Genomic DNA, 56,322 nt, shown 5'->3' on the forward strand with positions numbered 1-56,322 from the left:
CGTCGACCGCTACCATGAGGTCGGCGTCCGCCACATCGTGGCGCTGCGCGGCGATCCGCCCGGCGGCATCGGCACGCCCTACTTCACCCATCCTGACGGCTACCAGAGCTCGGCTGAGCTCGTCGCCGGGATCAAGAGGCGCCACGCCGATATCGAGATCTCGGTGTCCGCCTATCCGGAGAAGCATCCGGAAGCGAAGGATTTCGACGCCGACATCGACACGCTCAAGGCCAAGGTCGACGCCGGCGCGACACGCGCGATCACCCAGGTGTTCTTCGACAACGACCTCTACCATCGCTATGTCGACAGGGTGCGGGCGCGCGGCATCGAGATTCCGATCGTGCCGGGCATCATGCCGATGCACAATTTCAAGCAGGCCCGCAATTTCGTCACGCGCACCGGCACCAGCGTGCCGGACTGGCTCGCCGAGAAGTTCGAGGGCCTCGACAATGACGCCGAGACCCGCAAGCTGGTCGCAGCCACGGTCGCGGCCGGCCAGGTGCAGAAGCTGTTCAAGCACGGCGTCGACACCTTCCACTTCTACACCATGAACCGCGCGGACCTCGTGTTCGCGATCAGCCACCTGCTCGGCATCCGGCCGAACGGTGCCCAGAAAGCTGCCTGAATCATGTCCGTACCGGTTTCCCCCAAGCGTAACGCTTTGCTCGCGGCTGCCCGCGAGCGCATCCTGGTGCTCGACGGCGCCATGGGCACGATGATCCAGGGCCTGCAGTTCGACGAAGCCGCCTTCCGTGGCGAGCGCTTCAAGGACTTCCATCGCGACATCAAGGGCAACAACGATCTCCTGATCCTGACCCAGCCCGAGGCGATCACCGACATCCACGCCGCCTATCTGCGCGCTGGCGCCGACATCGTCGCAACCAACACCTTCTCCTCGACCTCGATCGCGCAGGCCGACTACGACATGTCGGACCTCGCCTATGAGATGAACCTGCAAGGTGCCCGCCTCGCGCGTGCCGCCGCCGAGCGGGTGTCCGCCGAAGACGGTAAGCAGCGCTTCGTTGCCGGCGCGCTCGGCCCGACCAACCGCACCGCCTCGATCTCGCCCGACGTCTCCAATCCCGGCTATCGTGCAGTCACCTTCGACGACCTGCGCAAGGCCTACGGCGAACAGGCCAAGGGCCTGCTCGATGGCGGCGCCGACCTGCTGCTGGTCGAGACCATCTTCGACACGCTGAACGCCAAGGCGGCGCTGTATGCGATCTCCGAGATCATCGAAGAGCGCGGCATCGACGTGCCCGTGATGATCTCCGGCACCATCACCGACAAGTCCGGCCGCCTGCTCTCGGGGCAATTGCCGGAGGCGTTCTGGCATTCGGTACGGCACGCCAGGCCGATCACGATCGGCTTCAACTGCGCGCTCGGCGCCGAGGATCTGCGCGCGCACATCGCCGATATCGGCCGCGTCGCCGACACGCTCGTGTGCGCATACCCGAACGCGGGCCTGCCCAACGAGTTCGGTCAGTATGACGAGACGCCGGACTACATGGCGCGGTTGATCGGCGAGTTCGCCACCGCCGGCCTCGTCAACATCGTCGGCGGCTGCTGCGGCACCACGCCCGACCATATCGCGGCGATCGCCAGGGCCGTCGCTCCGCACAAGCCGCGCGTGGTGCCCGAGATCGAACCTCGGCTCAGGCTGTCCGGCCTCGAGCCGTTCACGCTGACCGACGCGATCCCCTTCGTGAACGTCGGCGAGCGCACCAACGTCACCGGCTCGGCGCGCTTCCGCAAGCTGATCACCGCCGGCGACTACACCGCGGCGCTGCAGGTCGCGCGTGACCAGGTCGAGAACGGCGCCCAGGTCATCGACGTCAACATGGACGAGGGCCTGCTCGATTCCGAAGCGGCGATGGTGACGTTCCTCAACCTCGTCGCCGCCGAGCCCGACATCGCGCGCGTGCCCGTGATGGTCGACTCCTCGAAGTTCCACGTCATCGAGGCCGGCCTGAAGTGCATCCAGGGCAAGCCGATCGTCAACTCGATCTCGATGAAGGAAGGCGAGGAGAAGTTCCTGCACGAGGCGACGGTGGCCAAGCGTTACGGCGCCGCCGTGGTGGTGATGGCGTTCGACGAGACCGGCCAGGCCGACACGTTCGCGCGCAAGACCGAGATCTGCAAGCGTGCCTATGACATCCTGGTCAACCGGCTCGACTTCCCGCCCGAGGACATCATCTTCGATCCGAACATCTTCGCGATCGCGACCGGCCTCGAGGAGCACAACAATTACGGCGTCGACTTCATCGAGGCGACGCGCTGGATCCGCCAGAACCTGCCCGGCGCCCACATCTCCGGCGGCGTCTCCAATTTGTCGTTCTCTTTCCGCGGCAACGAGCCGGTGCGCGAGGCGATGCACTCGGTGTTCCTGTATCACGCCATCCATGCCGGCATGGACATGGGCATCGTCAATGCCGGGCAGATGATCGTCTATGACGATATCGACCCCGAGCTGCGGCAAACCTGCGAGGACGTCATCCTCAACCGCGATCCCGGCGCGTCCGAGCGGCTGCTGGCGCTGGCCGAGAAATTCCGCGGCAAGGAGAAGCAGACCAAGGAGCAGGATCTCGCCTGGCGCGAATGGCCGGTCGAGAAGCGGCTCAGCCACGCGCTGGTGCACGGCATCACCGAATTCATCGAAGCTGACACCGAAGCCGCCCGCCAGAACGCCTCCCGCCCGCTCGACGTCATCGAAGGCCCGCTGATGGCCGGCATGAACGTGGTCGGCGACCTCTTTGGCGACGGCAAGATGTTCCTGCCGCAGGTCGTGAAGTCGGCGCGCGTGATGAAGCAGGCGGTGGCCTATCTGATGCCGTTCATGGAAGAGGAGAAGGCACGCAACCTCGCCAACGGCATCACCGGCGGCCGCAGCGCCGCTGGCAAGATCGTGCTTGCCACCGTAAAGGGCGACGTCCACGACATCGGCAAGAACATCGTCGGCATCGTGCTCCAGTGCAACAATTTCGAGGTCATCGACCTCGGCGTCATGGTGCCCGCGAGCAAGATCATCGAAACCGCGAAGGCCGAGGGCGCCGACATTATCGGCCTGTCCGGCCTGATCACGCCCTCGCTCGACGAGATGAGCTTCCTAGCCGGCGAGCTGGAACGGCAGGGCATGAACGTGCCGCTCTTGATCGGCGGCGCCACCACCAGCCGCGTGCATACCGCCGTAAAGATCGACCCGAACTATCCGGGCGGCCCGGTGGTGCATGTCAACGACGCGAGCCGCGCTGTCGGCGTCGCCTCCTCGCTGCTGTCGGCCGACAAGAAGCAGGCCTATGCGGCCGAGGTGCGCGCCGAATACGCGAAGATCTCGACGGCGCATTTCCGCGCCCAGGCCGACAAAAAGCGGCTGAAGCTTGCTGAAGCGCGCGCCAACAAGGTCGCGATCGACTTTGCGGCGGTGCCGCCGAAGAAGCCGGCCTTCTTCGGACTGAAGAGCTTCGACGCCTACGATCTGGCGGAGCTTGCCGACTACATCGACTGGACGCCGTTCTTCCAGACCTGGGAGCTGACCGGCCGCTTCCCGGCGATCCTCGACGACCCCAAGGTCGGGGAAGTCGCGCGCTCGCTCTATGCCGACGCGCGCAAGATGCTGGACACGATCATCAGGGAGAAGTGGTTCACGGCCCGCGCGACCGTCGGCTTCTGGCCGGCGAACGCCGTCGGCGACGACGTCGAGGTCTATGCCGACGAGAACCGCGCCAAGAAGATCGCGACCTTCCACACGCTGCGCCAGCAGCTCGAGAAGCGCGAGGGCCGCTTCAACGCCGCGCTGTCGGACTTCATCGCGCCCAAGGACACCGGCGTGCCCGACTATATCGGCGGCTTCGTGGTCACCGCGGGAATCGGCGAGGACGCGGTTGCCGACCGCTTCAAGAACGCCAATGACGACTACTCGTCGATCCTGTGCAAGGCGCTGGCCGATCGCCTCGCCGAAGCCTTTGCCGAGCGCATGCACCAGCGCGTGCGCAAGGAGTTCTGGGCCTATGCGCCCGGCGAGACGTTCTCGGCGGACGAACTGATCCTCGAGAAGTATGACGGCATCCGTCCGGCGCCCGGCTATCCGGCGCAACCCGACCACACCGAGAAGCGGACGCTGTTCGCGCTGCTCGACGCTGAGAACACCGCGGGCGTGAAGCTGACCGAGAGTTTTGCGATGTGGCCGGGATCGTCGGTCTCGGGCCTGTACTTCTCGCATCCCGAAAGCTTCTATTTCGGCGTCGGCAAGATCGAGCGCGATCAGGTCGAGGACTATGCCGCGCGCAAGGCCATGACGGTCGCCGAGGTCGAGCGCTGGCTCGCGCCGGTGCTGAACTACATCCCCTCGCAGGACAGCGCCAAGGGCCAGGCGATTGCGCCCGCCGCGACGCCCGCCAACGACGAGGAACTGGCCTCGCATCCGCAGGGCTGCACCTGTGCGGTGCACCTCGCCTGGCGCAAGAAGAAGGTGGGCGCGGGCTAGCTTTGCCACCCTCCCCCTCCAGGGGAGGGTGATGAGGTCGCCTTTTCCGGCAGTCCGTAGCCCGGATGCAGCCAAGCGCGATCCGGGATAGACTGCGACCGCACGCTGGCCGGTCCCGGATTTCGCTTGCGCTTGATCCGGGCTACAGGCCTCGTCGTTTGGCGCAGAGAGAAATCCCCCATGCAGTTCTTCTCCTTCTGGCGATCGCTGGCGAGCTTTCGGGTGCGGATCGCGCTCAACCTCAAGGGCGTGCCGGCCGACGTCGTATTCGTCGATCTCGATGCCGACGCGCATCGCGCCGATGCGTATCGCAAGATCAATCCGCAGATGGCGCTGCCGGCGCTGGTGACCGACGATGGCACCGTGCTGTTCCAGTCGCTCGCGATCGTCGACTATCTCGACGAGACCTATCCCGACCCGCCGCTGCTGCCATCCGACGCGCTCGGCCGCGCCCGGGTGCGCGGGCTGGCGCTGATGGTCGCCTGCGAGGGCCATCCGCTGCTGACGCCGCGGGTGCGGCGCTATCTCGACCGCGAGCTCGATCTGCGCGACAGCCAGCAGAGCGCCTGGCGGCGGCACTGGACGGTCGAGACGCTGGCCGCGCTCGAGGGTCACCTCGCCGGCCACAAGGCGACCGGCCAGTTCTGCCACGGCGATACGCCGACCCTCGCCGACATCTGCCTGGTCGGCCACGTCACGGCGGCGATCAACCAGCAGATCAGCCTGTCGCCCTGGCCGACCGTGAAGCGCATCCACGAAACCGCGATGGCGCTGCCGGCGTTCGCCAAGGCGCATCCCGCCGCGCAACCGGATACGCCGGAGGCGATGCGGGCGAAGTAGGCGGCATTCTCTCCACGTCGTTACGAGCGAAGCGCTCCCGTTGCGCAGTCTCTCCACGCGTCGTCCCGGCGAAAGCCGGGACCCATAACCACAGGGTTCGGTTGTGAACGGGATCGCGGTCCCTGCGTCGCGCAACAACCAACATTCGGGGTAATGGGTCCCGGCCTCCGCCGGGACGACGGGGATGGATGGTTCTCGATTCAAGGCGTCCTGGACCGCCCGGTCGAGCCGGGCGATGACAGCTTTGGTGGGGACGCAGCTTCGCGTTCTCGCGACATGGATCGTGCGAGCTTTGCTTACCCGCCGCTACCACTCTCCACACGCCCGGCAATGCGATCCCGGACCGTCCGCGCGATCGCCGCCGGCGCTTCGTCGGGGATCGAAAAGCATGAGCTCGCGTTGATCTCACACAGCACGTAGGTGTCGGCACCATCAGCGTCGCGGGGACCGTAGAGGAAGTCCGCATCCCAGATCACCGGCAGCGATGCTTCGTCGATCGCCAGCGTCTTCATCAGCTGCGGAATCCATTCGTCCTCCATCGAACGACGCAGCGCCTGGAATTGCCCGGCGTCTGGGCCATGCATGATGCGCGGTCCGGGTTGGGCCTGCGGTGAATCCGGGCCCTCCGGGGGCGGCGGGATCAAGGCCTTGATCAGCTGATGCCCGAACCCCGCGACCGTCGAGCCGCTGACATAGCAACGGATCATGCCCTCGGGCAGGCGTGGCTGGAATGGCTGATCGATGATGCAGCCGCCCCAGCCGAAATACGGCTCGCAGCGCGCCATGAAATCTTCCAGCGGCATCTCCTCGGGTTGGCTGCCGCGCAGCGCATGCAGCACACGCACCGCCGCATCCGGTAGGGCTTCCACCTTCCAGACGCCCTGGCCGCCATTGCCGCGATTCTGCTTGAGGACGCGCGGACCGGCCGCGCGAAGCCGCGGCGGGAATTCGGCACGGAATGCCTCGGCCGTGGCGTATCGATGCGTGTCGGCGCCCCAGCCCAGATGACGCGTGCGGTGGAGCACCTCCTTGACGCCCATCTTGAGGATGACATCGGGATGTGCGCTGACCCACGGACGCTTCACCGCGACCTCGCGCAGCAGCGGATCGAGCGCCGCCCGCGTCTTGCCCTGGTGGATCGGATCGACCCAGACCAGAACGCCGTCCATGGTCAACAACTGGTCGCGGACGAGATCGGCGAATGTCTCGTCATAGACGACGGGCACGGCCTCGATGCCGGCGGCATCGAGCGCTTCGAAGACGCGAACGAAACGGCTGTTCTGCGGCGTCGCCTCGCGGCGCGACGCGGCATCTCCACGCCACAGGATGGCGATCTTGGAACGGCGAATAGTCTGCGGTTGGATGTCCATAGCAAGCTCCACGACAGGTTGTCGCGCAGAGCTTGGACCGACGGTCTCACGGGGAGTCTGCCTGTCCCCGTGAAAGCAACTCTAGCCGGCCTGGTGCAGGTTTCAAGATGGAAGCGAGTCGACCGCGGATCACGCCATGATCCCGTGCAGCCCCAGCCAGCCGGTGTAGAGGCCGACCAGCACGATCAGTGCGGCCGACACGTAAGGCGCGCGCTGTGCGAAACGGCTGAAGCCGCCCCAGTGACGCTCGACATGGCGGAGGCTGAGCGCGGCCGCAACGCCGGCGGAGACCATGGTAATGGCAAGCCCGATGCCGAAGCAAAGCACCAGCACGAAGCCGAGGCTGAACTGCTTGAGCTGAAGGCAAAGCAGCAGCACGGTGATCGCTGCCGGGCACGGAATGAGCCCGCCGGTCAGGCCGAACAGGATGATCTGCCAGGTCGTGACGGTACGCCCGGCGAAGCGCTTGCGGATGTCGGCGGCGTGCGCGCGCGCGTGCGCGTCGTCCGCCTCGCCGAGATCCATATGCGCATGGTCGTGCTCCTCGAACAGGACCTCCGCAACGTCTGCCCGCACCGACAGCCGCGCCTTGAAGGCATGCGGCTCGGGAATTTCATCGATGCTTTCTAGATAGCCGCCCTGCTCGGTGAAGCGAAAACGCTGCTCGCTGCCGTCAGGGCGGATCGTCACGACATCAACCTCGCCGGCCGCCGGCAGCGCCCCGGCCTCGCTCCGCAACCGCCAGCGCGGCGGCACGCCGTCCTCGAAGACTTCGAGCGACAGCGGCTGCCCGGCGAGGGTCAATTGGCGCGCCTCGTCGTGGTGATGATGGTGATCATGGTCGTGATCATGGTGATGATCGTGTTCGGAGGTCTGCTCGCGCCAGGTGCGCCAGGCCATCCAGGCCGCGATCGCGACGATGATCACTGCCGAGGCCAGCTGCAAATAGGCTTCGCTGCGTTCGCCGGACCATTGCTGGCCGAAATGCAGGCCCGCCAGCGCCACGATCCAGACGATCGCGGTGTGCGAGATCGTCGCCGACAGGCCGAGCAGCACCGCCTGCACCACCGTGCCGCGGATCGCGACGATGAAGGCCGCCATCATCGTCTTGGAGTGGCCGGGCTCGAGACCGTGCAGTGCGCCGAGCAGGATCGCACTGGGGATGAACAGCCATGCATGCGCGCTGCTCTGCTGCAGCAACTGGGACAGATCGGTCATAGGCTTCGCTTCAGGACGGCGCTACTTCAAATAGGTACGAACGACATCGATCAGATCGGCGGCGCCCTGGGCCTTTTCGGGATCCTTTTCCCGGGAGGGATCCACGACGTGATGGCGGATGTGATCCTCGAGCAATTCGGCGGTGAGGCCGTTGATGGCGCCGCGAACCGAGGCCACCAGCATCAACACGTCGGCACAGCCGATCTCGGATTCCAGGGCCCGCTCGACGGCCTCCAGCTGACCCTTGATGCGGCGAACCCGGCCGACGAGCTTGGACTTGTGCTTGATGGTGTGCGACATAGCCTATAATATAGGGGGGTACCCTATTTTGGTCAACCGGTTCGAGAGGCGGCTGGCTCTCGATGGCGGCGTTCCACGCGCTTTACATTGCGTGGCGGACGGCATTGAATTCGGTCAAACCAACAAGGCCAACGAGGCAAGCAAAGAGGCGTCGCGTGAAAGTCCGCGTCCTGTTGGTGGCTCTCCCGATCCTGCTGTCGAACGCGCTGCCGGCCGTCTCCAAGAGCAGCATCGGGCATAATGACGGCCCTTGGAATTCCGATCACATCGACGGTCTGCCGCCCGAAGTCCGGCAATACATCGCGGGGATTTGCAAAGGGCCCGCCAGCGCCCAACACGACTTCGCGACCTATTCGCCGCGTGAAAAGCGCTGGCGAATAAACCTCGAATATCTCCGGTGCAACGGCATCGGTGCGTTCCGCCGGGGCAACCAGTGCCTGGACGTGGACTTCGTCGAGCAAGGTTCGCGATTTCACCTCGGCGCACAACAATACAGAGATTGCGGCTTCTAGATCGCAACGATCCCGATCGGATGTCATCTTGCGCCACGGTCGAGACATTGTTCCAAACCGCGCAGGTGAATTGTTCGTGACAGTGGCGTGGGGTTTCGACCGTGACCGCGGCGCACTCCGGTTGACATCGATCGGCACAAGGTCTTAATTCCAACGCACGGGGATGTGCGATCTCCCCGCGAGGCGACATGCCCAAGAATCGCGTCCTGTTCACCAAGGACGCACCATGTCGGCATACACCTCGATCTCATCCGAAAAACTGTCTCGTCTCATTGGTACCGCCAAGGCGCCGACGCTTGTCGACGTTCGCCTCGACGAGGATTTCACCGCCGATCCGTGCTTCATCCCGGGCGCGGTCAGGCATTCGCATCTCGACGTCCTGGACTGGGCTTCCGGCCTGACCGGCCAGTCCGTGGTCGTGGTCTGCCAGAAGGGCCAGAAGCTCGCCGAAGGCACCGCCGCATGGCTCCGCTGCAGCAACATTGCAGCCGAAGTTCTCGAGGGCGGACATCTCGGCTGGAGCCAAGCTGAGCTACCGACCGTGCCCGCCGACCGGATTCCGAAACGCGACGGCCGCGGCCGCACCGTCTGGGTCACGCGATCGCGGCCGAAGATCGACCGCATCGCCTGTCCGTGGCTGATCCGCCGCTTCGTCGATCCCGCGGCCGTGTTCCTGTTCGTGACCTCGGCGGAAGTCGAGGCCGTCGCCGAACGGTTCGGCGCCACGCCGTTCGATATCGAGAACGTGTTCTGGAGCCATCGCGGCGAGCTCTGCACGTTCGATGTGATGATTCGGGAATTCGGCCTCTCGACGCCGGCCCTGGAGCGGCTCGCGGCCATGGTGCGGGCGGCGGATACCGCGCGGCTCGATCTGTCGCCCGAGGCGCCTGGACTGCTCGCGGCCTCGCTCGGCCTGTCGCGCATGTTCGACGACGACCTCGAACAACTGAGCGCCGGCCTCTTGCTCTACGACGCCTTCTATCGCTGGTGCCGCGACGCGACCAAGGAGACGCACAACTGGCCGACCAGCAAGGTGAAGCCGTAACCGGCTTTGCTGCCAATGAGAGGCGCGCGGAAATCGCGCCTCTGGACCAACCTGGGGCGGGGCCACACAACCAGGAGAACAACGATGCAGAGGCTCCTTCACATGATGCTCGTCGTCGCGATCACGAGTACCGCGACGCCCGCACGCGCCCTGACGCAGGACGAGCTGGTCGCGAAACTTCAAGCCGCCGGCTACGCGAACGTGAGCGACGTCAAATCGACGGCCGAAGGTACGACGGCGAAGGCGATGAAGAACGGCAAGCCCGTGCGACTCGTGATCGACAGCCGCGGCCAGGTCAAGGAGCAGGACTGAGGTCCGGCACCGCCGTCAATAGAGAGCGATGGAGTCACAATAATGATGAGAATAACTCTGGCCCTGTGCATGGCCGCCCTGTGGCCGGCTACGGTGCTCGCAGCACCGGCTGCGCTCAGCAATGACCGGGAAGCCGCCGTGACGGTGCTGGCAGCGATCGTTCATCCGCCGGCAACCGAAACGTTGCGCGGCATCGTCGATAGCGTCGATGAGGGTAACGATACGCTGCTGATACGGCTGTCCGCAGACAGGACCGAACCATTCAAGGTTCAGGACGGCCTGATCTTCAATGCCGTCCGCTTCGGCGACCCCGTCGAAATCTCGGTGCAGACCATCTCGGGATTCCCGACCATCGTCGGACTAACCAAGGAATAGAGCCACGATCTGACCCATCAAATCCAGATTCGGGGCAGCAATCCAATACATGTGGAGAGTCCGATGACCATCAACACCGAACGACGAAACTTCATCGCGACGGTCGGTGCGGCCGCAGCATCAACAGCCGTGCTCACCACCAATCAAGTCCTTGCCGAAGCCAACCCACAGACAGGAGCCAAGGCGATGCCCTATAAGGCCAAGCCGATGCCGTTCGACCCGAAGTCGATCACCGGCATCTCGGAAAAAATCCTTATCAGCCATTACGAGAACAACTACGTCGGCGCGGTGAAGCGGCTGAACGCCATCGGCACACAGCTTGCCGAGCTCGACTTCGCCAAGGCGCCGAACTTTGTGATCAACGGCCTGAAGCGCGAAGAGTTGATCGCATCGAACTCGATGATCCTGCATGAGATCTATTTCGATGGACTGGGCGGGGCGGGCAAGCCGGGCGGCGCGCTGGCTGAGGCGATCGTGCGCGACTTCGGGAGCATGGAGCGCTGGCACGCGGAATTTGCGGCGATGGGCAAGGCGGAGGGTGGCGGATCGGGCTGGGTGATCCTCGCCTACTCGCCCCGCGACAAGCGACTCGTCAACCAATGGGCTGCCGATCACACGACGACCCTCGCCGGAGGTCGCCCGGTCCTGGTGCTCGACATGTATGAACACGCCTATCACATGGACTTCGGCGCGGCCGCGGCGCGCTATGTCGACATCTACATGGAAGCCATCCGCTGGGACAACGCGGTCCGGCTGTATGAGCAGTACTCGAAGGAGACGTGAGGAGAGTTCTGTGAGCAACCGAATGAGTGAGGCGATCTTCCAGAAACCATCCCTGATCCACCGCGACGAACAAAGTTCTCTGCAAGGAGCCTTCCCGTGATCACGCCGACAGATTCGCAGCGCAGCCGCTTGGCAGAACTGGCACGCTATTTCCTGCGCCTCGGCTTTCTCGGCTTCGGCGGCCCGGTCGCGCTGGTCGGGCAGATGGAGCGGGAACTGGTCGACGGCAAGAAATGGCTGACCAAGGCTGAGATGAAGGAATCGATTGCCATCTGCCAATCGCTTCCTGGGCCGCTGGCGATCCAGGTCGGCATTTACGTGGCGTGGCTTCGCGGCGGCTTCTGGGGCGCCTGGGTCGGCGGATGGTGCTTCATCCTGCCCAACTTCGTCATCGTGGCTTCGCTCGGCGCCCTCTACGTCTATCTCGGCGATCTCCAGCCGGTGACCGCGATCTTCTACGGTGTCAGTCCCGCAGTGATCGCGCTCATCCTTCACTCCTGTTACCGGCTTGCCAAGCTCGGCATGGAAGACTGGCTGCAATGGGCGATCGCGGCGGTTTGCCTCGCCGTCACGGTCATCCTCCAGGCCGAGGTCGCGCTGCTGTTCATCGGAGCGGGCATCGTGGGCATCCTCTATTACGGCAAGCCGTTCAAACGTTCGCCTGCGATCCTGCCGGGAATTGCCATCGTGCCGGTCGCCGCAGGTCCGATCGCGCCGGTCGCAAGCGGGTCCACGCTCTCCAAGCTTCTGCTGTTTTTTCTCAAGGCCGGCTCGCTGACCTTCGGCAGCGGCCTCGTGATCGTACCGTTCCTCGAGCAGGGACTCGTGCAGCAATACAACTGGCTCGATGAGCGACAATTCCTCATCGCGGTCGCGATCGGCATGATCAGTCCGGGACCGGTGGTGATCACCGCAACCTTCGTCGGCTACCTCGTGGCGGGATTTTGGGGCTCCGTGGTATCCACGATCGGCATCTTCCTGCCGTCGTTCCTGCTGGTGCTGATCGTTGCCCCCCTGCTTGCACGGCATCGCGGAAACGCCAACGTCCAGGGCTTCGTGAAGGGGGCCTATGCAGCCGCGATCGGAACCATCCTCGGCGCTTGCATACTGCTCGGCAAGATCGCCATCGGCGACTGGCTCACCGCGCTGATCGGAATCGCGTCACTGGCGGTGCTGTTCCGCTGGAAGGTAAGCAATCCGCTGCTGATCGCGGCCACCGCGGTGGTCGGCCTGATCGCGTACCCATGGCTGCAGCCGGCCTGGGTAATGGTGAAATGACAGTTTCGGCGAGGGACGGCAGGGGCACACTGCAACCGACGTGACAAGCATTGAGAGTGCGGGCCGGGCCGCATCAGTTGAAACACCGCTGCGTTATCGGCGTTGAGAACGTGCCCGCGGCTCGCTAGATCAGGGCCAGCCCCACCCGCCGCTGCGGCCCGTTGGTCCGCACGCCATCGAAGAGTTCATCTCATGCGACCCCACATCATCTGCCACATAGGCACGTCGATCGACGGCCGGCTTCATCCCAGCCGCTTCACCAAGGCAGCTAGCGGCATTCCCGCCGAGGTGCTGCGCAGCCACTACGAACGGATCCATGACGGCTTCAATGCCGATGGATGGATCATCGGCCGCGTCACCATGAACGAGATGGCCAAGGGAACGGAGCGGCACTTCGCCAATGCGCCCAGGCTGCCGCGCGAGGCGCATCTCTCCAACCGCGACGGCCGCAAGCTCGCCATCGGCATCGATCCGTCGGGCCGCGTGCATTTCGGCAAGGACAATGTCGGCGGCGATCACACCGTTGCGGTGCTCGGCGAACAGGTCTCCGACAGCCATCTCGCCGAGCTGCGCGAGGACGGCGCGTCCTACATCTTTGCCGGCCCCAGGGGTGACGATCTGCCGGGCGCGATGACGCAGCTGGCATCGCTGTTCGGCGCCAGGACGCTGCTGCTCGAAGGCGGCGGCGGGATCAACGGCGCATTCCTCAAGCACGGGCTGATCGACGAGTTCAGCACCTTGATCTTTCCGGCGGTCGACGGCGTTGCTGGATCGCAAAGCATCGTCGATTACCACGGACCCGACGGCGACCGTCCCGGCGCCGGACAATCGCTGCGGCTGACGCATTGCGAGACGCTGGAAGGCGGCATGGTCTGGCTGCGCCACGCGGTCGAGCGTGCGCCGGGCTGAACGCCTGACGGTCGAGCTCTCGACAAGGTCGGCGATCCGGCTCAATCTGCGCCTGCGGACATGACGAACGCGGGGGCGGCATGGAGCATTGGCTTCGCATCAGCGCAAACGTCGCCTCGATCCTGACGTCGATCATCGCGGCCGGCGCCTCCATCGTGTTTTGGGCGAACAAGCGTTCGAGACGCACGCGGCTCGAGAATTACCTGAAGGCGAAGAAGCAGAAGTCGCCCGACGAGCTGTTCAGTGCGACGCGCCTGATGGCCGATCTCGGCATGACGGAGGCGGAGATTTTCGCGGCCAGTTTTTCCAGTCGCCACATTGCGCGGGACGTTCGCAAGGACCTCAGCACCGGCTTTGCGGCGGAAGTGCTGTTCCAGTATCGCGACAATCCGACGGCACGCTGAGCGCGCGGCCCGGCGATCGATCGCCTATTGCCGCGAACTCCCGGGCCAACCGTTGCGACACGCGGCGACGAAGAACGCGACGCCGCGCGGCTCGATGCTGGCATGACGGGACGGTAATTTGTTCGAGCCGGTGTCAGAACTTGTAACTCAACGCGGCGCGGGCAACGCTGAACCTGTTCTCGCGGCTGGCGTTGTAGCGAATCTGACTCTGCAGCGGATCGGTGCCCTGGAACGTCGCTGTGGCGCCGCTTGCGCCGAGATCGACGTAGAGGTATTCGCCGCGCAGCGTCCAGTTGTTGGTGAAGGCATATTCGGCGCCACCGCCGGCGGTCCAACCGACGCGGACCTCGGAATTGTCGCCAAGCCAAAGCCGCGACAGGCCCGTGGAAAACGCCGACGAATTGGCGATGCTGGTCTTCACCTCACCGTAGGCGAGACCGCCCGTCCCGTAGATCAGCAGGCGCTCGGTCGGCACAAAGCCGATGCGGCCCCGCACGGTGCCAAACCAATCGACCTTGCTGGTACTTTGAAAATTGTAGTTTCCGGTCACGGTGGCAAATCGACCGCCCCCGCCTCGGCCGCCAAAACCACCAAAACCACGGGCATCGAGAACGGCGGTGGCGCTTCCGCCCCTGGACGATTTCAGATCGACACCGTTGAAATCGGTTTCCACGCCCAGGACAACCCGATCGATCCGATAGTTGAATCCGAGTAGTCCACCAGCAGTGACGCCCGCTTGGTTGTTGTCCGAAACGGGGATACGAACGACGTTGTCGAGGCCGACGATCGAAATGACATTGCTGCTGGTCGTGACATTCCCACCATCATACCAGCCGCCGCCCACATTCACGCCGGCGTAGAAGCCAGACCAGTTGAACACGGGAGCCACCAATGGCGGAGCCTTGGTCCAGCTGCGCTCTCCCAGGTCAGCGGCAGACGCCGCGCTTGCAAACCCCACGAATAAAGCCAGGCCAACCCCAGCGATTGCAAAACCACGCATTCCCATTCCCTTGCACTCGGCAAAGCCGATTAACTTAAGGTTGTGCATCGAGGAAGAGGAGCGGCAGCATGCCGCACTCGCACTCTGGCATTTGTTGCAATGTGTTGTGAATTTACAACGACCCGAGTTCGCTGAGCGAACTTTGCTTGAGTAACCGGATCAATCGGTCCCGCGGCACGCGGCAACGAAGAACGCGACGCCGCGCGCGACGTGCTCATCGATCTCGGGGTCGAGCGCTTTCAGGTCCACCTCGAACAGGGCGCGGAGCAGCATCGGCACCGCGATGATGTCGAGAAACAGCCGCGCCGTGGTCGGCAGCTGCTCCGGCGCGAAGGCCGGCAGCTTGCCGAGTTCGTCGGATTGCGTCAGCTCGCGCAGCAGGTGAATCCCGAGCTCGGTGCTGAGCGCACGCGCCCGGCGGTTGACGGTGGCGGCGAGATCCGGGAAGCGGTGCGCCTCCGCGATCGCGAGCCGCATGAGGCCGATCCGGTCGGCGTCGAAACCCCAATGCAGCAGGGTCGAGGCGACGCTGGTGAGGCGTTCCTCGATGGTCGCGCCGACTGGCGGGTCGGCCTTGAACTCGGCGATGCGCGACAGGATGTCCCGCGTCACCACCTCGGTGAACAGCGCCCGCTTGTCGCGGAAGCGCGCATAGATCGTACGCTTGCCGGAGCGTGCGACTTCCGCGATCTCGTCGATGCTCGCGCCTTCGAACCCGCGCTGCAGAAACACCTTGCGCGCGGCATCGAGGATGCGCGCATCGACCTCACCGGCCAATTCCTTCGGCGGCCGGCCGGCGCGCACCTCGACGGGGCTGGCCACAGGCCGGGTCGCCAGTTTGGTCTTGGGCGCCCGTGGCGTCTTCAGGGTGCTGGTGGTCATCGCCTTGGCCCGGGTTCCATCAACCGGTCTAGCCGGCAACACCACGCAATATAGCCCTATCACATCTAGTTGTAAATAGAACGGTACAGTTCCGTTCCTATTGACGCGCCGCACAGCCGGGACTATTTGCCGCACAGAACGGAACGGTTCCGTTCCCTTTTTGCGAAGGCCTTGCAGACCTCGCCGGACAGCTGGAGCAGCCAACATGTTCGAAGACACTGTTTTGGAGCGCGACCAACCGGGGCATAACGGCAGCGAGGGCGCGCCCTCAACTCCCGCCCCTCATGAGCCCAACATCGCGTCGGAGCGGCCGGAGATCACCGCGAAGGCACCCGCCGAGGGGCGCCCCGCCGCCAGGGAGCCCGCGCCGCCTGCGACAATCCCACCGGAGATCACCGGCAAGGCGCCGCGCAGCTTCCTGCGCCGTCGGCCCGTGGTCTCCGCTGTCGGCGCCGTGCTGCTCGCCGCCACGCTCGGCGGCGGCTACCTCTACATGGACTACACCGGGCATTTCGAATCCACCGACGACGCCTTCATCGCGGCACGGCAGTCCGCGCTCGCCCCGAAGGTCTCCGGCTACATCACCGCGGTCCCCGTCACCGACAACCAGCACGTCAAGGCCGGCGACGTGATCGCCCGGCTCGACGACCGCGACTATCGCGCCGCCCTCGCACAGTCCGAGGCACAGGTCGCCGCTGCCCAGGCCAGCATCGAGAATGTCGACGCGCAGCTCGACGTGCAGCAGGCGCAGATCGCGGCCAGCCAGGCCCAGGTCGACCAGGCGCAGGCGGCACTGACCTTCGCCCAGCAGCAGGCGACGCGCTACCAGCATCTCGAGCAGACCGGCTACGGCACGGTGCAGAACTCCGAGCAATACACCTCGCAACTGCATCAGCAGCAGGCATCGCTGTTGAGCTCGCAGGCGCAGCTGAATCTGGCGCAGCGCCAGGTGGAATCGCTGAAGGCACAGCGCAAGAGCGCGGTCGCCAATTTGGCGCAGGCCGACGCGCAGCGCGACCAGGCGAAGCTCAACCTGTCCTATACGACGGTCACCGCCGCGCAGCCCGGCCGCGTCGTCAACCTCTCGGCCGCGGTCGGCCAGTTCGCGCAGGCCGGCACCAACCTCACGATGTTCGTGCCCGACCAGACCTGGGTCACCGCGAACTTCAAGGAGATCCAACTCGACAAGATGCGCCCCGGCGAGAAGGTGACGATGCGGATCGACGCCTATCCCGGCCGCACCATCCAGGGCCATGTCGAGAGCGTGCAGCCGGGCTCCGGCACCGCGTTCTCGCTGCTGCCGGCGCAGAACGCCACCGGCAACTACGTCAAGATCGTGCAGCGCGTGCCGGTCAAGATCGTGATGGACAACCCGCCGACCGACGTCGCGCTTGGACCGGGCATGTCGGTGGTGCCCACCGTGCGGATCAATCCCGCGCCGGCGCTGCTCGAGCGTCTCGGCAAGCTCTGATCGCAGGAGGCTGTCATGAGTGCAGCAGCAATCGATGCCAAGAGCCTCCCTGTCCCGAGCGTCACCGTCAATCCATGGCTGATCGCCATCGTGGTCGCGCTCGCGAGCTTCATGGAGGTGCTCGACACCACCATCGCCAACGTGGCGCTCCCCTATATCGCCGGCGGCATGGGCGTCAGCGAGGATGAAGCCTCCTGGGTGGTGACGAGCTACCTGGTCTCCAACGCCATCATCCTCACCGCCTCCAGCTTCCTCGCCAAGATGCTCGGGCGGAAGACCTTCTTCCTGATCTGCCTCGGCATCTTCACGGTGAGCTCGATCCTGTGCGGCTTCGCGCCGAACCTCAACGCGCTGCTGCTGTTCCGCATCCTGCAAGGTCTCGGCGGCGGCGGCATGGTGCCGGTGGCGCAGTCGATCCTTGCCGACGCCTTCCCGCCCGCCAAGCGCGGCCAGGCGTTTGCGGTGTTCGGCATCGCCGTCGTGGTGGCGCCGGTGGTCGGCCCGACGCTCGGTGGCTGGCTCTCCGACAATCTGTCCTGGCACTGGTGCTTCCTGATCAACGCTCCGGTCGGCCTGTTCGCGATCGCCCTGATCGGGGCGGTCTTGCAGGAGCCCGCCAAGTCGAAGGACCAGAAACAGGACAATTCATTCGATTTCATCGGCTTCGCGCTGGTGGCGACCTTCCTTGGCGCGCTCGAGGTGACGCTCGACCGCGGCCTGGAGGACGACTGGTTCGGATCGTCCTTCATCATCACGTCGGCCGCGATCTGCGCGATCGCGTTCGTGCTGATGATCCCGTGGGAGATGACCCGTCGCAATCCGATGATCGACTTGCGGATGGTCGCGACCCGGCAGTTCGGCGCGAGCTTCCTGGTGATGCTGGCGACCGGAGCGATCCTGCTCGCGACCACCCAGTTCCTGCCGCAACTGGTGCAGCAGGATTTCGGCTACACCGCCACCTGGGCCGGCCTCGTGTTGTCGCCCGGCGGCGTGGTCACCATGGCGATGATGTTCGTGGTCGGCCGGCTCGCCGCCAAGGTGCAGCCGAAATATCTGATCATCGTCGGCGCGCTGGTCATCGCGGCCTCGATGTACAGCATGACCAATGTCTATGGCGATCTCGGCTTCTGGTACATGGCGCGCTCGCGCATGCTGATCGGCGTCGGCCTGCCGCTGATCTTCATCCCGATCATGGCGGCGTCGTATGACGGCATCCCGGCCGGCAAGACCGACCAGGCCTCGGCGCTGATCAATGCGGCGCGCAACACCGGCGGCTCGATCGGCGTCTCGCTGGTCTCCAACGTGCTGACGCATCGCGAGCAGTTCCACCAGAGCCGGCTGGTCGAGCAGCTGACGCCGTCGAGCCCGCAATACCAGGACACGCTGCACCGGATGACCGACTTCTTCGTCGCCCAAGGCAATTCGCTGCTGCAAGCGCAGCAGCAGGCGGTGCAGTGGATCGGCCAGCAGGTGCAGACCCAGGCCTCGTTCCTATCCTACATGGATGCGTTCTGGGTCCTGATGCTGATCGCGCTGTCGGCGATCCCGCTGGCGCTGACCTTGCGCAACATCAAGCTCGGCGGCCCCGCCCCGGCCGGCCACTGAGCCGGTGCGGATGAGATCTCACGTCACCGGCGCACGAAGATTCGCTGTCGCGATCTTCGTGCGCAGCCACGCCTCGAACGCGGCGACATGGCCGCGGCCCTTGGCTTCGGCCGAGCGCACCAGATAGTAGGACACCGTCTCGACTTCGAATTCGGGGTGATCGAACGGTGCGACCAGCGTGCCCTTCTTCAATTCGTCGGCGGCAAGCAGTTCGCTTTCGAGCACCACGCCAAGACCTTCGACGGCCGCATCGATCGCCATGGTCGAACGGTCAAACCAGAGTTCGTGCCGAGCCTTGATGCTGGTCCCGATCACCTGGCGCAGATAGTCGGTCCAGGTCAGCGCGTTGGAGGAATGAATAAGGGTCGCGCGGCAGAGATCGGCCGGCTCACGCAGCTGCGCCTGTTCGATCAGCCGCGGGCTGCACAGCGGGCGCAACCGCTCCGCCAGCAGCGGTTCGGCCTGCCGGCCCTTGCCTGAGGGCGGGCAGCCATAGGCGATCGCAAGGTCGAAGCGGATGGTCTCGAGATCGCGCAGATCCGACATCGTCGACAGCCTGATCCCGATCTCGGGGTGCTGTTCGATGAACTCGCCGATCCGCGGCTGCAGCCATTTGGCGGCGAAGCTCGGGCCGCTCGCGATGAACAGATGGTCGCGCTGCGACTGCGGCGCCACCAGGCGCGTCGCGCCGACGATAGTTCCGAAGGCACGCTCGATCTCGCTGGCATAGACCCGTCCGGCACCGGTCAGCACCGCGCGCCCGGCGTGCCGGGAGAATACCGGAACGCCGAGGAAGTCCTCGAGTTTCTGGATGTGATGGCTGATCGCCGACGGCGTGACGCCAAGCTCATCGGCGGCCCGGCTGAAGCTGCCATGCCGCGAGGCGGCCTCGAACGCCAGTAGCGCCTTCAGCGGCGGCATGCGCGGCCGCTGCGTTGACTCCACTTCATCGGCCGGTGAATTTTTTGAACTGGCGACCATCCTGCCTGCCGGGTAACGATATCATTGTTGGCGCAGGCAAGTTTCGTACCGCAGACGTCCTGACGCAACAGCCACGTTACCCCAGACCCGACCCACGAATGGCAAGCGGATTCCGCATTGCCGCACGGCTCCGGCCGCGCGCGATCGCTCCCGCTTGCCTGAGGAGAAGCCATGACTTCCGCGCTGAAGGCCGCCGCCGACGAATTCCTGGTCCGCTATGGCGGCGACGTGTTCCCCAACCTCTTCACCTCGGCAAAGGGCACCATCGTCACCGACAGCGACGGCCGCGAGTATCTCGATTTCACGTCCGGCCAGATGTGCGCCACGATCGGCCACAACCACCCGGCGATCGTCGAGGCGGTCGAGCGCGCCGGCCGCAAGGCGTTCCACATGTTCAGCGGCATGATCCCTGAAGTGGTTGCCGAGCTTGCCCAGGTGCTGGCCACCGACTGGCTGCCGGGCGATCTCAAGCGCTCGATCTTCATCAACACCGGTTCGGAGGCGACCGAAGTCGCGCTCCGCATGGCCAAAATGTACACCGGCGGCTACGAGGTGCTGGTGCTCGGCGGCTCCTGGCACGGCATCACCGGCGGTGCCGCCTCGGTCTCGATGGCGAGCGATCGCAAGGGCTACGGCGTGCCGCCGCCCGGCGTGTTCGTCATCCCCGAGCCCAACGCCTACCGACCGTATATTGCGAAGGCCAGCGACGAGGAATCCGCCCTCGCCAATCTCGATCTCGCGCTGAAGATGTTCAACATGCAGTCGAGCGGCCGGGGTGCAGCGATCATCGCCGAGCCGATCATCAGTGCCGGCGGCGTGCTGGTGCCGCCGAAGGCGTTCATGGAGGCGCTGCGCAAGGCGGCGCACGACCGCGGCATGCTCTTGATCTTCGACGAAGCGCAAACCGCGTTCGGCCGCATCGGCAGGAAGACGGGCTCCGAATATTTCGGCGTGGTGCCGGACATCATGACGATGTCGAAGACGCTGGGCGGTGGCCTGCCGCTCGCCGCGGTGTCGATCACCGAGGCGATCGAGCACAAGCTGCACGACGATCATTTCACCTACTACACGAGCCACGTGTCCGACCCGCTGCTCGCGGAAGTGGGCCTTGCCGTGTTGCGCGTCATCGCCGCGGAGCAGCTGGTCGAACGCGCCAATGTGATGGGCGCCTACTTGCGCAACCGGCTCGAAGGTTTGCAACAGAAATATGAGCAGATCGGCGACATCAGGGGCGCGGGGCTCCTGCTCGGCGTCGAACTGGTCACCGATCGCAACAGCAAGAACGCTGCGCATCAGCTGGGCGGGCTGACCACCAGGAAATGCTTCGAGCACGGCCTCAGCATGAACATCCGCCGTCGTCCCGAGCGCGGATCGGTGTGGCGGATCGCGCCGCCGCTCACCGTCTCCGCCGACGAAATCGACCGGGCCACCGACATCCTCGACCGGTCTTTGCGGGAGAGCCTCGACGAATTGTCACGCAGCAAAGCCGGCTAGCAACAGGGGAGGCCGACATGATCCGTAACTGTTTCCACGCGTTGACACTCGCTACACTATCGATCACTGCATTCGAGTCCGGCACGGCTCACGCGGCGAGCGAGACGCTCGACAAGATCAGGGAGCTCGGTAAGATCACCTTCGGCTATCGCGAGGCCTCGATCCCGTTTGCCTTCATCGGCGCGGATCAGAAGCCGACCGGCCTCTCGCTCGATCTCTGCGGGGCGATCGCCGACAAGATCCGCGCCGAATTGCGACGGCCGACGCTTGCGACCGAATACGTCGCGGTCGATGCTTCCAACCGCATTCCGCTACTGCAGAACGGCACCATCGACATCGAGTGCGGCAGCACGACCAACACGGCCGAGCGGCAGAAGCAGGTGGCATTCTCGGTTGCGACCTATGTCGCATCGCCGCGCTGGCTGGTGGTCGATCAATCTCCGATCACCGACCTCAAACAGCTCGACGGGCAGACCATCGTGGTCACACAAGGTTCTCTCAACCTTGCCGGCGCCCAGAAGACCATCGCCGACCACAAGCTCAAGGTGACGATTGCGCAGGCCAAGGACCATGCCGAATCGCTATTGATGCTGCGGACCGGCCGCGCCGCAGCTTGGTTCGAGGACGATATCCTGGTCGCCGGGATGGTCGCCAACGCGCAGGACCCCAAGGCCTTCCGGATGCTCGCGGCGACCTATGCACCGACCTATTACGGGCTGATGATGCGCAAGCAGGACCCGGAGTTCAAGGCGCTGGTCGACGGTGCAATCAGAGAGAAGATGGCATCGGGCGAATTCGGCAGGCTCTATGCGAAATGGTTCGAGCAGCCGATCCCGCCGAGGGGGCAGAATTTGCAGCTGCCGATGAGCGATGCAATGAAGCTCCGCGTCGCCTCCCCCAGTGACGCGCTCATGCCGTAAGCAGTTCATATCCCGGCAGTCGCCGCAATGATTGTCTCCCGCAGCCAGCGATGCGCCGGCAGATCGTCGAAGCGGCGGTGCCAGCTCATGACGCTCTGCAGCTTCGATGCGTCGAATGGCAGCTCCCGCATCTCGATCGGATAGGCGCGGCGGAATTCGAGCGCGAGCTTACGCCCGAGGATCGCAACCATGTTCGATTGCACCAGGACGGCGCCGGCGGACAGATACGGCACATCGGAGGCGATGGTGCGCTCGGCCTTGCGGGCCCGCAGCCAGGCGTCGACGAAATCCAGATCCTCGCCGCTGGAGGTGATCGCAAGGTGCGGCAGCTCGACCAGCGTCTCGCCGGTCAGCTTCTTGCGCAACGCCGGATGACCGGCCCGCAGCACTGCGACGAAGCGGTCCTCGATCAACCGGCGGGACGCAAAACGCTCGCCATCCAGCGCTCGGGCGGAGATCGCAAGATCGAGCTCGCCGCGATCGAGCCTGTCGGCGAGATTCAAGGTCCCGCTCGGCACCAGCGTCAGCCGCACTTTGGGCGCCTGCGCGCGTACCGCCGCGATGACCGAACCGGCGACGACCACCGCGGCATAGTTGTTGACCGCAATGGCGAAGCGCCGCTCCGCCTGCGCCGGTTCAAAACGATCACCCTCGACCGCGAGCTGCAGCTCGCTCAGCGCCTTGCGGACCGGCAGCGCGAGCGCTTCCGCACGTGGTGTCGGCAGCATGCCGGACGGCGTGCGGACGAACAGCTGGTCTTTCAACGCATGACGCAGCCGGTTCAGCGCGTGGCTCACGGCGGGCTGGCTGATGGCAAGTGCGCCGGCCGCGCGCACCACGCTGCGTTCGCGCATGATGGCGTCGAACACCAGCAGCAGGTTGAGATCGAGATTGCGCATCCGCATGCTTCATCATGCACGATGTGAATTGGAGGATAAAGACAATTCATTTGAATAATATCGAGCCTGGGCCCAGCTTCCGCGCATGCCCGAGAGCCCGCACAGCGCCATCGCAACCCCGCCCGCTCGCACCACGCGCGTCCTGGTCGGCGTCCTGACCGTCCCCGAGGCCGCTGATTTCGCAGCCCCGGAGACCTTCGCGCACTGGCGGCGGCTCACGCCGCAAGCAGCATGGCTGCCGATCGCACTTCGCGAAACCAGCCATGCCGGCATCCTGAGCGGCGTCGCGGACGCGCTCGATCGCACCGCCACGGCGCCGCGGCACCTGATCCTGCTGGGCGAAGGGCACCTCGCGCGGCTCGTGCTCGAATTGGCGCTGCGGGGCGAGCTGCCCTGTGGCGGCATTGTCGCGGTCGACGTCGCCGCCGACGCACTGCCGTTTCCGGTGGCGCCGACGGCAACCGCGATCCGTCTCGTCATTCATCACAACGACGAAGCGCCGCACGGCGGCCTGATCGGCGCATTGCGCGCTGCCGATCTCGACGCACGCGTCATCAATCTCGACCTCGCCGCCGGCCGCGCGATGGAAGCGGCCGCGGCGAGCGCAACTGAAACCTTTGTCCTCGAGCTGGTCGCAACGATCGGCCGCCGGACCACCGATGGAGCTGGTAACCCATGACATCAAAGACCCTCAAAATGGCGGGCGCGTGCCTGGTGGCCGCCGCGGTCAGCGTCGGCCTCTATGCCGTGGATCGGCCGGACCGCGCGGCCGACAAGGCTCCGGCTGCAGCCCAGTCGAAGACGGTCGCGCCTGTCGTCCCGGTGACAGCGACGAAGGTCGCGCAGCACGACGTGCCGATCGTGGTCGAAGGGCTGGGCACGGTGACGCCGATCAACGCGGCCACCATCCGCACCCAGGTGCAGGGCACGCTCGACAGCGTCGATTTTGTCGAGGGCAAGCAGGTTAAGCGCGGCGATGTCCTCGCCAGGATCGACCCGCGTGTCTACGAGGCCCAGGTCGACCAGGCAGAGGCCGCGCTGGCGCGCGACGAGGCGAGCCTGAAGAACGCCAGGACCAATCTGGCGCGTACCCAGCCGCTCGCCACTCGCGGCTTTGCGACCCAGCAATTGCTCGATACCCAGGATTCGCAGGTCGCGCAGGGCGAAGGCACCGTCGCGCTCGACAAGGCCGCGCTGGAAGCCGCACAGACCCAGCTGAGCTACGCCACCATCACGGCGCCGTTCGACGGCGTCACCGGCATCCGCCGCATCGATCCCGGCAACGTCGTGCACCCGACCGATACCAACGGGCTTGTGGTCCTCACCCAGTTGCGGCCGATCGCGGTGATCTTCACGCTGCCATCCGGCGATATCCCCGGTGTCCAGCAGGCGCTGGCTTCCGGCGACGCGTCGGTCGATGTCTATGATGCCCAGAACAAGCACAAGCTCGACCACGGCAGCCTGATGCTAATCAACAACCAGGTCGACAGTTCGACCGGCACCGTGCAGCTGAAGGCATCGTTTCCCAACGCCGGCAACACGCTGTGGCCCGGCACCTTCGTCAACGTCCATCTGACGATCGCGGTTCGGCACAACGCGCTCACCGTGCCGCTGACGGCGGTGCGCCAGGGGCCGGACGGCGCCTTCGCCTATACGGTCGGCCCGAACAACGTCGTCGGCATCCGCAATGTCACGACCGGCCAATCGCGCGACGGACAGGTCCTGATCGAGCAAGGCCTCGCCGCGAACGAGACCGTGGTCACCGCGGGTCAGTACCGGCTCAATCCGGGGACGACAGTCGAGATCGTGCCCGACGACAAGAACGACCAGGTCCAGGACGCAACCACCGCAAGCGCAGGTATGCTGCCATGAACGTCTCCGCAGGTTTCATCCGCAAGCCCGTCGCCACCGCCTTTCTGGCCATCGCCATCGTGCTGGTCGGCATGATCGCCTTCGTGCGGCTGCCGGTCTCGGCGTTGCCGACGGTGGACACTCCGACCATCCAGGTCACCGCGCAACTGCCCGGCGCCGACCCGCAGACCATGGCCTCGTCGGTCGCAACCCCGCTGGAACGGCAGTTCGGCCAGATCGCCGGCCTGACCGGCATGAGTTCGAGCAGCGGGCTCGGCAACACCCAGATCACGTTGCAATTCGCGCTGAACCGCAGCGTCGATGCAGCCGCGCAGGACGTGCAGACCGCAATCGATGCGGCATCGGGGCAACTGCCCAAGACCATGCCGTCGCCGCCGACCTTCCACAAGGTCAATCCGGCCGACGTGCCGGTGCTGCTGATCGCGCTGACGTCGGACACCGAGCCGCTGACCAAGGTCGACGACTATGCCGACAGCATCCTGGCGCAGAAATTGTCGCAGGTGCCGGGTGTCTCGCTCGTCACCATCGGCGGCATGCAGAAGCCGTCGATCCGGGTGCAGGTCAATCCGGCCAAGCTCGCTGCCGCAGGGCTAGATCTCGAGCAGTTGCGTACCACGCTCGGCAACATCACCGTGAACCAGCCGAAGGGCGTGCTGTACGGCAGCCAGCAGGCCTATACGCTGGCGACCAACGACCAGGTGCTCGTCGCGAGCAAATATGACGATCTGATCATCGCCTATCGCAACGGCGCGCCGGTGCGTCTGCGCGACATCGGGCATGCCATCGTGGCGGCCGAGGATGTCACGCTGCACGGCTGGTACAACGACAAGCCCGCCGTCATCCTGGCGATCCAGCGCCAGCCCGGCGCCAACGTGATCAGCACGGTGGACGGCATCAAGAAGCTGCTGCCGCAGCTGGTGTCGAGCCTGCCGTCCGACATCAAGGTCACGATCGCCTCGGACCGTACGCAGACCATCCGCGCCAGCGTCGCCGACGTTCAGTTCACGCTGGTGCTGACCATTGCGCTGGTGGTCGGGGTGATCTTCCTGTTCCTGCGCAATATGTGGGCGACCATCATCCCCGCGGTCTCGGTCCCGATCTCGCTGATCGGCACCTTCGGCGTGATGTATCTGCTCAACTACAGCCTCGACAACCTCTCGCTGATGGGCCTGTCAATCGCGGTCGGCTTCGTCGTCGACGATGCCATCGTGATGATCGAGAACATCTCGCGGCACATCGAGGAAGGCCTTTCTCCGATGCAGGCCGCCTTGAAGGGCGCCGGCGAGATCGGCTTCACGATCATCTCGATCTCGGTCTCGCTGATCGCGGTGTTCATTCCGCTGCTGTTGATGGGCGGGGTGATCGGCCGCATGTTCCAGGAATTCGCTGTCACGGTCTGCGTTGCCATCGTCGTGTCGGTGATCGTCTCGGTGACGCTGACGCCGATGATGTGCGCCTATCTGCTGTCGCCGCACCAGGGCGCCGAGGCCGGGATCATCTCGCGCACGCTTGAGCGCGGCTTCGTCGCGATCCAGACCGCCTACGAGGCCGTGCTGGCCGCGGCGCTGCGCTACAAGGCCACGACCCTGTCGATCATGCTGGCATGCGTCGCGGTGACCGGCCTGCTGTTCGTGGCCATCCCCAAGGGCTTCTTCCCACAGCAGGACACCGGCATGATCACCGGCATCACGGAGGCCTCGGCCGACATCTCGCCGGCGCAGATGGCGACGCTGCAACGCAGCGTCATCGACGTCATTTCCAAGAACCCCTCAGTCGCCAACGCGACCGGCTATATCGGACCGGGCGGCCCGACCGTGACCGAGAACAACGGCCGCCTGTTCGTGCTGTTGAAGCCGCGCGCCGAACGCGACGCATCGGCCGATCAGGTGATCCGCCAGCTCGACACCGCACTGCAGAAGATCAAGGGGATGTCGGTGTTCATGCAGGCGACACAGGACATCAATCTCGCCAGCCGCCTGTCCAAGACGCAGTATCAGTTCACCCTCACCGACGTGAATCAGGACGAGCTCAATCTGTGGGCCGGCAAGCTGTATCAGAAGCTGAAGACGTTGCCGGAACTGGCCGACGTCGCGACCGACCAGGCCAACGCTGCGCGCCAGCTCAAGCTGCAGATCGACCGCGACGCCGCCTCCCGGCTCGGCATCGATCCGGCCGCGGTCGACAACACGCTCTATGATTCATTCGGCCAGCGTCACGTTGCCCAGCTGTTCACGACGCTCAACACCTACTACGTGATCCTGGAGGTCGATCCGTCGTTCCAGCTCGGCCCCTACGCGCTCAACCGCATCTATGTCCGCTCATCCGCGGGGACGATGGTGCCCCTGAGCCAGATCGCGAGCATCGACTACGGCACCGCGCCGCTTTCCGTGAACCATCAGAGCCAGTTTCCGTCGGTGACGCTGAGCTTCAACCTGGCGCCGGGCACGGCGGTGGGATCTGCGGTCGCAGCCGTGCAAAAGGCGACCGCCGATCTTCACGTGCCGTCGACCGTCGTCACCAGCTTCCAGGGCAATGCGCAGGCGTTCCAGGCGGCGCTCGCGTCGACGCCGATCCTGATCCTCGCCGCCTTGGTCGCCGTCTACCTGATCCTCGGCATGCTCTATGAGAGCACGATCCACCCGATCACGATCCTCTCGACCCTGCCGTCCGCCGGGCTCGGCGCGCTGGTCGCACTGTGGGCGTTCGGCCTCGGGCTCGACGTGATCGGGCTGATCGGCATCATCCTCTTGATCGGCATCGTGCAGAAGAACGGCATCATGCTGATCGATTTCGCGCTGCAGGCCGAGCGCCACCAGCATGTCTCCGCCGAACAGTCGATCTACATGGCCTGCCGGGCGCGCTTCCGCCCGATCCTGATGACGACGATGTGCGCGATGCTGGGCGGCGTCCCGCTGATGATCGGCACCGGCACCGGATCGGAGTTGCGCCAGCCGCTCGGCTTTGCCATCGTCGGCGGGCTGATCGTCTCGCAGCTGATGACGCTGTTCACGACGCCGGTCGTGTACATCTATCTCGACAGGATCAGCCGGTCGTTGGCCAACCTGCGCACAGCTGCGCGGAAGGACGCGCCGCACGAAGCCGGGGCGGCCTCGTGACCTGCTCGTCTCAGCCCGCGCGGCGGCGCTGGCCGCGCCACCAGAGGCCGAACGCGATCGTGACCGCGGCCGCCAGCGAGAACCAGGTGATGGCGTATTGCATGTGGTCGTCCTTGAGATGCACCTTCAGCGCCCCCGGCTTCGGCGTGCCGCTGTCGGGCACCGGCGACTCGAGGTCGATATAGAACGGTGCGACCTCTCCCCAGCCGAGCGCCTGCGCCATCGCGCGATGGTCGCGCACGAACCACAGCCGCTTCACCGGATCCTCTTTCGGCGTCAGCCGGCCTGGCGGCTCGGGATAGCGGATATAGCCGGTGAGCTCGACCGGCGCGCCGGTGACGAGGCGCCCGGTGACGCGATCCTCGAAGGCGCGGTCCTGCATCGTGTTCTGGACGAACCCGGTATTGATCACCACCGTCTCGCCGCTGGCGAGCTTGGCCGGCAGGAATGCCCAAGTGCCGGGTCCCGAAATGTCGTCGCGTACCGCGGAGCCGGAGCTGAACACCATCGCGTCGGGCAGTTTGGCGTAGGTCGCGGTCAGGGTAACGCGGCGGAATTCATCCTTCGCGGAGGTCACCGTCGGCCACGCCGATGGCGGCGGCAGCGCCTCGGTCGGCGCAGCAAGCCGGGTGTCGAGCGCGGCGATCAGCGCATGCTTCTCGACCCGGCGCTGCAATTGCCAGACGCCGAGCGCGATGAACACCGCGATCAGGATCAAGGTGAAAATGCCGAAGCCGGCCGCGCTCGGCCGGCGCGTAGAGACATCATTCATTTCGGGTCGCGCTCGATCAGTTGGCCTTCGGCGGCCTTGTGGTGGAATTGCAGCGCGATCAAAAGCGCCTTCATCGAGCGCAGCGGCAGGATCGTGGTCACCAGGATCAATGGCAGCCACAGCGCGGCGTGAACCCAGAATGGCGGCTGGTACTTCACCTCGACGATCAGCGCCGCCGCGACCACGATGGCGCCGGCCAGCATGATGATGAAGATCGCCGGGCCGTCGCCGGCATCGATGAAGGCGTAGTCGAGGCCGCAGGCCTCGCAGCGCGGCGCCAGCGTCAGGAAGCCGGAATAGAGCTTGCCCTTGCCGCAGCGGGGACAGCGGCAGGCGATGCCGCGGATCGCGCTCTCGGTCACTGTGGGCGGGGTATCGGTCATCGGCTCTCTATCAAAAGCAAAAGGGGCGGCCATCAGGCCGCCCCCTCTTAGCACGTCAGCGAAGTTAGTGTGCGCCGTGCGCCATCGACTCGGCGCCGTGGCCCCAGACGTAGATGCAGATGAACAGGAACAGCCAGACCACGTCGACGAAGTGCCAGTACCAGGCGGCGAACTCGAAGCCGAGATGCTGCTTCGGGGTGAAGTGGCCGGCATAGGCGCGGATCAGGCAGACCAGCAGGAAGATGGTGCCGACCAGCACGTGGAAGCCGTGGAACCCGGTCGCCATGAAGAAGGTCGCGCCATAGACATTGCCGCCGAACGAGAACGTCGCATGGGCGTACTCATAGGCCTGCACACAGGTGAAGCAGGCGCCGAGGATCACGGTGAGGATCAGGCCCTGCTTGAGGCCCTGGCGGTCGTTCTCGAGCAGCGCATGGTGCGCCCAGGTGACGGTAGTGCCCGAGGTCAGGAGCAGCAGCGTGTTGAGCAGCGGCAGATGCCAGGGATCGAAGGTTTCGATGCCGTGGGGCGGCCAGGTGCCGGGCACCGAGCAGGCGCCCATCGCCGTGCCGGCGCCGCAGCCGAACACCGCATCGCGCGTGGCGTGCACCGCATCGGCCGGGAACAGCGCCGAGTTGAAGAACGCCCAGAACCAGGCAACGAAGAACATCACCTCGGAGGCGATGAACAGGATCATGCCGTAGCGATGGCTGATCTGCACCACGCGGGTATGGTCGCCCTTGTACTGGGCTTCCTTGATCACGTCGCCCCACCAGCTCGCCATGGTGTAGAGCACGCCGATGGTACCGACGCCGAACACGATCGGGGCAGCGGAGAACATGTGGTGCATCCAGCCGATCGCACCGAGCGCCATGATGAAGGCCGAGACCGAGCCGACCACCGGCCACGGGCTCGGGTCGACGAGATGATAGTCGTGATGCTTGACTTGCGCCTCAGCCATTGCCGTCTCTCCATTCGCGTGCCGCAAGGCACGTCTTAATCTTAGAATTCCAATCTCATCAGCATGATCTTCCGGAAAACCGGTCTCCACTTTTCCGGATCATGCTCTAGCCGCCCTTGCGCTGCTCCGCCTCGCCCGCAGCCACAGGCTTCGGCGCGGCATCACGCACGGGGAAGAAGGTGTAGGACAAAGTGATCGTCTTCAGCGTGTCGTTCTCGCTGTCCTTGGCCAGCGCCGGATCGACATAGAACACCACGGCCATCTCGCGTTTCTCGCCCGGCGCCATGGTCTGTTCGGTGAAGCAGAAGCAGTTGATCTTCTGGAAATAGGCGCCGACCGTCAGCGGCGCGACGTTGTAGGCGGCCTGGCCGGTCGTGGTGCGCGCCGACTGGTTGGTCACGGTGTAATAGACCGTGACGACCTGGCCGATCTTGACGTCGACCGTGGTCTGCTCGGCCTCGAACTTCCAGGGCAGGCCCGGCGCGACGTTGGAATCGAAGCTGACCGCAATGGTGCGCTCGAGCGGCGCATCCGTCGGCACCGAGGTCGCGACCTGGGTGGTGCCGTTGAAGCCGGTGGTGCGGCAGAACCAGTTGTAGAACGGCACGGCCGCGTAGGACGCGCCGACCATCAGCACCACGACGAAGCCGCAGATCGACGCGACCATGGCGTCACGCGTCAGCATGCGGCGCGTCACCTTGGCGCCCTCGCCTTGCGGAGCCTGCGGTGCACCCTGGTTCGCCATCTCGCTCACAGCGGCCGCACCAGCACGGCCGGCCCCTTGACCAGGGTGACGGCGAAGAACAGCACCACCATGACGCCGAGCGCGAGCGCAATCGCGACCGAACGCTGGCGGCGGCTCTTGAGCTGCGCCTCGGTGAGGACGATGCCGTCTGGTTCGTTCTTGTCGTCCATTGCTATCCCGTGCGCCCCCATCTCGCCCCCCCGGCGTCCCTATCCGATGAAGACAGGCAGGATCGCGCGGACCACCACCTCGGCGAGGAGGACAGCGAACAGCGCGAACAGATAAAGGATCGAGAAGGCGAACAGCCGGCGCGTGGCGCGGTTGGCCGCAACACCCTCACGACGACGATAGACCTCGATCGCGAGCCACAGCATGCCGGCGCCGAGCACCAGCGAGGTGACGCCGTAGATCGCATCGAAATAGCCGAGCGGCCACGGCGCCAGCGCGATCACGACCAGCACGATGGTGTAGAGCAGGATCTGCAAGCGGGTGGCGTCCGGACCGGCGACCACCGGCAGCATCGGGATGCCGGCGCGCGCATAGTCGTCGCTGCGGAACAGCGCCAGCGCCCAGAAGTGCGGCGGGGTCCAGAAGAAGATGATCAGGAACAGCAGGATCGGCTCGACCGAGAGCGAGCCGGTCGCGGCGGCCCACGCCACCACCGGGGGCAGCGCGCCAGCGGCGCCGCCGATCACGATGTTCTGCGCGGTCCAGCGCTTCAGCAGTATCGTGTAGACCACGGCATAGAAAAAGATGGTGAAGGCGAGCAGCGCGCCCGCCACCCAGTTGACCAGGATGCCGAGCGTCATCACCGAGAAGAAGGCGAGCGTCAGGCCGAACGCAGCCGCCTCGGCCTGGGTGATACGGCCGCGCGGGATCGGCCGGTTGGCAGTGCGCGACATCAAGGCGTCGACGTCGCTCTCATAGGCCATGTTGAGCGCGCCGGAGGCACCGGCGCCGACCGCGATGCACAGGATCGATGTGAACGCCAGCACCGGATGCACATGGACCGGCGCGATCATCAGCCCGACCAGCGCGGTGAAGATCACCAGCGACATCACGCGCGGCTTCAACAGCGCGATGTAGTCGCCCACTTCGGCCTCGGAGATCCGGGGCAGTTCGATGGCGTTGTGATCGACAACCGACAAGATCAGGTCTCACTTCTCTAAGTAAAGGCGCGGCGCACCCAAGGTGCGCCGCGTTGTCTTGGACTTACTGCACGCGGGGCAGCACTTCGAACTGGTGGAACGGCGGCGGCGAGGTCAGCGTCCACTCCAGCGTGGTGGCACCCGCACCCCACGGATTGTTCGCGGCCTGCTCCTTGCGGACGAAGGCATCGATCACGCCGTAGATGAAGATCAGGACGCCGAAGCCGGAGATGTAGGAGCCCCAGGAGGAGATCAGGTTCCAGCCGGCGAACGCATCCGGATAGTCGACATAGCGGCGCGGCATGCCCGACAGTCCGAGGAAGTGCTGCGGGAAGAACACCAGGTTGACGCCGACGAAGGTGAACCAGAAGTGCGCCTTGGCGATCTTCTCCGAGTACATGTAGCCGAACATCTTCGGGAACCAGTAGTACCAGCCGGCGAAGATGCCGAAGACGGCGCCGAGCGACAGCACGTAGTGGAAGTGCGCCACCACGTAATAGGTGTCCTGCAGCACGCGGTCGACGCCGGCGTTGGCCAGCACCACGCCGGTGACGCCGCCGACGGTGAACAGGAAGATGAAGCCGACAGCCCAGATCATCGGCGCCTTGAATTCGATCGAGCCGCCCCACATCGTGGCGATCCAGGAGAAGATCTTCACGCCGGTCGGCACCGCGATCACCATCGTGGCGGCGACGAAATAGGCCTGCGTCGCCGAAGACATGCCGACGGTGTACATGTGGTGCGCCCACACCACGAAGCCGATGCCGCCGATCGCGACCATGGCGTAGGCCATGCCGAGATAGCCGAACACGGGCTTGCGCGAGAAGGTCGAGACGATCTGGCTGACCATGCCGAACGCGGGCAGGATCAGGATGTACACTTCGGGGTGGCCGAAGAACCAGAACAGATGCTGGAACAGCACTGGGTCGCCGCCGCCGTCAGCCGCAAAGAAGGTGGTGCCGAAATTGCGGTCGGTCAGCAGCATGGTGATCGCACCGGCGAGCACCGGCAGCGACAACAGCAGCAGGAACACGGTCACCAGGATCGACCACACGAACAGCGGCATCTTGTGCAGGGTCATGCCCGGCGCGCGCATGTTGAAGATCGTAGTGATGAAGTTGATGGCGCCGAGGATCGACGATGCACCGGCGAGATGCAGCGACAGGATCGCGAAATCGACCGCCGGACCGGGATGGCCCGAGGTCGACAGCGGCGCGTACATGGTCCAGCCCGCACCGACGCCGTTGGCGCCCGGCTCACCCTCGACGAAGGTGGAGAGCAGCAGCAGCGCGAACGAGGCCGGCAGCAGCCAGAACGAGATGTTGTTCATGCGCGGGAACGCCATGTCCGGCGCGCCGATCATCAGCGGCACCATCCAGTTGCCGAACCCGCCGATCATCGCCGGCATGACCATGAAGAAGATCATGATCAGACCGTGCGAGGTCACGAACACGTTATAAGTGTGCGTTTCGTGGAATATCTGGACGCCCGGGTACATCAACTCGGCACGGATCGCGATCGACATCGCCGCGCCGATGACGCCCGCGATCACCGCAAAGACCAGGTACATCGTACCGATGTCCTTGTGGTTCGTGGAGTAGAGATAGCGCCGCCATCCGGTCGGATGGTGGGCGTGATCATCATGGGCGTGATCGTCGTGTGTCGCTGCGCCTGTCGCCATGTTCAAAATCCTGCCTTGCAGTCCCTCTCGGACCTCGCGGTCCCGTCGCCCTTATTCCATCCGCCGCAATAAGCCGCTCGGCCTACTGCGCCGCCTGACCAGCCGAGGCGTAGGAATTCGCCGGGTTGGTCGCAAACTTCTTCTTCGCCCCTTCAACCCAGGTCGCGAATTCCTGGTCGCTGACGACCCGGACCGCGATCGGCATGAAGGCGTGGTCCTTGCCGCACAGTTCCGAACACTGGCCGTAGAACACGCCGGTCTTGGTGGCCTTGAACCAGCTCTCGTTGAGGCGACCGGGGACCGAGTCGATCTTCACGCCGAACGCGGGCACCGCGAACGAGTGGATCACGTCGGCGCCGGTGGTCTGGATCCGCACCACCTTGTTGACCGGGACGACCATCTCGTTGTCGACGCCGAGCAGACGGGGCTGCTTTTCCTTGTCGAGCAGCGAGTCGAATTCGAACTTGCCGTTATCCGGGTAGGCGTAGGACCAATACCACTGCTTGCCGGTGACCTTCACGGTGAGGTCCGGCTTCGGCACGTCGAGCTCCAGGAACAGCAGGCGGAACGACGGCACCGCGATGCCGACCAGGATCAGGACCGGGATCAGCGTCCAGGCCACTTCGATCAGGGTGTTGTGGGTGGTCTTGGAGGGGACCGGGTTGGCGCGGGCGTTGAACTTCACCACCACGATGACCAGCAACGCCAACACGAACAGCGTGATGACGGTGATCAGCACCAGCAAGAAGTTATGAAACCAGATGATGTTTTCCATCACCGGGGTCGCGGCTTCCTGCAGCGTGTGCTCCCACGGCGCCGGCTGCCCCATTTCGGCGAAGGCCGATCCCGCGGCGACAGACGCCACACCCGCTACCGCCAACCCCAGCAATTGCCTGCCCAACCGGCCAATCGACATCTTCATGCCGCTCGCGCTCCCTTGCATTATTCCCCAAAGCACCTCCGGCATGTGGCCGGAAATGCAGCACGATCCGCCCTGACAAACGGCCTTCCGGACATACCCGTCTCTGAGTCAAGGTGGGTACGGGAGCCAGATCGCTAGAACGCGTCGAAATCCAGCCTCTCAAACCATAATTCTCAGGCGCTCGCAATGCAGTAGTAGGGCCGAAAGCCATGCGCCTGCCATGAAGCTGCCGCTTGCGATTTTTCCCGCAGAATCAAGCGAAAGTCGCCGAAACGTCGCCGCATGCAGTTGACAGGGGGATTGCCGGATGTACCCACAGACACGGTAGCCCACAGGAACCTGATTCGCTGCGGGCTGCCCCAATCCGGCGCTGGAATGGCTTCAAGATCGCCTTCAAGGCGCCGTCATTGCGGTATCAGTCGGCTGTTGCGTGCTACCGGCGGCCGGAACGGCCGGACCCAACATTCTAGAGGATCGACCCGGATGGGCGCTTCGAACATTCAGGCAGGACGGGCGCTGCCGCGCTGGCTCGGCGCCCTCTTGGCGGCCGCATTTTCGCTCGGCCTGACCCAGGCGGCAAACGCGCAGGGCGCGGTGCGCTCGGTCCATGGTGACTGGCAGATCCGCTGCGACACCCCGCCCGGAGCCCAAGCCGAGCAATGCGCCCTGATCCAGAGCGTGGTAGCGGAAGACCGCTCCAATGCCGGCCTGACCGTGATCGTGCTGAAGACCGCGGACCAGAAGAGCCGGCTGATGCGCGTGGTCGCCCCTCTCGGCGTGCTGTTGCCCTCCGGCCTCGGCCTGAAACTCGACAATCAGGATGTCGGCCGCGCCGGCTTCGTCCGCTGTCTGCCCAATGGCTGCGTCGCCGAGGTCGTGATGGACGACAAGCTGCTCGGCCAGCTCAAGAACGCCAAGACCGCGACCTTCATCATCTTCGAGACCCCGGAAGAGGGCATTGGCTTTCCGCTCAGCCTGAACGGCCTGGCGGAGGGGTATGACAAATTGCCCTAGGTCGCGTGCTGCGCGAAATCACCGCCCAGCACCCCTCGCATAATAGTCGAACAACGCACTCGCATCGGCGGACAGCCAGTCCGCTTCACCCGTCAGATAGCCCTCGACCTTTCCGCTCATGCCGATCAAAAACGAGATCGGCATGCCGTAGAGCGCAAACGGCGTCCGGACCTCGGCGGCATCGACGCGTGAGACGAGACCGCCGGGATCGAAGCCGATCGCGAGGTGACGCAGCTTGAGCTGCTTGACGTAGGGCGCCACCAGCGCGCGGTTGCGATCGGTGCTGACGGCGATGATCGCGAGGTCGCTGCGGCCGCTCGCAGCGAGCCGGTCCAGCATCGGCAGTTCGGTCCGGCAAGCCGCGCACCAGGTGGCCCAGAAGTTCACCAACACCAGTCTGCCCTTGCGCGCGGTGAGATCGAGCGCGCCGCCGGCCAGCGACGGGATCGCAACCGGCGGGACTGGATAGGCGCCCTGCACCAGCGTGAACTGATGCCGGATGGTGCCGAATTGCGGCGGTCCCGACGCGGCGCGCACCGGCATCGCGAGCGCAGCGCCCGCGCCGATCATGCCGGCGACGACGGCGCGGCGCGTGGGCGCACGAACAACGGTCATGGTCAGTTCTCCGCTTGGCTTGACGGCTGCATCGCTCACGACCGGATGTAGGACCAGCCGGCTTCCTGCAATTCGACGATGCGGCCGGGCCCGTTCGGCACCAGATCCACATTGTCGAGCAGCACGAGCGGATGTCCCTCGGCACGCTCCATGCCGAGCTTGGTGGCCTCGCAGACCACGAAGCGGATGCCGGGCGTCAGCCCGTGCACCACCCGCAGCAGATCCTTCACCGGCGAGGTATCGGCGCGCAGCATGTGGACGCCGGCATTGTAGGCGACGACCTCGATCTCGAACGGCTCGTTGCGCTCCCGGTAATGTTTCGGGAGGTTGAGCGCGGTCGAGATCAGCGCCCGCATCGTGGTCGGGTCGTCGCTGTTGATCGGCAGCACAATGTGGTGCACGCGCGGCTCGGGCTGCTTTGAGCCGAGGTTTTTGGGCTCCGGCTTGGAGACCGCCGCGACCGAGCCGGCGAGCAGCAATGTCACGGCGAACGGCACCGCGAATGCAAGCACAAGCCCCGCGGCGAGCGTCAGGATGCGGCGGGAGACGCGCATTGCGGCGACCTCACGGCGCGGCCGCGAGCAGCGCGAACTGGCTGCGTTTGGCGTAGGCGACGATCGCGCTCAGGGCCAACAGCACGAGGGCGGGCACCGGCGAGCCGCCGATCACGAACAGGTGGCTGATGGTCGCGCCGACCATGATGCAGCTCAGCAGCACGCCGCCAAACGCTGCGACCGGGGGCAGCAGGATCAGGATTGCGCCGACCAGCTCCAGTGATCCGGTGAAGTAGCGGAACCACTGGCCGAGCCCGATGTGCTCGAATTCCTCGACCAGCATCGGCACGCCGTAGAGCTTGGCGGCGCCCGCGGCGGCGAAGGCCAGCGCAAGCAGTCCCCTGACGACCCAGAGACTGACGGATTTCCAGCGCGACGGCGCAGCGGCAACGGCAACTGACATTGATGACTCCTCGATTGATCGAAACGACCGGACCGCGCGGCCGCCTGACCGATCGGCGGCAGGCCCGCAGCTTTCGATGGACTAAATTCGGGAGTAAGATGAAAAGAACAAGTAGGATGCTTTTTGTGAGGTAGTATGAAAAAACTGACTATTGAGCCTGCCGAGCCTCCGGCGGCGTCCGAGCCGTGCAACGGCGACCTGTCGGCGCAATTTCATCGCGCGCTGTCGGTGCTGGCCGGAAAATGGAAGGGCGACATCCTCTGGCAACTGGTCGAGCGCAAACGGCGTTTCGGCGAGTTGCGGCAGGCGATCCCCGGCGTCACCCAGCACATGCTGACCACCCAGCTGCGCGACCTCGAGGCCAACGGCCTGGTCAAGCGCACGGTCTATCCCGAGGTCCCGCCCCGGGTTGAGTACGAGATGACGCCGTCGGCCAAGGCGCTCAAGCCGGTGTTCGACGAGCTCTTCCGCTGGGCGCAGGAGCACGGCTTCCCGACCTCGACCGGGAGCACCGCACAGCCGGCGCCGTCGATCGATCAAGGCGAGCCGAAAGACCAGCCCCGGAAGGCCGGGCGGCGCTCGCCGTGATGACGACAAGGTGAGTATCCCGCGGGGCTGCCGTGACCGATGTCACTGTCGCAGGCACTCCCGGTTTGCCACCCCAAACACTATGTTTGGCAATTGCCGTCCGGGCCTGGAACCGGGACCGGCACAGGTTTCCGGGTTGTAAGATGAGTTTTCCGCTCGTCTCTGCTTCAATCACTGGAATCCCTGCTGCGGTTCCGCACTGGCAATCAGCTGTGCTTCAGGCAAGGATGACGAAGAATCGCCCAAGGACTCGCCAAGACATCGCACTGCGTCGGAGTGACCATGACCAATCCCGCCACGACCTCCCTGCTCGACCGCGCCAATCTGGACCGCGATGCCGTCCGCCGCGAGGTATCGCGCGGCCTTGAAGGCGCCGATGACGGCGAGCTGTTCCTGGAGTTCGGGCAGACCGAGGCGCTGGTGTTCGACAACGGCCGGCTGAAGCAGGCGACCTACGACACCTCGCAGGGCTTCGGCCTGCGCGCCGTCAAGGACGACGCGGTCGGCTATGCGCATTCCTCCGACGTCTCGATCGCGGCGCTGATCCGCGCGGCCGACGCGGTCGCGGCGGTGCGCGGGGGCTATGCCGGCACGTTCGCCGCGGCGCCCGCCCACACCAATGTCAGACTCTATGGCGATGAGAATCCGCTGGACGGACCGGCGTTCGAGGCCAAGGTCAAGCTGCTCGGCGAGATCGACGCCTATGTCAGGGACAAGGACCCGCGGGTGCGGCAGGTCTCGGCCAGCCTCACCGCGACCTGGCAGGTGGTGGAGATCCTGCGGCCCGACGGCGAGAGCTATCGCGACATCCGCCCGCTGGTGCGGGTCAACATCTCCGTGGTCGCCGGCCAGGGCGACCGGCAAGAGAGCGGCAGCAAGGGCTATGGCGGCCGTGAGGGCTATGCCCGCTTCATCGAGACCAAGGCCTGGCGCGACGCCGCCGACGGCGCGCTGCGCGAGGCGCTGGTCAATCTCGAATCGGTGCCGGCGCCGGCCGGAGAGATGGACGTGGTGTTAGGGGCCGGCTGGCCCGGCGTGATGCTGCATGAGGCCGTCGGTCATGGACTCGAGGGCGACTTCAACCGCAAGCAGACCTCCGCCTTCGCCGGCCTGATGGGCCAGCAGGTCGCGGCCAAGGGCGTCACCGTGGTCGACGACGGCACCATGGCCTCGCGCCGCGGTTCGCTGTCGATCGATGACGAGGGCACGCCGACCAACCGCACCGTGCTGATCGAGGACGGCATCCTGGTCGGCTACATGCAGGACCGTCAGAACGCCCGCCTGATGGGCATGAAGCCGACCGGCAACGGCCGTCGGCAGAGCTATGCTCACGTGCCGATGCCGCGCATGACCAACACTTACATGCTGTCCGGCGACCGCGATCCCGCCGAGATCATCGCCTCGGTGAAGAACGGCATGTATGCCGCCAATTTCGGCGGCGGCCAGGTCGACATCACCTCGGGCAAATACGTGTTCCAGTGCACCGAGGCCTACAAGATCGAGAACGGCAAGCTCGGCGCCCCGCTGAAGGGCGCCATGCTGATCGGCAACGGGCCGACCGATCTCCACAGGATCACCATGATCGGCAACGATCTTGCGCTCGATACGGGAATCGGCACCTGCGGCAAGAACGGCCAGGGCGTGCCGGTCGGCGTCGGCCAGCCGACGCTCCGGATGGAACGGATTACGGTCGGAGGAACGGGCTAGTGAGCAGCGGAAACGAAGTCGTGGCGACCAAGCCCACCAGCTGGCGCGGACAGGCCGTGCAACTGGCCGCGATCGTGGCCGTCGTGTTCCTCGCCAAGGGCGCGATCGCCGAGCCGTTCTACGTGCCGTCGGGCTCGATGGAGCCGACGCTCCTGATCGGCGATGCGCTGGTCGCCTCGAAATTTCCCTATGGCTACGGCGCGGCGTCGCTGCCGATCCAGATCACGCTGCCGGAAACCGGCCGGGTGTTCGGCGAGACGCCGAAGCGCGGCGACGTCGTCGTATTCCGCTGGCCGGGCGATCGCTCGCAGGCCTGGGTCAAGCGCGTGGTCGGGCTGCCCGGCGATCGCATCCAGATGCGACAGGGCCAGCTGTTCATCAACGATCATCCGGCGGCACTGAAGCCCGACGGCACCGGCTTTGCCGAGGACGATCGCGGCGGCGGCGAGGACGCCTATCGCTACATCGAGACGCTGCCGAACGGCGTCAGCCACGCGATCTTCAAGATCCGCGACAATGGCCGGCTCGACAACACGCCCGAGGTGACGGTGCCGCCGGGCCAGTTGTTCGTGCTCGGCGACAACCGGGATAATTCCGCCGACAGCCGCGTGCCGGTGCGCGACGGCGGCGTCGGGCTGCTGCCGATCGACAATCTGATCGGCCGCGCCGATGCGGTGGTCGGCTCCTGGGACATGGGCATCCGCAGCCAGCCGGTCTGGACCTGGCTGTCCGGCTTCCGCCTCGCGCGCTTCTTCACCTCGGTGCAGTGAGCTTGCCGACGTGACCTTCGACGACGTCAGGACCTTGGTGCTGGCGTGGCCGGAGGTTGAGGACGGCTCGTCCTACGGCACGCCGGCGCTGAAGGTGCGCAAGAAGATGCTGGTGCGACTCAAGGAAGACGCTGACAGCCTGGTGATGCCGGGCGTGCCGCCGGATGAGCGCGACATGTTGGTTGAGAGCCAGCCCAAGGTCTTCTATTTCACCGATCACTATCGGGATTATCCGATCGTGCTGATCCGCCTGTCGAAGGCGAAGCGCGCAACCGTCGAGCCGCTGCTGCGTCGGCACTGGCGCACGCTGGCCTCGAAGAAGGCGGTCAGGGATTACGATGCGGCCGCATCGTCGTGACGCAAGACGAATTCCTCGCCGCGGCGCTGCGCAACCCGGTCAATCCAGCAATCACGGACGAGCTTGACCGCCTCGGTTTGCCCGATGCCTGCCTGGTGGCCGGTTGCCTGGTGCAGAGCGTGTGGAACGTGCTGACGAAGCGGCCGCTCGATCACGGCATCAACGACTACGACGTCTTCTATTTCGATTCCGACACGTCATGGGAGGCCGAGGATGCGGTCATCCGCGACCTCACCGCACGGCTCGGCCACCTCGGCGTCGCGATCGAGGTGCGCAACCAGGCCCGGGTCCATCTCTGGTATCCCGGCAAGCACGGCGTGCCCTACCCGGCGCTGTCGCGTTCGACCGACGGCATCGATCGCTTCCTCAGCACAAATGTGCAGGTCGGCATCCGCCGCAGCGCAAGCGGCTACGACGTCTACGCGCCGAGCGGTTTCGACGATGTCGCCGGCATGATCGTGCGGCCGAACCGGACCGCGAATTTTTCGGCGGCGAACTATGCGAAGAAGGCAACGCGCTGGAAGGCGCTGTGGCCGGAGATCACGGTGATCGCAGCAGAGTAGTTTGTCGTCCCTGCGAAAGCAGGGACCCATACTCCGCAGCAGATGTGGTGAACGGGACTCGTCATTCAAATATCGCGCAGTAACCAGCAGCTGTGGTCATGGGTCCCTGCTTTCGCAGGGACGACAGATGTGTGTGCGGCCGCTACCGCACCACGCCCGACGTGAACCCCGCCTTGCGCCGCGGCGGCTTGATCTCTTTCTTCAGGAAGCAGTGCGCGTCGCGGCCGGCATAGCCGGGCCGGGCGTAGGTCCAGGCGCGGCACTTGTTGTCGGCGGTGCAGGCGGCCTGGCAGGCCTCGTCGCCGTCGCTGCTCTTCAACTCGAAATTCTTGTAGTCTCCGCCGAGACGGTCGATCGAGGTCTCGATGGCGCCGTTGCGCGGTTCGACCACGCCCGCGCCACGCACACCGGAGACGCAGCAGACGTCCTGCACCCGCGCCGGCACGCTGTTCTTCAGCCAGCACACCGCGCCGTTGTTGGCATCGGTCGGATAGCTGAAGCTCCAGGCGCGGCAGCGGCGGTCGCGCTCGCAGGTCAGCGCGCAATCGGCGGGGTCGCCCGACGTCACCGGCGCGTTCAGATAGTCGCCGCCGGGACGGTCGAAATTGGTTTGCGCCAATGCCGGGCGCGTGACGGCAACGGCCGACAAGACCGCGAACATCACCACACACGCCCTAAAGAGGCGGCCTATCCCCATGAGATTGCTTTCAAATTCGCACAGCCCCGCGCATCCCGCGGGGCGTCATTTGAACGCCATGAACCTGTACGGCTGATGAACGGCGAGGCAACGGCGGGTGCGACAACACCGCGGTCCGCACGCGTTCGGGGCCCGGGTCGGGATTAGAAGGCGTATTCCTGGTAGGCCGGTTCCACGGAACCCTTCCAGGGCCCGTTGAACTTCTCCAGCATCTCCTCGGCCGGCGAGCGGCCGGCCTCGATGATGCGCTCGAGCGGTTCGAGGAAGCGGCTCTCGTCGCGGCCGAGATGGTCGATCCGGCCGCGCCGGCGCAATCCGGCATGCGACAGGACCAGGCACTCCTTGGCGATCTCGAACAGATACCGGTCCTTGATCCGCGCCTTGAAGCCGAAACGCGGCACGTCGTCGCGCAACGCCTGCCGCTCCGGCGCGGTCCAGTGCCGGACGATGTCCCAGGCGGCATCGAGGCTGTCATTGTCGTAGAGCAGCCCGACCCAGAACGCCGGCAGTGCCGGCAGCCGGCCCCACGGCACGCCATCGGCGCCGCGCATTTCGAGATAACGCTTCAGCCGTACCTCGGGGAAGATCGTCGAGAGGTGGTTGGCCCAGTCCGACAGGGTCGGCCGCTCGCCGGGGAGAATCTTGTTGTTGCCGGCGAAGAAATCGCGGAACGACGAGCCGGAGACGTCGATATATTCCTCGCCGCGCTTGACGAAATACATCGGCACGTCGAGCGCGTAGTCGACATAGCGCTCGAAGCCCATGCCGTCCTCGAACGCGAACGGAATCATGCCACTTCGGGCATTGTCGGTGTCGCGCCAGATCTCGGAGCGGAACGACAGGAAGCCGTTCGGCTTGCCTTCGGTGAACGGCGAGTTGGCGAACAGAGCGGTCGCGATCGGCTGCAACGCCAGCGACACCCGCAGCTTCTTCACCATGTCGGCTTCGGAGGAGAAGTCGAGATTGGTCTGCACCGTGCAAGTCCGGAACATCATGTCGAGGCCGTATTTGCCGACCTTCGGCATGTAGTTGCGCATGATCTTGTAGCGGCCCTTCGGCATCACCGGGATCTGCTCCCGCGACCAGGACGGCGTCATGCCGAGACCGAGGAAGCCGATGCCGAGCGGAGTCGCGATCTCCCGCACCTGCGCCAGATGCGCCATCAATTCCGACTGCGTCTGGTGCACGGTCTCGACCGGCGCGCCCGACAATTCGAACTGACCGCCCGGCTCGAGCGAAATCGCGCCGCCGCCGGTGACGTCATAAAGCCCGATGATGTTGCCGCGCTCCATGATCGGCTCCCAGCCGAGCAGGAGCTTCATGCCCTCGAGCAGCGCGCCGATGCCCTTCGCGCCCTCATAGGGCACGGGCTGATGGCCCTCGAGCGTGAACGGGGTCTTCTCGTGCTCGGTGCCGATCCGGAATTCGGACTCGGGCTTCACGCCGGCTTCAATCCACGCCACGAGCTCGTCGCGCGATTGCAGCGGCGTCATGTCGATCTGGTCACGCGCCATAAAAAATCCAACTCAAGGGCGCTTCGATCGAAGGCGCGTGGTGGCAGGGACATCCGCGGGCCGGAGCGGCCGCGGATGATGGGATCAGGACTATCATCGGGCGGCCGCGCCGTCTCGCGCGGACGCGGCCTTCGGATCGCTCTTTGCATCAGCCTTGGCATCGGCCTTGCCATCGCCTTTGACGTCGCCGCAGGAGCAGCCGAGGCGGTCGAGCAGACCGCACAGCCGTTCAGCGTCGGCGTCGGACAATTTCGAGCCGACATGCTTGTCGATCGCCGCCGAATAGGCGTTCCACATCTTCTTCTGCAGCTCGCGTCCGGCCTCGGTGATCTCGACGAACTGGCCGCGCTTGTCGATCTTGCATTCGCGGCGGGCGGCGAGCCCCTCGTCGACCAGCTTGTCGATCAGCCGCGAGGTCGAATATTGCGGGATCAGCATCTGCCGCTCGAGCTCGACCGGGCGCAGCTCTCCGGACGGCGCGCGCGACAGCTCGAGCAGAGCGTCATACCAGGCGAGCGGCGGGAAGCCGGCCTTCTTCAGATCCTGCTCGACGCAGTCCAGCACCCGGCTCGGTACCCGCATCAGGCGGATCCAGGCGGCCGTCGCCTCGCTCGATAGCTTGCGTTTCATCGTCTAGCCCATAACGTCCCGGCACCGACTGTACCGCACTGAATGCATCTGCATCAATCTTGACTATTTCATGCAGGTGCATGTAGGCAATCCCTCTCCGGACGCCAAGAACAAGGGAAGGAATACCCCTATGAAGCTTTATTACACCCCCGGTGCCTGCTCCCTCTCCCCCCACATCGCTCTGCTCGAAGCCGGCCTGCCCTATGACCTGGTCAAGGTCGATCTGCGCGCCAAAAAGCTCGAAAACGGCGACGATTTCCTGCAAGTGAACCCCAAGGGCCAGGTGCCCGCCCTGGCGCTGGATACCGGCGAGATGGTTACCGAAGGCCCGATCATCATCCAGATGATCGCGGACAAGGCCGCCGACAAGAAGCTGGCGCCCGCGAGGGACTCCAACGAGCGCTACAAGCTGCTCGAATGGCTGAACTACATCACGACCGAGTTGCACAAGAATCTCGGCCCGATGTTCTCGCCCGTGCTTGCCGACGACGCCAAGGCGTTCTTCAAGGACCGCGCCATGGGCAAGTTCAAATATGTCGACAGCCAGCTCGCCGGCCGCGAATACCTGATGGGCAACCAGTTCACGGTCGCCGACGGCTACCTCTTCACCATGATCATGTGGGCGCAAGACCGGCTCGGCTTCGATCTCTCCGGCCTGCCGAACGTGACCGCCTACAAGGCCCGCGTCGCGGCGCGCCCGAAGGTGCAGGAAGCGCTGAAGAAGGAAGGCCTGCTGAAGGCCGCCTGAGCTTTCGAATCTGCTTCATCAGACGTGAAAGGGCCGGATAGCATCCGGCCCTTTTTTGCTTGTGCCCCCGATTGGGTCAGCCCCAAATCTGCAATTTTCAGCAGTTTGTCCGCTTCGGCGTAAGCGTGCTTTCGCCATGGCGCGAATACCGCAACCGGGTCCGGCAACTATTCCTTCGATCGGGCGTAGCCGGATTGCTGCCTCACCCAGCGGGAGATGCGCCCATGAGTAGCTCGCTATCCAGCAACACTGCGGACCGGATGGTCGAGGTCCTGGCGGGCTCGACGGCGCTGCTGGCAAATTCCAGCGGCGGACTGACCGACCTTTCGGCCTCGCTGACGTCGGTCCTCCCGGACGACAGTATTGCCGATACGGCTGCCGGCCAGCCGGCCCACAGCCTGATCGATCCGTTACCGGCGGCAGATGCCATGGACAACGCGACGTCCCTGCTCGGCGACGGCGCCGCAGCAGCGTCCGGTTCCGACCTGCCTCTGCTCGGGAGCTTGCTGAACACGAGCGACCTGCCGGTGATCGGCAGTGTATTGAACGTGGCATTGCCGGTCGAACCGGATTCGACATTGCTCGCAGCATCGGGCGGAACGCTGCAACCGGTGCTCGACACCGCCACGACAGCGGTTCAGAGCGCAGTCCATTCCTCAGCCGACGTCCTGTCCCAGGCGGCCGCCCTGCCCGAGATGCTCCATGGCGTCACAAATCTCGGACAGGCGATCGATCTTGGCAGCATCAGCACCATCGGGATCAGCAGTGGCGGCGATGCCAATCTGGTTACGGACATTCTGGATGTGCCCGGGCAAATCCTTGCCGGCAATCTCGGCGAGACGGTCGCGCATCTCGGCGCCGATATCAGCGGCGTGGTTCATGCCGTCTCGGGGCTGGTTGATACAGTTGTCTCCGATGTCAGCGGTCTGCTGAGCCCGGTGTCCGGGCTCGTCAGCCAACTGACCCATGGCTTGTTCGATGGCGGCTTGCTCGATGGCGGCCTGCTCAATCCCGGCGGCGACACCGCAGGCAATGGATTGCTCGGCGGCTTGCTTGGCGGTCTCACCGGCTCCAGCAACGGCCATTTGGCCGGCATCACGATTGGCCCGCAGCAACCGAGCGGACCGACGCTCGATCTCCTCGCGGCGCCGACGCCGGGCGATCACCACACCGCCGACATCAGTGCCGTCGACACCGGCCAGACCGGCCCGCATCTGCTTGACCTCGGCGCCCTCACCGGCACGCACGGCCTCAACATTCCGAGCCTCAACATTCCGAGTCTCGGCGGCGTCGGCGCCGACGAGCTGGCCGGCAATCTGCTCGGTAGTCTGAATCTCAGCCTGCTCGGCGACAGCAGTACCGCCGGACACGCCGCGAGCGCGCCGGTCTCCACGCCGGTCGATCTCGGCGCGATCGGGCATGATCTGCTCTCGCCGCTCACACATGGTCACGGCATCCTTGATGCGCACGGCACCCATATCCTCTGAGATTGCCGTAAATCGGCGGACGCGCGGGATCGCCGCGCTTCCGCGTCTCCCTCTCCATGTCCATTGGGCATCACAGGCTTGAACATCCGCGGGGCGCGATGATCGGTCAGGGCAAACGCTTCTCCTCACTGCCGGTTGAAATCCGGGATGCGATTACGGCCGTTCGCGGTGCGCTGGTCGCCGTGGCGATGGCGAGCGGCCTCGTCAACCTCCTGATGCTGGTCGGTCCGGTCTTCATGCTGCAGACCTATGACCGCGTGCTGCCGAGCCGCAGCATCGCGACCCTGGTCGGCCTGCTCGTGATCGCGCTGGTGCTGCTCGTGGTGCAGGCCGGCGTGGATGTGCTGCGCAGCCGGCTGCTGGCGCGCATTGCCGAGATCTTCGACGAGAGCATTCGCGGCGCGGTGTTCGACAGCGTGCAGCATGCTTCCCTGTCCCGCCCTAATGGCGACGGCTTGCAGATCATGCGCGACCTCGACACCATCAGGGGCTTCATCGCCGGCAGCGGCCTGGTCGCGATCTTCGACCTGCCATGGACCCCGCTCTACATCATCGTCTGCACGCTGTTTCATCCACTGATGGGCCTTGCAGTGGCCGGTGGCGCCGTCGCGCTGGCGCTGATCACGGTTGGCGCCGAGCTGTTCACGCGCGCGCCGACGCGCTCGCTGGTGGCGCTGGCGTCGTCGCGGCGGCAGATGGCGGAGACCGCATTCCACCACGCACCCGTCGTGCACGCGCTCGGCATGCAGCGGCGAATGGCCGAATTGTGGTCGGAGCGCACGCAGGCCTATCTCAACATGCAGCGCGTGACCTCCGATCTGACCGGCACGTTCGGCAGCGCCTCGCGCTTCCTGCGCATGATCCTGCAATCCGGCGTGCTGGCGCTCGGCGCTTATCTCGTGATCAATCAGCAGGCCACCGCCGGCGTCATGCTCGCGGCAACCATCCTCTCGATCCGCGCGCTGGCGCCGATCGAGCTTGCGATTGCCAACTGGCGCAGCTTCATCGCGGTCCGTGCGAGCGTCGGCCGGCTCGCCGAAGCCCTGACGGCGGTGCCGTCGCGCCTGGCGTTCACCCCGCTGCCCGCGCCGAAGAGTGAGGTTCGCGTCACCTCGATCAGCCTGACGGCGCCGGCCAGCGACGCCGTGGTGCTGCACGAGGTGAGCTTTGCACTGCGCGCCGGCAATGCGGTCGCGGTAGTCGGCCCCAGCGGCTCCGGCAAGTCGACCTTGGCCCGCGCGCTGGTCGGGATCGGCGCGCCGGTGCGCGGCGTGATCCGGATCGACGGCGCGACGCTGGCGCAATGGGATCCGCTCGCGCTGGGCCCGTCGATCGGCTATCTGCCGCAGGACGTCGCATTGTTCCGCGGCACGGTGGCCGAGAATATCTGCCGCTTCGCCGCAGCCCCGGACGCCATCAAATTGATGGCCGCCGCGCGCGAGGCCGGCGTCCATGAACTGATCCTTCGGCTGCCTGACGGCTATGAGACCGAGGTCGGCGACGGCGGCCTGATGCTGTCGGGCGGCCAGCGGCAGCGCATTGCGCTGGCCCGCGCGCTCTATGGCGATCCGTTCCTGGTGGTGCTCGACGAGCCGAACTCGAATCTGGATTCCGAAGGCGAGCGCGCCCTGATCCACGCCATCGCCCGGGTCCGCGCCCGCGGCGGCATCGTGGTCGTGATCGCGCATCGGCCGGCGGTATTGCAGGCAGTCGATCACGTGCTGGTGCTGAACGAAGGACGCATGCAGGCGTTCGGCACCACCGCGGCAGTGCTGCCGCTGCTGGTGCCGAAGGCTGCGCAGCCCGCTGCGGCCGCGGAGCCGGCACCGGCCCCTGCCCGCCGCAGGCGCAAGAAGGACGCGGAGCCCCGGCAAAATGCCTAGCGCCCGGCAATCGGTCCATCATCATATCCTGGCGGTCGCGATGGCCGCGGCGTTCCTCGTCGCCAGCATCGGCATCATGGGCGCGGCCACCAAGATGTCGGGCGCAATCATCTCGCAAGGATCGCTGGTGGTCGAATCCAGCGTCAAGAAGGTGCAGCACCCCTCCGGTGGTGTCGCCAAGAAGCTGCTGGTCGAGGACGGCGCCCGCGTCGCCAAGAACGATTTATTGATCCTGATGGACGAGACGGTGGCGCAGGCCAATCTCACTGCCGTGACCAAGAGTCTGTGGGAGCTCGAGGCGCGCCGCGCGCGGCTGCAGGCCGAGCGCGACGGCGATACCGAGATCGCGTTCCCCGACAGCGTGGCCTCGCTCAGCGATCCCGCAGCGCAGGCGGTCGTCGCGGGCGAGCGGCGGTTCTTCCAGCTGCGCAAGGACGCCAATGACGGGCAGAAGCAGCAGTTGAAGGAGCAGATCGCCCAGCTCAAGGAGCAGATCGGCGGCATGCAGGACCAGTTGAGCGCCAAGAAGCAAGAAGCCGATCTGATCGCCAACGAATTGACCGGCGTGCAACAGCTCTGGGAGCAACGCCTGGTCTCGCTGTCGCGGCTCTCGACGCTGCAGCGCGATTCGGCGCGGCTGCTCGGCGAGCGCGGCCAGCTCACCGCGTCGATCGCGCAGGCCAAGGGCAAGATCTCGGAGACCGAGCTGAAGATCCTGCAGGTCGATCAAGATTTCCGCTCCGGCGTCGCCAAGGAACTCGCCGACATCAGGGCCAAATATGCCGATGCGATCGAGAAGCAGGTCACCGCCAAGGACCAGACCGAGAAGCTCGAGATCCGCGCGCCGCAGGCCGGCGTCGTGCACGATCTCACCATCCACACCCAGGGCGGCGTCATCGCCGCCGGCGAGACCATCATGACCATCGTGCCCGACCAGGACAATCTGATCGTGGAAACCCATGTTGCGCCGCAGGATATCGATCAGGTGAGGCTCGGCGCATCGGCGGTGCTGCGCTTCACCAATTTCAACCAACGCACCACGCCGGAGATCGAGGGCGAGATCAGCCGGATCGGCGCGGACGTATCACGCGACGACAAGACAGCCCCGACCTATTTCCTTGTCCGCGTTGCGATTCCAGCGCCGGAGCTGAACAAGCTCGCGACCGCGCATCTGCTGCCGGGCATGCCGGTCGAGGTATTCATCCCGACCAGCGAGCGCACGGTGCTGTCCTATCTGATGAAGCCGCTGGCCGACCAGGTGCACCGCGCCTTCCGGGAGAAATGAGCGGTGCAAACTTTCCGGCGCGCGGTGGAACAAATCAAATTTGATCCGCATTCTACGAGTTAAGACTAAGTCGGCGTACTTCGGGCTGAGGGCGTTGCCGTCCTTGTTCGTGCGATCCAACTGACCGACTATGACCTGCGGCGCGCCCTCCGCTCCAACTGGTCTGAAAATGTGACGATCGTCTCTACGCTCTTATTGACCAGCACGCTCGCCGGGCTGGCCACCAGTTTGTACTTTCGGGTTTGGACATTGATGCTGGTGTCGCCGCTGGTCGCGGTGCTCGCCGCAATCGTGCTCCAGTCCGACGGCTATGCCTTTGCCACCGGCGCCCCGATCGTGGTCGCTTGCCTCGCATTCAACCAGATCGCCTATCTCGCCGGCGCGTTGCTGCCGCCGGACAATGACGGCTCAATGGCGGAAGAAATCGACGGCGTTCCACACCGCGGCCGCGAGCACAAGATCCACGGCCAGAACGAGTAGCGCAAGGGCGGTCCAGGAAGGTCCCTTGCCGCGCAAGCGCAATGGATTCAGGCGGCGCGATGATGGGATCGAAGCTTTGCCCGCGGTCTCAGCGGCACCTTCCTTGAGCACAGAACGCATTGCAGGACACCCCAACCCTGATCGTCTTCGATCGACCAGCAAGAGTGATGCCAGCAGCATGGTGCCAGTGGGGAGCAAGCGTGGCGGGACTTTGACCGCCATGACCGACACGCAACAGGATCAAGTCGGATCGATGACCGGCTTGATCCTGTGCGAGTTGGTTCAGAACGTAACGGCGCTTACGCCGCCTGCTTCTTCGGCGGGAAGCGACCGTAGAAGGTCTCGCCCTTGGCCGCCATGTCCTCGAGCAGCTTCGGCGGCGTGAAGCGCGAGCCGTACTTCTTCTCGAAGGCGTGACAGAGCGCGACGAAATTCTTCGTCCCCATGAAGTCGATATAGGACAGCGCACCGCCGGTGAACGGCGCGAAGCCGAAGCCGAGGATCGAGCCGACATCCGCCTCGCGCACGTCGGTGATGACGTGATCCTCCACGGTCCGCGCGGCTTCCACCGCCTGCACCACCAGGAAACGCTGCTTCAATTCCTCGACGCTGAGCGTGTCGGGATCGAGCTGTTTCGGCTGCAGACCGGCGAGCCCCGGCCACAGGCTCTTCTGACCCTTGCCCTTCTCGGGATAGTCGTAGAAGCCCTTACCGTTCTTGCGGCCGAAGCGGCCCTGCTTCTCGACCATCTCGACGATCAGCTTCTTCTGCGCCTGGTCGATCGCGTTGGGGCCGAGATCGGCCTCGGTCGCCTTGGTGATCTTGAGGCCGAGATCGAGTGCGACCTCGTCCTGCAGCGACAGCGGCCCGACCGGCATGCCGGCCATCTTGGCGGTGTTCTCGATCATCGCCGGCGGCACGCCTTCGAGCAGCATCTCGTTGCCCTCGGAGATGTAGCGCATCACGCAGCGGTTGGCGAAGAAGCCGCGGCTGTCGTTCACCACGATCGGCGTCTTGCCGATCGCGCGGACATAGTCGAGCGCGGTCGCCAGCGCGACATCGCCGGTGTTCTTGCCAAGGATGATCTCGACCAGCATCATCTTCTCGACCGGCGAGAAGAAGTGGATGCCGATGAACTTGCCTTGGTCCTTGAACTCCTCGGCGAGCGAATTGATCGGCAGCGTCGAGGTATTGGAGGCGAAGATCGCGCCGGGTTTCAGCAGCGGCTGCGCCTTGGCATAGGTCTCGGCCTTGACCTTGCGATCCTCGAACACCGCCTCGATGACGAGGTCGCAATCCGCGATCACGTTGTAGTCCGATGTCGCCGAGATCCGCGCCAGGATGGCGTCGGCCGCCTCCTGCTTCATCCGGCCCTTCGCGATCAGGCCGTCGACCACGGTCTTGGCGTGGCCCTTGCCCTTGTCGGCGCTCTCCTGGTCGCGATCGACCAGCACGACGTCGATGCCGGCCTGCGCCGAGACATAGCCGACGCTGGCGCCCATGAAGCCGGCGCCGATTACCGCGAGCTTCTTGACCTTGGTCGGCGGCACGCCTGGCGGGCGGCGCGCGCCCTTGTTCAGTTCCTGCATCGACAGGAACAGCGAGCGGATCATCGCCGCCGCCTCCTTCGAGCGCAGCACCTTGGCGAAGTAGCGCGACTCGACCCGCAGCGCAGCGTCGATCGGCAACTGCAGGCCCTCATAGACGCAGCTCATGATGGCGCGCGCGGCCGGATAATTGTCGTAGGTCTCGCGGCGATAGATCGCGTTGCCGGCCGGGAACATCTGCATGCCCATCTTGGAGAAGACGGGGCCGCCGGGCAGCTTGAAGCCCTTCTCGTCCCACGGCGCGACGGCCTTGCCGCCGCCCTTGATCCAGTCCTTGGCGGCCTTGATCAGATCGGCTGCGGGCACCACAGCGTGAATCAGGTTGAGCGCCTTCGCACGCGTGAGATTGACGGCCTCGCCCTTGAGCAGCAACTGCATCGCATCCGCCGGCTGCACGAGACGCGGCACGCGCTGGGTGCCGCCGGCGCCGGGGAACAGGCCGACCTTGATCTCGGGCAGGCCGAGCCGGGTCTTCGGGTTCTCGGCCGCGACGCGGTAGTGGCAGGCCAGCGTGATCTCGAAGCCGCCGCCGAGCGCGAGCCCGTTGATCGCGGCGACCCACGGCTTGCCCGAGGTCTCGATCGCGCGGAACGACAGTGACATCTGGCGGCTCTGCTCGAATAGCATCTGGTTCGCGGCTTCCTCGCCCTTCTCCTTGAAGAGTTGCGCGTAGGCGCGGTTCATGCCCTCGAGCATCGAGAGGTCGGCGCCGGCGCAGAACGCCTCCTTCGCCGAGGTGATCACCACGCCCTTGATCGCTGCATCGCTGGTCGTCTGCTTGATGATCTCGCCGATCTCCTGGGTGGAGATTTCATCGAACACGTTCATCGAACGGCCCGGGATGTCCCAGGTGACGAGCGCAATGCCGTCGGCGTCGACGTCGAACTTGAAATTCTTGTAAGCCATGTTGCTCGCTCCCCTCGCCTCAGACGCGCTCGATGATGGTGGCGGTGCCCATGCCGCCGCCGATGCACAGCGTCACCAGCGCCGTCTCCTTGTTGGTGCGCTCGAGCTCGTCGAGCACGGTGCCGAGGATCATGGCGCCGGTCGCCCCGAGCGGATGGCCGAGCGCGATCGCGCCGCCATTGACGTTGATCTTGGCGTTGTCGATGTCGAACGCTTGGATGTAGCGCAGCACCACAGAGGCGAACGCCTCGTTGAGCTCGAACAGGTCGATATCCGACTTCTTCATGCCGGAGCGCTCGAACAGCTTTTCGGTGACGTCGACCGGGCCGGTCAGCATCATCGCGGGCTCCGAGCCGATATTGGCGAAGGCGCGGATTTTCGCGCGCGGCTTCAACCCTAGCTTCGCTCCTGCCTCCTTGCTGCCGAGCAGCACGGCACCGGCGCCGTCGACGATGCCGGAGGAATTGCCGGCGTGATGCACATAATTGACCTTCTCGACCTCGGGGTGCGACTGCACGGCCACCGCGTCGAAGCCGGCCATTGCCGCCACCGCCGCGAATGACGGCTGCAGCTGCGCCAGCGACTGCATCGTCGTGGTCGGGCGCATATGCTCGTCCTTGGCGAGGATGGTCAGGCCGTTGATGTCCTTGACCGGCACCACCGACTTCTTGAAGCGGCCCTCGTCCCAGGCCTTGCCGGCGCGCTGCTGGCTCTGCACCGCATAGGCATCGACATCATCGCGGGAGAATCCGTATTTGGTCGCGATCAGATCGGCCGAGACGCCCTGCGGCATGAAATAGGCCGGCACCGCCATCGAGGGATCCATCGGCCAGGCGCCGCCAGCGGCGCCGAGGCCGACGCGGCTCATCGATTCCGCGCCGCCGCCGATCACGAGCTCATGCTGACCACTCATGATCTGCGCCGCGGCAAAGTTCACCGCGTCCAACCCTGAGGCGCAGAAACGGTTGATCTGCACGCCCGGCACCTTCTCGCCGAGTCCGGCGTTCAGCGCGGCGAAACGCGGAATGTCGCCGCCCGCCTCGCCGACCGGATCGACGATGCCGAGCACGACGTCGTCGACACTGTCCTCGGCAAGGTTGTTGCGCTCCTTCAGCGCCTTCAGCGGCACCGTGGCGAGCGCCAGCGCGGTGACCTCGTGCAGCGCGCCATCGGCCTTGCCGCGGCCGCGCGGGGTACGAACGTGATCGTAGATGTATGCCTCAGGCATGACGCCCTCCTTGATATGAGGATCATAATATATACGGAAGGAAGCGCCGCCGCATGGGTGCGGCGGCAATTATTCAGAACGCTTCCGCGGCCAATTCCATCGTGGTGGCGCTGCCGGTCTGGATCCGGGCCAAATGCACCGCGGTCTCCGGCAGCAGCCGCTCCATGAAGAAGCGGCCGGTCACGAGCTTGGTGTTGAGATAGGGCGTCGTGCCGGCGGCGGCCTTGTCCTGCGCCACCTTGGCCATCTTCGCCCACATGTAGCCGAGCGCGACGAGGCCGAACAATTTCATGTAATCGGTTGCGGCGGCGCCGGCATTGTCGGGCTTGGTCAGCGCGTTCTGCATCAGCCAGCCGGTGGCCTGCTGCAGATGGCCGAGCGCGGTGGAGAGCGGGGTGATGAACGGCTTCATTGCCTCGTCGGCGCCATGCTCCTTGGCGAAGGCGCCGACCTCGCCGAAGAACGCCATCGCGGCGCGGCCGCCGTCGCGCGGCAGCTTGCGGCCGACCAGATCGAGCGCCTGGATGCCGTTGGCCCCCTCATAGATCATCGCGATGCGGGCATCGCGCACGAATTGCTCCATGCCGTGCTCGGCGATGTAGCCGTGGCCGCCGAACATCTGCTGCGCCGAGACCGTGTTGGCGAACCCGGTGTCGGTCAGGACCCCCTTCAGCACCGGCGTCATCAGGCCCATGTGATCGTCGGCGGCCTGACGGTCCTTCGGGTCGTTGGAGCGGTGTGCGACGTCGCTCTTCAGCGCGGTCCACACCACCATAGCGCGCGCGGCCTCGTTGAAGGCGCGGATCGTGAGCAGCGTGCGGCGCACGTCGGGATGCACGATGATCGGATCGGCCGGCTTGTCGGCCTCCTTGACGCCGGTCAGCGAACGGCCCTGCAGACGTTCGCGCGCGTAGGCGACCGCGTTCTGATAGGCGACCTCCGACTGCGCCAGGCCCTGCACGGCGACGCCGAGGCGAGCCTCGTTCATCATCACGAACATGCCCTGCATGCCCTTGTTCTCTTCGCCGATCAGCCAGCCGGTGGCGTTGTCGTAGTTCATCACACAGGTGGAATTGCCGTGGATGCCCATCTTGTGCTCGATCGAGCCGCAGGTGACGCCGTTGCGCGCACCCAACGAGCCGTCACCGTTGACCAGCACTTTCGGCACCACGAACAACGAGACGCCCTTGATGCCGGCCGGCGCGCCTTCGATACGCGCCAGCACCAGATGGATGATGTTGTCGGCAAGGTCATGCTCGCCGGCGGAGATGAAGATCTTGGTGCCCGTGATCTTGAAGCTGCCGTCCGGCTGACGCACGGCCTTGGTGCGGAGCAGGCCGAGGTCGGTGCCGCATTGCGGCTCGGTCAGGTTCATGGTGCCGGTCCACTCGCCCGCGACCATCTTCGGCACATAGGTCTTCTTCTGCTCGGGCGTGCCGTGCACCAGCAGCGCCGCGGTCGCGCCCATGGTCAGGCCGCCATACATCGAGAACGCCATGTTGGCGGAGATCTGGAATTCGTTGACCGCCTGCGAGAGCGTCACCGGCAGGCCCTGGCCGCCGAATTCGGTCGGCGCCGAGAGGCCGAGCCAGCCGCCCTCGGCGACCTGCTTGTAGGCGTCCTTGAAGCCCTTCGGCGTGGTGACGCTGCCGTCGTCATTACGCCTGCAGCCTTCGAGATCGCCGACGCGATTGAGCGGTTGCAACACCTCTTCGCTGAGCTTGGCGGCCTCGCCGAGGATCGCTTCGCGCACATCGGCGGACGCATCGGTGAAGCCGGGAAGATTGCCGTAGCGGTCGATCTGGAAAACGTCATTGAGCAGGAAGCTGACGTCTTCGACGGGGGCTTTGTAGGTCGGCATGCTGATCTCCCGGCTGGCTCGTGGCCGCATGTGCGGCCGATGCTGCGCAGCTTTTCCTTGGGTTTGCTGGAACGGACCTTATCCGCTTCCGGAGGTCCGCGGCAGGTGCTAGCGAGACTAACGCGCGATGCGATTAGGTTGAATGGTCATCGCGCTTTAGGTCCTTGTTGAGCATGATCTTTTCGGAAAACCGCTGCGCACTTTTCCGGATCATGCGTTACGATTGCGACGTTGCGCCGCTCTGCTTCATCAACTCCTCGCCCATCATCCGATGCAGCAGGTTGATCGCCTTGAGCGGACGCACCATCACCTTGAAATGCGTGATCCGGCCGTCACCGTCGAACGTGATGATGTCGACGCCGTTGAGCTTGATGCCGTCGATCTCGTTCTCGAATTCGAGCACCGCGCCGTTGTCGTTCTTCCATTCGCCCAGATATTTGAAGGTCGGGCCGCCGAGTACCTTGGCGGCGCTGGTCAGATATTTGAAGGTGATGTCGCGGCCGCGCTGCGGCGTGTGCACGACCGGGCTTTCGAACACCGCGTCGGGATGCAGCAGATCCCACAGAGCGGCGGTGTCGTGGGACTTCATGTAGGCGTACCACTTGTCGAGGCCCGGCTTGCTCATTCGGACGTCTCCTGCGGCGGGGGTTGTAAGAAGCCTGAACATCGGCCGCGCGCGACAAGGCGGCATGCCGATCACCATATGCATATTGACGCATATGCACATTAACGCATAAAGTCAA

At 65.2% G+C, this 56,322-nt stretch carries 54 protein-coding genes (1 of these 54 only partly in view); 29 read left to right on the plus strand and 25 right to left on the minus strand.

Features of this window, described 5'->3' with window-relative positions; genetic code table 11:
• From metF to maiA, 3 genes are all read left to right on the plus strand, one after another.
• Positions 1-625 carry the 3' portion of a methylenetetrahydrofolate reductase [NAD(P)H] gene (gene metF, locus CK489_RS04375; RefSeq protein WP_095731903.1) on the plus strand. It extends 290 nt beyond the left edge of the window, so only the last 625 of its 915 coding nucleotides appear in the window; the start codon falls outside the window, past its left edge; its stop codon occupies positions 623-625.
• A 3-nt stretch (positions 626-628) separates the two neighbouring features.
• Positions 629-4,483 (plus strand): methionine synthase, encoded by a 3,855-nt coding sequence (gene metH / locus CK489_RS04380; protein WP_095731418.1) that lies wholly within the window; start codon positions 629-631, stop codon positions 4,481-4,483.
• A gap of 180 nt (positions 4,484-4,663) precedes the next feature.
• Positions 4,664-5,323, plus strand: coding sequence for a maleylacetoacetate isomerase (gene maiA, locus CK489_RS04385; protein WP_095731419.1), 660 nt, complete (start codon positions 4,664-4,666; stop codon positions 5,321-5,323).
• 296 nt (positions 5,324-5,619) lie between these two features.
• Here the strand turns inward: maiA and CK489_RS04390 are convergent, their stop codons facing one another.
• The 3 genes from CK489_RS04390 to CK489_RS04400 form a co-directional block, all read right to left on the minus strand.
• On the minus strand, positions 5,620-6,693 hold the full coding sequence (locus CK489_RS04390; protein ID WP_095731420.1) for a Cj0069 family protein: 1,074 nt from the start codon (positions 6,691-6,693) through the stop codon (positions 5,620-5,622).
• Between the two features lie 129 nt (positions 6,694-6,822).
• The gene (locus CK489_RS04395; protein ID WP_050628257.1) at positions 6,823-7,911 is read right to left on the minus strand and encodes a nickel/cobalt efflux transporter; all 1,089 of its coding nucleotides are present in this window, start codon (positions 7,909-7,911) and stop codon (positions 6,823-6,825) included.
• A 21-nt stretch (positions 7,912-7,932) separates the two neighbouring features.
• The gene (locus tag CK489_RS04400) at positions 7,933-8,211 is read right to left on the minus strand and encodes a metal/formaldehyde-sensitive transcriptional repressor (RefSeq protein WP_050422196.1); all 279 of its coding nucleotides are present in this window, start codon (positions 8,209-8,211) and stop codon (positions 7,933-7,935) included.
• A gap of 155 nt (positions 8,212-8,366) precedes the next feature.
• On the opposite strand from CK489_RS04400, the gene CK489_RS04405 reads away from it, so the two are divergent.
• The 8 genes from CK489_RS04405 to CK489_RS04440 all read left to right on the plus strand — a co-directional run bounded on the left by CK489_RS04405 (position 8,367) and on the right by CK489_RS04440 (position 13,829).
• Positions 8,367-8,723 carry a hypothetical protein gene (locus CK489_RS04405; protein ID WP_095731421.1) on the plus strand — a complete coding sequence of 119 codons (357 nt, stop codon included), beginning with the start codon at positions 8,367-8,369 and terminating at the stop codon, positions 8,721-8,723.
• Between the two features lie 226 nt (positions 8,724-8,949).
• Positions 8,950-9,768, plus strand: coding sequence for a chromate resistance protein ChrB domain-containing protein (locus CK489_RS04410; protein WP_095731422.1), 819 nt, complete (start codon positions 8,950-8,952; stop codon positions 9,766-9,768).
• An 84-nt stretch (positions 9,769-9,852) separates the two neighbouring features.
• A complete protein-coding gene (locus CK489_RS04415; protein ID WP_502694102.1) occupies positions 9,853-10,080 on the plus strand; it encodes a hypothetical protein in 228 nt (75 codons plus the stop codon).
• Positions 10,081-10,122: 42 nt separating this feature from the next.
• Entirely contained in the window at positions 10,123-10,455 is a 333-nt protein-coding gene (locus tag CK489_RS04420; RefSeq protein ID WP_245350254.1) for a hypothetical protein, read from the plus strand.
• A gap of 186 nt (positions 10,456-10,641) precedes the next feature.
• Positions 10,642-11,238, plus strand: coding sequence for a superoxide dismutase (locus CK489_RS04425; protein ID WP_095731904.1), 597 nt, complete (start codon positions 10,642-10,644; stop codon positions 11,236-11,238).
• Between the two features lie 96 nt (positions 11,239-11,334).
• A complete protein-coding gene (chrA, locus tag CK489_RS04430; RefSeq protein WP_158226407.1) occupies positions 11,335-12,516 on the plus strand; it encodes a chromate efflux transporter in 1,182 nt (393 codons plus the stop codon).
• A gap of 192 nt (positions 12,517-12,708) precedes the next feature.
• Positions 12,709-13,425: a dihydrofolate reductase family protein gene (locus tag CK489_RS04435; RefSeq protein WP_095731425.1), complete on the plus strand. Its 717-nt coding sequence runs from the start codon at positions 12,709-12,711 to the stop codon at positions 13,423-13,425.
• Positions 13,426-13,505: 80 nt separating this feature from the next.
• Positions 13,506-13,829 (plus strand): hypothetical protein, encoded by a 324-nt coding sequence (locus CK489_RS04440; protein ID WP_050628250.1) that lies wholly within the window; start codon positions 13,506-13,508, stop codon positions 13,827-13,829.
• A gap of 133 nt (positions 13,830-13,962) precedes the next feature.
• Here CK489_RS04440 and CK489_RS04445 read toward each other — a convergent pair whose 3' ends face one another.
• Both CK489_RS04445 and CK489_RS04450 read right to left on the minus strand, forming a co-directional pair.
• Entirely contained in the window at positions 13,963-14,829 is an 867-nt protein-coding gene (locus CK489_RS04445) for an outer membrane protein (protein WP_095731426.1), read from the minus strand.
• A gap of 159 nt (positions 14,830-14,988) precedes the next feature.
• Complete coding sequence (locus CK489_RS04450) at positions 14,989-15,711, minus strand: TetR/AcrR family transcriptional regulator (RefSeq protein WP_158226408.1); 723 nt, start codon at positions 15,709-15,711, stop codon at positions 14,989-14,991.
• A 223-nt stretch (positions 15,712-15,934) separates the two neighbouring features.
• Between CK489_RS04450 and CK489_RS04455 the strand changes: the two genes are divergently transcribed.
• On the plus strand, positions 15,935-17,182 hold the full coding sequence (locus tag CK489_RS04455) for an HlyD family secretion protein (RefSeq protein WP_095731428.1): 1,248 nt from the start codon (positions 15,935-15,937) through the stop codon (positions 17,180-17,182).
• Between the two features lie 15 nt (positions 17,183-17,197).
• A complete protein-coding gene (locus tag CK489_RS04460) occupies positions 17,198-18,787 on the plus strand; it encodes a DHA2 family efflux MFS transporter permease subunit (protein WP_095731429.1) in 1,590 nt (529 codons plus the stop codon).
• Positions 18,788-18,805: 18 nt separating this feature from the next.
• Here the strand turns inward: CK489_RS04460 and gcvA are convergent, their stop codons facing one another.
• The gene (gcvA, locus tag CK489_RS04465) at positions 18,806-19,708 is read right to left on the minus strand and encodes a transcriptional regulator GcvA (protein ID WP_095731430.1); all 903 of its coding nucleotides are present in this window, start codon (positions 19,706-19,708) and stop codon (positions 18,806-18,808) included.
• Positions 19,709-19,939: 231 nt separating this feature from the next.
• On the opposite strand from gcvA, the gene CK489_RS04470 reads away from it, so the two are divergent.
• Together CK489_RS04470 and CK489_RS04475 are read left to right on the plus strand one after the other, a co-directional pair.
• On the plus strand, positions 19,940-21,262 hold the full coding sequence (locus CK489_RS04470; protein ID WP_095731431.1) for an aspartate aminotransferase family protein: 1,323 nt from the start codon (positions 19,940-19,942) through the stop codon (positions 21,260-21,262).
• A 17-nt stretch (positions 21,263-21,279) separates the two neighbouring features.
• On the plus strand, positions 21,280-22,182 hold the full coding sequence (locus tag CK489_RS04475) for an amino acid ABC transporter substrate-binding protein (RefSeq protein WP_095731432.1): 903 nt from the start codon (positions 21,280-21,282) through the stop codon (positions 22,180-22,182).
• 5 nt (positions 22,183-22,187) lie between these two features.
• On the opposite strand, the gene CK489_RS04480 is transcribed toward CK489_RS04475, so the two are convergent.
• Positions 22,188-23,081: a LysR substrate-binding domain-containing protein gene (locus tag CK489_RS04480; protein WP_245350255.1), complete on the minus strand. Its 894-nt coding sequence runs from the start codon at positions 23,079-23,081 to the stop codon at positions 22,188-22,190.
• A gap of 85 nt (positions 23,082-23,166) precedes the next feature.
• Between CK489_RS04480 and CK489_RS04485 the strand changes: the two genes are divergently transcribed.
• Genes CK489_RS04485 through CK489_RS04495 form a run of 3 tightly spaced genes read left to right on the plus strand, consistent with a single transcriptional unit; the run spans position 23,167 to position 28,069 of the window.
• Entirely contained in the window at positions 23,167-23,760 is a 594-nt protein-coding gene (locus tag CK489_RS04485; protein WP_095731434.1) for a hypothetical protein, read from the plus strand.
• Complete coding sequence (locus tag CK489_RS04490; RefSeq protein ID WP_245350256.1) at positions 23,757-24,953, plus strand: efflux RND transporter periplasmic adaptor subunit; 1,197 nt, start codon at positions 23,757-23,759, stop codon at positions 24,951-24,953. Before CK489_RS04485 ends, CK489_RS04490 begins: the two co-directional genes overlap by 4 nt.
• The gene (locus CK489_RS04495; protein WP_095731435.1) at positions 24,950-28,069 is read left to right on the plus strand and encodes an efflux RND transporter permease subunit; all 3,120 of its coding nucleotides are present in this window, start codon (positions 24,950-24,952) and stop codon (positions 28,067-28,069) included. Before CK489_RS04490 ends, CK489_RS04495 begins: the two co-directional genes overlap by 4 nt.
• Positions 28,070-28,079: 10 nt before the next feature.
• Here the strand turns inward: CK489_RS04495 and CK489_RS04500 are convergent, their stop codons facing one another.
• The 8 genes from CK489_RS04500 to coxB all read right to left on the minus strand — a co-directional run bounded on the left by CK489_RS04500 (position 28,080) and on the right by coxB (position 34,681).
• Positions 28,080-28,841 carry an SURF1 family protein gene (locus CK489_RS04500; protein ID WP_095731436.1) on the minus strand — a complete coding sequence of 254 codons (762 nt, stop codon included), beginning with the start codon at positions 28,839-28,841 and terminating at the stop codon, positions 28,080-28,082.
• On the minus strand, positions 28,838-29,224 hold the full coding sequence (locus CK489_RS04505; RefSeq protein ID WP_095731437.1) for a DUF983 domain-containing protein: 387 nt from the start codon (positions 29,222-29,224) through the stop codon (positions 28,838-28,840). The genes CK489_RS04500 and CK489_RS04505 overlap by 4 nt, the downstream gene beginning before the upstream one ends.
• Positions 29,225-29,288: 64 nt before the next feature.
• Positions 29,289-30,185, minus strand: a complete 897-nt coding sequence (locus tag CK489_RS04510; protein WP_021076884.1) for a cytochrome c oxidase subunit 3 — start codon at positions 30,183-30,185, stop codon at positions 29,289-29,291.
• Positions 30,186-30,291: 106 nt separating this feature from the next.
• The gene (locus CK489_RS04515) at positions 30,292-30,930 is read right to left on the minus strand and encodes a cytochrome c oxidase assembly protein (protein ID WP_050628321.1); all 639 of its coding nucleotides are present in this window, start codon (positions 30,928-30,930) and stop codon (positions 30,292-30,294) included.
• A gap of 5 nt (positions 30,931-30,935) precedes the next feature.
• Complete coding sequence (locus CK489_RS04520; RefSeq protein WP_050628239.1) at positions 30,936-31,100, minus strand: cytochrome c oxidase system small membrane protein; 165 nt, start codon at positions 31,098-31,100, stop codon at positions 30,936-30,938.
• A 39-nt stretch (positions 31,101-31,139) separates the two neighbouring features.
• Positions 31,140-32,078 (minus strand): heme o synthase, encoded by a 939-nt coding sequence (locus CK489_RS04525; RefSeq protein ID WP_095731438.1) that lies wholly within the window; start codon positions 32,076-32,078, stop codon positions 31,140-31,142.
• A gap of 64 nt (positions 32,079-32,142) precedes the next feature.
• Positions 32,143-33,759 (minus strand): cytochrome c oxidase subunit I, encoded by a 1,617-nt coding sequence (ctaD, locus tag CK489_RS04530; protein WP_050628237.1) that lies wholly within the window; start codon positions 33,757-33,759, stop codon positions 32,143-32,145.
• Positions 33,760-33,841: 82 nt separating this feature from the next.
• Positions 33,842-34,681, minus strand: coding sequence for a cytochrome c oxidase subunit II (gene coxB, locus CK489_RS04535; protein ID WP_095731906.1), 840 nt, complete (start codon positions 34,679-34,681; stop codon positions 33,842-33,844).
• A gap of 483 nt (positions 34,682-35,164) precedes the next feature.
• Between coxB and CK489_RS04540 the strand changes: the two genes are divergently transcribed.
• Complete coding sequence (locus CK489_RS04540; protein ID WP_050628236.1) at positions 35,165-35,695, plus strand: invasion associated locus B family protein; 531 nt, start codon at positions 35,165-35,167, stop codon at positions 35,693-35,695.
• 18 nt (positions 35,696-35,713) lie between these two features.
• Here the strand turns inward: CK489_RS04540 and CK489_RS04545 are convergent, their stop codons facing one another.
• From CK489_RS04545 to CK489_RS04555, 3 genes are read right to left on the minus strand one after another with little or no spacing between them, the layout of a single operon-like run.
• Entirely contained in the window at positions 35,714-36,310 is a 597-nt protein-coding gene (locus CK489_RS04545) for a TlpA family protein disulfide reductase (RefSeq protein ID WP_095731907.1), read from the minus strand.
• A gap of 35 nt (positions 36,311-36,345) precedes the next feature.
• Complete coding sequence (locus CK489_RS04550; RefSeq protein WP_095731439.1) at positions 36,346-36,864, minus strand: DsrE family protein; 519 nt, start codon at positions 36,862-36,864, stop codon at positions 36,346-36,348.
• A 10-nt stretch (positions 36,865-36,874) separates the two neighbouring features.
• The gene (locus tag CK489_RS04555) at positions 36,875-37,267 is read right to left on the minus strand and encodes a DoxX family protein (RefSeq protein ID WP_095731440.1); all 393 of its coding nucleotides are present in this window, start codon (positions 37,265-37,267) and stop codon (positions 36,875-36,877) included.
• 135 nt (positions 37,268-37,402) lie between these two features.
• Here CK489_RS04555 and CK489_RS04560 point away from each other — a divergent pair, with 135 nt between their 5' ends.
• From CK489_RS04560 to CK489_RS04580, 5 genes are all read left to right on the plus strand, one after another.
• On the plus strand, positions 37,403-37,855 hold the full coding sequence (locus CK489_RS04560) for a winged helix-turn-helix transcriptional regulator (RefSeq protein ID WP_095731441.1): 453 nt from the start codon (positions 37,403-37,405) through the stop codon (positions 37,853-37,855).
• Between the two features lie 282 nt (positions 37,856-38,137).
• Positions 38,138-39,562 (plus strand): metalloprotease TldD, encoded by a 1,425-nt coding sequence (gene tldD / locus CK489_RS04565; protein WP_095731442.1) that lies wholly within the window; start codon positions 38,138-38,140, stop codon positions 39,560-39,562.
• The gene (gene lepB, locus CK489_RS04570; RefSeq protein ID WP_050628233.1) at positions 39,562-40,332 is read left to right on the plus strand and encodes a signal peptidase I; all 771 of its coding nucleotides are present in this window, start codon (positions 39,562-39,564) and stop codon (positions 40,330-40,332) included. The genes tldD and lepB overlap by 1 nt, the downstream gene beginning before the upstream one ends.
• A 10-nt stretch (positions 40,333-40,342) precedes the next feature.
• Positions 40,343-40,690 carry an MmcQ/YjbR family DNA-binding protein gene (locus CK489_RS04575; protein ID WP_095731443.1) on the plus strand — a complete coding sequence of 116 codons (348 nt, stop codon included), beginning with the start codon at positions 40,343-40,345 and terminating at the stop codon, positions 40,688-40,690.
• On the plus strand, positions 40,687-41,253 hold the full coding sequence (locus CK489_RS04580; protein ID WP_095731444.1) for a nucleotidyltransferase family protein: 567 nt from the start codon (positions 40,687-40,689) through the stop codon (positions 41,251-41,253). Before CK489_RS04575 ends, CK489_RS04580 begins: the two co-directional genes overlap by 4 nt.
• 142 nt (positions 41,254-41,395) lie before the next feature.
• Here CK489_RS04580 and CK489_RS04585 read toward each other — a convergent pair whose 3' ends face one another.
• The 3 genes from CK489_RS04585 to CK489_RS04595 form a co-directional block, all read right to left on the minus strand.
• Positions 41,396-41,950 (minus strand): PAN domain-containing protein, encoded by a 555-nt coding sequence (locus CK489_RS04585; RefSeq protein ID WP_050628230.1) that lies wholly within the window; start codon positions 41,948-41,950, stop codon positions 41,396-41,398.
• 143 nt (positions 41,951-42,093) lie between these two features.
• Positions 42,094-43,464, minus strand: a complete 1,371-nt coding sequence (locus tag CK489_RS04590; protein WP_095731445.1) for a glutamate--cysteine ligase — start codon at positions 43,462-43,464, stop codon at positions 42,094-42,096.
• Between the two features lie 93 nt (positions 43,465-43,557).
• Positions 43,558-44,094: a MarR family winged helix-turn-helix transcriptional regulator gene (locus CK489_RS04595; protein WP_095731446.1), complete on the minus strand. Its 537-nt coding sequence runs from the start codon at positions 44,092-44,094 to the stop codon at positions 43,558-43,560.
• 130 nt (positions 44,095-44,224) lie between these two features.
• Between CK489_RS04595 and gstA the strand changes: the two genes are divergently transcribed.
• The 5 genes from gstA to CK489_RS04620 all read left to right on the plus strand — a co-directional run bounded on the left by gstA (position 44,225) and on the right by CK489_RS04620 (position 49,977).
• On the plus strand, positions 44,225-44,842 hold the full coding sequence (gene gstA / locus CK489_RS04600; protein ID WP_095731447.1) for a glutathione transferase GstA: 618 nt from the start codon (positions 44,225-44,227) through the stop codon (positions 44,840-44,842).
• Between the two features lie 224 nt (positions 44,843-45,066).
• Complete coding sequence (locus tag CK489_RS04605; RefSeq protein WP_143278099.1) at positions 45,067-46,329, plus strand: hypothetical protein; 1,263 nt, start codon at positions 45,067-45,069, stop codon at positions 46,327-46,329.
• Positions 46,330-46,427: 98 nt separating this feature from the next.
• Positions 46,428-48,212, plus strand: a complete 1,785-nt coding sequence (locus tag CK489_RS04610; protein ID WP_095731449.1) for a type I secretion system permease/ATPase — start codon at positions 46,428-46,430, stop codon at positions 48,210-48,212.
• Complete coding sequence (locus CK489_RS04615) at positions 48,205-49,497, plus strand: HlyD family type I secretion periplasmic adaptor subunit (protein ID WP_095731450.1); 1,293 nt, start codon at positions 48,205-48,207, stop codon at positions 49,495-49,497. Before CK489_RS04610 ends, CK489_RS04615 begins: the two co-directional genes overlap by 8 nt.
• Before the next feature lie 252 nt (positions 49,498-49,749).
• Positions 49,750-49,977, plus strand: a complete 228-nt coding sequence (locus CK489_RS04620) for a hypothetical protein (protein ID WP_095731451.1) — start codon at positions 49,750-49,752, stop codon at positions 49,975-49,977.
• Positions 49,978-50,276: 299 nt separating this feature from the next.
• On the opposite strand, the gene CK489_RS04625 is transcribed toward CK489_RS04620, so the two are convergent.
• The 4 genes from CK489_RS04625 to CK489_RS04640 form a co-directional block, all read right to left on the minus strand.
• A complete protein-coding gene (locus CK489_RS04625; protein ID WP_095731452.1) occupies positions 50,277-52,490 on the minus strand; it encodes an FAD-dependent oxidoreductase in 2,214 nt (737 codons plus the stop codon).
• Positions 52,491-52,509: 19 nt separating this feature from the next.
• Complete coding sequence (locus CK489_RS04630) at positions 52,510-53,718, minus strand: acetyl-CoA C-acetyltransferase (protein WP_095731453.1); 1,209 nt, start codon at positions 53,716-53,718, stop codon at positions 52,510-52,512.
• Positions 53,719-53,791: 73 nt separating this feature from the next.
• Complete coding sequence (locus CK489_RS04635) at positions 53,792-55,579, minus strand: acyl-CoA dehydrogenase C-terminal domain-containing protein (RefSeq protein WP_095731454.1); 1,788 nt, start codon at positions 55,577-55,579, stop codon at positions 53,792-53,794.
• Positions 55,580-55,796: 217 nt separating this feature from the next.
• Positions 55,797-56,204 (minus strand): nuclear transport factor 2 family protein, encoded by a 408-nt coding sequence (locus CK489_RS04640; RefSeq protein ID WP_095731455.1) that lies wholly within the window; start codon positions 56,202-56,204, stop codon positions 55,797-55,799.
• Between the last annotated feature and the right edge of the window lie 118 nt (positions 56,205-56,322).

Source organism: Bradyrhizobium sp. UFLA03-84, from assembly GCF_002289535.1.
Classification (GTDB): domain Bacteria; phylum Pseudomonadota; class Alphaproteobacteria; order Rhizobiales; family Xanthobacteraceae; genus Bradyrhizobium; species Bradyrhizobium viridifuturi.

What these genes read in the sequence shown, in the direction of transcription:
- metH (WP_095731418.1), top strand. Translation starts at nt 629, where the DNA reads ATGTCCGTACCGGTTTCCCCCAAGCGTAACGCTTTGCTCGCGGCTGCC.
- maiA (WP_095731419.1), top strand. Translation starts at nt 4,664, where the DNA reads ATGCAGTTCTTCTCCTTCTGGCGATCGCTGGCGAGCTTTCGGGTGCGG.
- CK489_RS04390 (WP_095731420.1), bottom strand. Translation starts at nt 6,693, where the DNA reads ATGGACATCCAACCGCAGACTATTCGCCGTTCCAAGATCGCCATCCTG.
- CK489_RS04395 (WP_050628257.1), bottom strand. Translation starts at nt 7,911, where the DNA reads ATGACCGATCTGTCCCAGTTGCTGCAGCAGAGCAGCGCGCATGCATGG.
- CK489_RS04400 (WP_050422196.1), bottom strand. Translation starts at nt 8,211, where the DNA reads ATGTCGCACACCATCAAGCACAAGTCCAAGCTCGTCGGCCGGGTTCGC.
- CK489_RS04410 (WP_095731422.1), top strand. Translation starts at nt 8,950, where the DNA reads ATGTCGGCATACACCTCGATCTCATCCGAAAAACTGTCTCGTCTCATT.
- CK489_RS04415 (WP_502694102.1), top strand. Translation starts at nt 9,853, where the DNA reads ATGCAGAGGCTCCTTCACATGATGCTCGTCGTCGCGATCACGAGTACC.
- CK489_RS04420 (WP_245350254.1), top strand. Translation starts at nt 10,123, where the DNA reads ATGATGAGAATAACTCTGGCCCTGTGCATGGCCGCCCTGTGGCCGGCT.
- CK489_RS04425 (WP_095731904.1), top strand. Translation starts at nt 10,642, where the DNA reads ATGCCCTATAAGGCCAAGCCGATGCCGTTCGACCCGAAGTCGATCACC.
- CK489_RS04435 (WP_095731425.1), top strand. Translation starts at nt 12,709, where the DNA reads ATGCGACCCCACATCATCTGCCACATAGGCACGTCGATCGACGGCCGG.
- CK489_RS04440 (WP_050628250.1), top strand. Translation starts at nt 13,506, where the DNA reads ATGGAGCATTGGCTTCGCATCAGCGCAAACGTCGCCTCGATCCTGACG.
- CK489_RS04445 (WP_095731426.1), bottom strand. Translation starts at nt 14,829, where the DNA reads ATGCGTGGTTTTGCAATCGCTGGGGTTGGCCTGGCTTTATTCGTGGGG.
- CK489_RS04450 (WP_158226408.1), bottom strand. Translation starts at nt 15,711, where the DNA reads ATGACCACCAGCACCCTGAAGACGCCACGGGCGCCCAAGACCAAACTG.
- CK489_RS04460 (WP_095731429.1), top strand. Translation starts at nt 17,198, where the DNA reads ATGAGTGCAGCAGCAATCGATGCCAAGAGCCTCCCTGTCCCGAGCGTC.
- gcvA (WP_095731430.1), bottom strand. Translation starts at nt 19,708, where the DNA reads ATGCCGCCGCTGAAGGCGCTACTGGCGTTCGAGGCCGCCTCGCGGCAT.
- CK489_RS04470 (WP_095731431.1), top strand. Translation starts at nt 19,940, where the DNA reads ATGACTTCCGCGCTGAAGGCCGCCGCCGACGAATTCCTGGTCCGCTAT.
- CK489_RS04475 (WP_095731432.1), top strand. Translation starts at nt 21,280, where the DNA reads ATGATCCGTAACTGTTTCCACGCGTTGACACTCGCTACACTATCGATC.
- CK489_RS04480 (WP_245350255.1), bottom strand. Translation starts at nt 23,081, where the DNA reads ATGCGCAATCTCGATCTCAACCTGCTGCTGGTGTTCGACGCCATCATG.
- CK489_RS04485 (WP_095731434.1), top strand. Translation starts at nt 23,167, where the DNA reads ATGCCCGAGAGCCCGCACAGCGCCATCGCAACCCCGCCCGCTCGCACC.
- CK489_RS04490 (WP_245350256.1), top strand. Translation starts at nt 23,757, where the DNA reads ATGACATCAAAGACCCTCAAAATGGCGGGCGCGTGCCTGGTGGCCGCC.
- CK489_RS04495 (WP_095731435.1), top strand. Translation starts at nt 24,950, where the DNA reads ATGAACGTCTCCGCAGGTTTCATCCGCAAGCCCGTCGCCACCGCCTTT.
- CK489_RS04500 (WP_095731436.1), bottom strand. Translation starts at nt 28,841, where the DNA reads ATGAATGATGTCTCTACGCGCCGGCCGAGCGCGGCCGGCTTCGGCATT.
- CK489_RS04505 (WP_095731437.1), bottom strand. Translation starts at nt 29,224, where the DNA reads ATGACCGATACCCCGCCCACAGTGACCGAGAGCGCGATCCGCGGCATC.
- CK489_RS04510 (WP_021076884.1), bottom strand. Translation starts at nt 30,185, where the DNA reads ATGGCTGAGGCGCAAGTCAAGCATCACGACTATCATCTCGTCGACCCG.
- CK489_RS04515 (WP_050628321.1), bottom strand. Translation starts at nt 30,930, where the DNA reads ATGGCGAACCAGGGTGCACCGCAGGCTCCGCAAGGCGAGGGCGCCAAG.
- CK489_RS04520 (WP_050628239.1), bottom strand. Translation starts at nt 31,100, where the DNA reads ATGGACGACAAGAACGAACCAGACGGCATCGTCCTCACCGAGGCGCAG.
- ctaD (WP_050628237.1), bottom strand. Translation starts at nt 33,759, where the DNA reads ATGGCGACAGGCGCAGCGACACACGACGATCACGCCCATGATGATCAC.
- coxB (WP_095731906.1), bottom strand. Translation starts at nt 34,681, where the DNA reads ATGAAGATGTCGATTGGCCGGTTGGGCAGGCAATTGCTGGGGTTGGCG.
- CK489_RS04540 (WP_050628236.1), top strand. Translation starts at nt 35,165, where the DNA reads ATGGGCGCTTCGAACATTCAGGCAGGACGGGCGCTGCCGCGCTGGCTC.
- CK489_RS04545 (WP_095731907.1), bottom strand. Translation starts at nt 36,310, where the DNA reads ATGACCGTTGTTCGTGCGCCCACGCGCCGCGCCGTCGTCGCCGGCATG.
- CK489_RS04550 (WP_095731439.1), bottom strand. Translation starts at nt 36,864, where the DNA reads ATGCGCGTCTCCCGCCGCATCCTGACGCTCGCCGCGGGGCTTGTGCTT.
- CK489_RS04555 (WP_095731440.1), bottom strand. Translation starts at nt 37,267, where the DNA reads ATGTCAGTTGCCGTTGCCGCTGCGCCGTCGCGCTGGAAATCCGTCAGT.
- CK489_RS04560 (WP_095731441.1), top strand. Translation starts at nt 37,403, where the DNA reads ATGAAAAAACTGACTATTGAGCCTGCCGAGCCTCCGGCGGCGTCCGAG.
- tldD (WP_095731442.1), top strand. Translation starts at nt 38,138, where the DNA reads ATGACCAATCCCGCCACGACCTCCCTGCTCGACCGCGCCAATCTGGAC.
- CK489_RS04585 (WP_050628230.1), bottom strand. Translation starts at nt 41,950, where the DNA reads ATGGGGATAGGCCGCCTCTTTAGGGCGTGTGTGGTGATGTTCGCGGTC.
- CK489_RS04590 (WP_095731445.1), bottom strand. Translation starts at nt 43,464, where the DNA reads ATGGCGCGTGACCAGATCGACATGACGCCGCTGCAATCGCGCGACGAG.
- CK489_RS04595 (WP_095731446.1), bottom strand. Translation starts at nt 44,094, where the DNA reads ATGAAACGCAAGCTATCGAGCGAGGCGACGGCCGCCTGGATCCGCCTG.
- gstA (WP_095731447.1), top strand. Translation starts at nt 44,225, where the DNA reads ATGAAGCTTTATTACACCCCCGGTGCCTGCTCCCTCTCCCCCCACATC.
- CK489_RS04605 (WP_143278099.1), top strand. Translation starts at nt 45,067, where the DNA reads ATGAGTAGCTCGCTATCCAGCAACACTGCGGACCGGATGGTCGAGGTC.
- CK489_RS04610 (WP_095731449.1), top strand. Translation starts at nt 46,428, where the DNA reads ATGATCGGTCAGGGCAAACGCTTCTCCTCACTGCCGGTTGAAATCCGG.
- CK489_RS04615 (WP_095731450.1), top strand. Translation starts at nt 48,205, where the DNA reads ATGCCTAGCGCCCGGCAATCGGTCCATCATCATATCCTGGCGGTCGCG.
- CK489_RS04620 (WP_095731451.1), top strand. Translation starts at nt 49,750, where the DNA reads ATGCTGGTGTCGCCGCTGGTCGCGGTGCTCGCCGCAATCGTGCTCCAG.
- CK489_RS04625 (WP_095731452.1), bottom strand. Translation starts at nt 52,490, where the DNA reads ATGGCTTACAAGAATTTCAAGTTCGACGTCGACGCCGACGGCATTGCG.
- CK489_RS04630 (WP_095731453.1), bottom strand. Translation starts at nt 53,718, where the DNA reads ATGCCTGAGGCATACATCTACGATCACGTTCGTACCCCGCGCGGCCGC.
- CK489_RS04635 (WP_095731454.1), bottom strand. Translation starts at nt 55,579, where the DNA reads ATGCCGACCTACAAAGCCCCCGTCGAAGACGTCAGCTTCCTGCTCAAT.
- CK489_RS04640 (WP_095731455.1), bottom strand. Translation starts at nt 56,204, where the DNA reads ATGAGCAAGCCGGGCCTCGACAAGTGGTACGCCTACATGAAGTCCCAC.